General features: G+C 67.1%; 55 protein-coding genes (1 of these 55 only partly in view). 29 read left to right on the plus strand and 26 right to left on the minus strand.

The window, feature by feature from the left end:
• The first annotated feature begins 17 nt into the window (after nt 1–17).
• Entirely contained in the window at nt 18–635 is a 618-nt protein-coding gene (locus QRO95_RS09800) for an HD-GYP domain-containing protein (RefSeq protein WP_032127517.1), read from the plus strand.
• Between the two features lie 92 nt (nt 636–727).
• Here QRO95_RS09800 and QRO95_RS09805 read toward each other — a convergent pair whose 3' ends face one another.
• Together QRO95_RS09805 and gpmA are read right to left on the minus strand one after the other, a co-directional pair.
• Nucleotides 728–2,821 (minus strand): M13 family metallopeptidase, encoded by a 2,094-nt coding sequence (locus QRO95_RS09805; RefSeq protein WP_285302433.1) that lies wholly within the window; start codon nt 2,819–2,821, stop codon nt 728–730.
• Nucleotides 2,822–3,029: 208 nt separating this feature from the next.
• Nucleotides 3,030–3,779 carry a 2,3-diphosphoglycerate-dependent phosphoglycerate mutase gene (gene gpmA, locus QRO95_RS09810; protein WP_004150217.1) on the minus strand — a complete coding sequence of 250 codons (750 nt, stop codon included), beginning with the start codon at nt 3,777–3,779 and terminating at the stop codon, nt 3,030–3,032.
• 94 nt (nt 3,780–3,873) lie between these two features.
• Between gpmA and nfi the strand changes: the two genes are divergently transcribed.
• On the plus strand, nt 3,874–4,548 hold the full coding sequence (nfi, locus tag QRO95_RS09815) for a deoxyribonuclease V (RefSeq protein ID WP_153856864.1): 675 nt from the start codon (nt 3,874–3,876) through the stop codon (nt 4,546–4,548).
• Between the two features lie 38 nt (nt 4,549–4,586).
• Here nfi and QRO95_RS09820 read toward each other — a convergent pair whose 3' ends face one another.
• On the minus strand, nt 4,587–5,567 hold the full coding sequence (locus tag QRO95_RS09820) for a cation diffusion facilitator family transporter (protein ID WP_032127521.1): 981 nt from the start codon (nt 5,565–5,567) through the stop codon (nt 4,587–4,589).
• 180 nt (nt 5,568–5,747) lie between these two features.
• Nucleotides 5,748–7,997 carry a TonB-dependent siderophore receptor gene (locus tag QRO95_RS09825; RefSeq protein ID WP_049462383.1) on the minus strand — a complete coding sequence of 750 codons (2,250 nt, stop codon included), beginning with the start codon at nt 7,995–7,997 and terminating at the stop codon, nt 5,748–5,750.
• A 289-nt stretch (nt 7,998–8,286) separates the two neighbouring features.
• Here QRO95_RS09825 and QRO95_RS09830 point away from each other — a divergent pair, with 289 nt between their 5' ends.
• Complete coding sequence (locus QRO95_RS09830; protein ID WP_285302434.1) at nt 8,287–9,702, plus strand: diguanylate cyclase; 1,416 nt, start codon at nt 8,287–8,289, stop codon at nt 9,700–9,702.
• 95 nt (nt 9,703–9,797) lie between these two features.
• On the opposite strand, the gene QRO95_RS09835 is transcribed toward QRO95_RS09830, so the two are convergent.
• On the minus strand, nt 9,798–11,015 hold the full coding sequence (locus QRO95_RS09835) for an MFS transporter (RefSeq protein ID WP_285302435.1): 1,218 nt from the start codon (nt 11,013–11,015) through the stop codon (nt 9,798–9,800).
• A 77-nt stretch (nt 11,016–11,092) separates the two neighbouring features.
• Here QRO95_RS09835 and QRO95_RS09840 point away from each other — a divergent pair, with 77 nt between their 5' ends.
• From QRO95_RS09840 to map, 15 genes are all read left to right on the plus strand, one after another.
• Nucleotides 11,093–11,542 (plus strand): helix-turn-helix domain-containing protein, encoded by a 450-nt coding sequence (locus QRO95_RS09840; RefSeq protein WP_285302436.1) that lies wholly within the window; start codon nt 11,093–11,095, stop codon nt 11,540–11,542.
• Between the two features lie 73 nt (nt 11,543–11,615).
• Entirely contained in the window at nt 11,616–12,743 is a 1,128-nt protein-coding gene (locus tag QRO95_RS09845) for a metallophosphoesterase (protein WP_285302437.1), read from the plus strand.
• Between the two features lie 134 nt (nt 12,744–12,877).
• Nucleotides 12,878–13,561, plus strand: a complete 684-nt coding sequence (locus QRO95_RS09850; protein WP_049424529.1) for a response regulator — start codon at nt 12,878–12,880, stop codon at nt 13,559–13,561.
• The gene (locus QRO95_RS09855; protein ID WP_005412674.1) at nt 13,558–14,937 is read left to right on the plus strand and encodes a sensor histidine kinase; all 1,380 of its coding nucleotides are present in this window, start codon (nt 13,558–13,560) and stop codon (nt 14,935–14,937) included. The genes QRO95_RS09850 and QRO95_RS09855 overlap by 4 nt, the downstream gene beginning before the upstream one ends.
• 79 nt (nt 14,938–15,016) lie before the next feature.
• Nucleotides 15,017–15,853 (plus strand): carboxylesterase, encoded by an 837-nt coding sequence (locus QRO95_RS09860; protein WP_010483180.1) that lies wholly within the window; start codon nt 15,017–15,019, stop codon nt 15,851–15,853.
• Between the two features lies 1 nt (nt 15,854).
• Nucleotides 15,855–16,214 carry an EamA family transporter gene (locus QRO95_RS09865; protein WP_012479558.1) on the plus strand — a complete coding sequence of 120 codons (360 nt, stop codon included), beginning with the start codon at nt 15,855–15,857 and terminating at the stop codon, nt 16,212–16,214.
• A complete protein-coding gene (locus QRO95_RS09870; RefSeq protein ID WP_032127526.1) occupies nt 16,211–16,609 on the plus strand; it encodes a multidrug efflux SMR transporter in 399 nt (132 codons plus the stop codon). Before QRO95_RS09865 ends, QRO95_RS09870 begins: the two co-directional genes overlap by 4 nt.
• Nucleotides 16,610–16,619: 10 nt before the next feature.
• Complete coding sequence (locus QRO95_RS09875; RefSeq protein ID WP_032127527.1) at nt 16,620–17,822, plus strand: DegT/DnrJ/EryC1/StrS family aminotransferase; 1,203 nt, start codon at nt 16,620–16,622, stop codon at nt 17,820–17,822.
• Nucleotides 17,823–17,996: 174 nt separating this feature from the next.
• Nucleotides 17,997–18,713, plus strand: coding sequence for an MtnX-like HAD-IB family phosphatase (locus QRO95_RS09880; protein ID WP_285302438.1), 717 nt, complete (start codon nt 17,997–17,999; stop codon nt 18,711–18,713).
• A gap of 62 nt (nt 18,714–18,775) precedes the next feature.
• A complete protein-coding gene (locus QRO95_RS09885) occupies nt 18,776–20,176 on the plus strand; it encodes an aspartate aminotransferase family protein (RefSeq protein ID WP_285302439.1) in 1,401 nt (466 codons plus the stop codon).
• A 29-nt stretch (nt 20,177–20,205) separates the two neighbouring features.
• Nucleotides 20,206–21,270, plus strand: a complete 1,065-nt coding sequence (locus tag QRO95_RS09890; protein ID WP_049399616.1) for a GNAT family N-acetyltransferase — start codon at nt 20,206–20,208, stop codon at nt 21,268–21,270.
• Nucleotides 21,271–21,273: 3 nt separating this feature from the next.
• On the plus strand, nt 21,274–22,158 hold the full coding sequence (locus QRO95_RS09895) for an arginase family protein (protein WP_285302440.1): 885 nt from the start codon (nt 21,274–21,276) through the stop codon (nt 22,156–22,158).
• 206 nt (nt 22,159–22,364) lie between these two features.
• Nucleotides 22,365–22,724, plus strand: coding sequence for a VOC family protein (locus QRO95_RS09900; RefSeq protein WP_049424512.1), 360 nt, complete (start codon nt 22,365–22,367; stop codon nt 22,722–22,724).
• 68 nt (nt 22,725–22,792) lie between these two features.
• Entirely contained in the window at nt 22,793–23,005 is a 213-nt protein-coding gene (locus QRO95_RS09905) for a ParD-like family protein (RefSeq protein WP_005408659.1), read from the plus strand.
• Nucleotides 23,006–23,015: 10 nt separating this feature from the next.
• A complete protein-coding gene (gene map / locus QRO95_RS09910) occupies nt 23,016–23,798 on the plus strand; it encodes a type I methionyl aminopeptidase (RefSeq protein WP_197614988.1) in 783 nt (260 codons plus the stop codon).
• Here map and QRO95_RS09915 read toward each other — a convergent pair.
• Entirely contained in the window at nt 23,795–24,463 is a 669-nt protein-coding gene (locus QRO95_RS09915; protein ID WP_032127534.1) for a hypothetical protein, read from the minus strand. The two genes, map and QRO95_RS09915, sit on opposite strands and share 4 nt — an antisense overlap.
• A 175-nt stretch (nt 24,464–24,638) precedes the next feature.
• On the minus strand, nt 24,639–25,259 hold the full coding sequence (locus QRO95_RS09920) for a LysE/ArgO family amino acid transporter (protein ID WP_049399621.1): 621 nt from the start codon (nt 25,257–25,259) through the stop codon (nt 24,639–24,641).
• Nucleotides 25,260–25,365: 106 nt separating this feature from the next.
• Between QRO95_RS09920 and QRO95_RS09925 the strand changes: the two genes are divergently transcribed.
• From QRO95_RS09925 to QRO95_RS09945, 5 genes are all read left to right on the plus strand, one after another.
• Nucleotides 25,366–26,259 (plus strand): LysR family transcriptional regulator ArgP, encoded by an 894-nt coding sequence (locus QRO95_RS09925; protein ID WP_121503886.1) that lies wholly within the window; start codon nt 25,366–25,368, stop codon nt 26,257–26,259.
• Nucleotides 26,260–26,337: 78 nt separating this feature from the next.
• Nucleotides 26,338–27,738: a TolC family protein gene (locus QRO95_RS09930; RefSeq protein ID WP_285302441.1), complete on the plus strand. Its 1,401-nt coding sequence runs from the start codon at nt 26,338–26,340 to the stop codon at nt 27,736–27,738.
• Complete coding sequence (locus QRO95_RS09935) at nt 27,731–28,744, plus strand: HlyD family secretion protein (RefSeq protein WP_285302442.1); 1,014 nt, start codon at nt 27,731–27,733, stop codon at nt 28,742–28,744. The genes QRO95_RS09930 and QRO95_RS09935 overlap by 8 nt, the downstream gene beginning before the upstream one ends.
• Nucleotides 28,729–29,916, plus strand: a complete 1,188-nt coding sequence (locus QRO95_RS09940; protein WP_285302443.1) for an ABC transporter permease — start codon at nt 28,729–28,731, stop codon at nt 29,914–29,916. Before QRO95_RS09935 ends, QRO95_RS09940 begins: the two co-directional genes overlap by 16 nt.
• Nucleotides 29,913–31,040 (plus strand): ABC transporter permease, encoded by a 1,128-nt coding sequence (locus QRO95_RS09945; protein ID WP_285302444.1) that lies wholly within the window; start codon nt 29,913–29,915, stop codon nt 31,038–31,040. Before QRO95_RS09940 ends, QRO95_RS09945 begins: the two co-directional genes overlap by 4 nt.
• A gap of 102 nt (nt 31,041–31,142) precedes the next feature.
• On the opposite strand, the gene QRO95_RS09950 is transcribed toward QRO95_RS09945, so the two are convergent.
• On the minus strand, nt 31,143–31,511 hold the full coding sequence (locus QRO95_RS09950; protein ID WP_032127541.1) for a glycine zipper 2TM domain-containing protein: 369 nt from the start codon (nt 31,509–31,511) through the stop codon (nt 31,143–31,145).
• Nucleotides 31,512–31,677: 166 nt separating this feature from the next.
• Nucleotides 31,678–33,900, minus strand: a complete 2,223-nt coding sequence (locus tag QRO95_RS09955; protein WP_285302445.1) for a methyl-accepting chemotaxis protein — start codon at nt 33,898–33,900, stop codon at nt 31,678–31,680.
• 280 nt (nt 33,901–34,180) lie between these two features.
• Here QRO95_RS09955 and QRO95_RS09960 point away from each other — a divergent pair, with 280 nt between their 5' ends.
• Nucleotides 34,181–34,573, plus strand: a complete 393-nt coding sequence (locus tag QRO95_RS09960; protein WP_049462356.1) for a barstar family protein — start codon at nt 34,181–34,183, stop codon at nt 34,571–34,573.
• 28 nt (nt 34,574–34,601) lie between these two features.
• On the opposite strand, the gene QRO95_RS09965 is transcribed toward QRO95_RS09960, so the two are convergent.
• Nucleotides 34,602–35,594 (minus strand): glycosyltransferase, encoded by a 993-nt coding sequence (locus QRO95_RS09965; protein ID WP_121503891.1) that lies wholly within the window; start codon nt 35,592–35,594, stop codon nt 34,602–34,604.
• Nucleotides 35,594–36,871, minus strand: a complete 1,278-nt coding sequence (locus QRO95_RS09970) for an O-antigen ligase (protein WP_032127545.1) — start codon at nt 36,869–36,871, stop codon at nt 35,594–35,596. The genes QRO95_RS09965 and QRO95_RS09970 overlap by 1 nt, the downstream gene beginning before the upstream one ends.
• A gap of 340 nt (nt 36,872–37,211) precedes the next feature.
• On the opposite strand from QRO95_RS09970, the gene mutS reads away from it, so the two are divergent.
• From mutS to QRO95_RS09985, 3 genes are all read left to right on the plus strand, one after another.
• A complete protein-coding gene (gene mutS, locus QRO95_RS09975) occupies nt 37,212–39,767 on the plus strand; it encodes a DNA mismatch repair protein MutS (protein WP_285302456.1) in 2,556 nt (851 codons plus the stop codon).
• Between the two features lie 279 nt (nt 39,768–40,046).
• Nucleotides 40,047–41,606: a catalase gene (locus QRO95_RS09980; protein WP_404830346.1), complete on the plus strand. Its 1,560-nt coding sequence runs from the start codon at nt 40,047–40,049 to the stop codon at nt 41,604–41,606.
• A gap of 108 nt (nt 41,607–41,714) precedes the next feature.
• Nucleotides 41,715–42,317 carry a DUF937 domain-containing protein gene (locus tag QRO95_RS09985; RefSeq protein WP_049424483.1) on the plus strand — a complete coding sequence of 201 codons (603 nt, stop codon included), beginning with the start codon at nt 41,715–41,717 and terminating at the stop codon, nt 42,315–42,317.
• A gap of 72 nt (nt 42,318–42,389) precedes the next feature.
• Here QRO95_RS09985 and QRO95_RS09990 read toward each other — a convergent pair whose 3' ends face one another.
• From QRO95_RS09990 to QRO95_RS10000, 3 genes are all read right to left on the minus strand, one after another.
• On the minus strand, nt 42,390–43,577 hold the full coding sequence (locus QRO95_RS09990) for a glycoside hydrolase family 5 protein (protein ID WP_285302446.1): 1,188 nt from the start codon (nt 43,575–43,577) through the stop codon (nt 42,390–42,392).
• Nucleotides 43,578–43,690: 113 nt separating this feature from the next.
• The gene (locus QRO95_RS09995) at nt 43,691–44,098 is read right to left on the minus strand and encodes an RNA-binding S4 domain-containing protein (protein ID WP_004149153.1); all 408 of its coding nucleotides are present in this window, start codon (nt 44,096–44,098) and stop codon (nt 43,691–43,693) included.
• Between the two features lie 9 nt (nt 44,099–44,107).
• Nucleotides 44,108–44,347, minus strand: a complete 240-nt coding sequence (locus tag QRO95_RS10000) for a hypothetical protein (RefSeq protein ID WP_285302447.1) — start codon at nt 44,345–44,347, stop codon at nt 44,108–44,110.
• A 62-nt stretch (nt 44,348–44,409) separates the two neighbouring features.
• On the opposite strand from QRO95_RS10000, the gene QRO95_RS10005 reads away from it, so the two are divergent.
• Nucleotides 44,410–45,870 carry an MATE family efflux transporter gene (locus tag QRO95_RS10005; protein ID WP_285302448.1) on the plus strand — a complete coding sequence of 487 codons (1,461 nt, stop codon included), beginning with the start codon at nt 44,410–44,412 and terminating at the stop codon, nt 45,868–45,870.
• 69 nt (nt 45,871–45,939) lie between these two features.
• Here the strand turns inward: QRO95_RS10005 and QRO95_RS10010 are convergent, their stop codons facing one another.
• The 10 genes from QRO95_RS10010 to ffh form a co-directional block, all read right to left on the minus strand.
• A complete protein-coding gene (locus tag QRO95_RS10010) occupies nt 45,940–46,347 on the minus strand; it encodes a DUF1801 domain-containing protein (protein WP_285302449.1) in 408 nt (135 codons plus the stop codon).
• A 38-nt stretch (nt 46,348–46,385) separates the two neighbouring features.
• Complete coding sequence (locus tag QRO95_RS10015) at nt 46,386–46,820, minus strand: DUF1801 domain-containing protein (protein WP_285302450.1); 435 nt, start codon at nt 46,818–46,820, stop codon at nt 46,386–46,388.
• 79 nt (nt 46,821–46,899) lie between these two features.
• The gene (locus tag QRO95_RS10020) at nt 46,900–47,280 is read right to left on the minus strand and encodes a DUF6404 family protein (protein ID WP_049462347.1); all 381 of its coding nucleotides are present in this window, start codon (nt 47,278–47,280) and stop codon (nt 46,900–46,902) included.
• Nucleotides 47,281–47,362: 82 nt separating this feature from the next.
• Nucleotides 47,363–47,764 carry a 50S ribosomal protein L19 gene (gene rplS / locus QRO95_RS10025; protein ID WP_005408597.1) on the minus strand — a complete coding sequence of 134 codons (402 nt, stop codon included), beginning with the start codon at nt 47,762–47,764 and terminating at the stop codon, nt 47,363–47,365.
• A gap of 154 nt (nt 47,765–47,918) precedes the next feature.
• Entirely contained in the window at nt 47,919–48,677 is a 759-nt protein-coding gene (gene trmD / locus QRO95_RS10030) for a tRNA (guanosine(37)-N1)-methyltransferase TrmD (RefSeq protein WP_285302451.1), read from the minus strand.
• Between the two features lie 8 nt (nt 48,678–48,685).
• Entirely contained in the window at nt 48,686–49,198 is a 513-nt protein-coding gene (gene rimM, locus QRO95_RS10035; protein WP_010483256.1) for a ribosome maturation factor RimM, read from the minus strand.
• A 44-nt stretch (nt 49,199–49,242) separates the two neighbouring features.
• Entirely contained in the window at nt 49,243–49,503 is a 261-nt protein-coding gene (rpsP, locus tag QRO95_RS10040; RefSeq protein ID WP_005415733.1) for a 30S ribosomal protein S16, read from the minus strand.
• Between the two features lie 131 nt (nt 49,504–49,634).
• Nucleotides 49,635–50,417 carry an aminotransferase class IV family protein gene (locus QRO95_RS10045; protein WP_285302452.1) on the minus strand — a complete coding sequence of 261 codons (783 nt, stop codon included), beginning with the start codon at nt 50,415–50,417 and terminating at the stop codon, nt 49,635–49,637.
• Nucleotides 50,414–51,490: a nitronate monooxygenase family protein gene (locus tag QRO95_RS10050; RefSeq protein ID WP_285302453.1), complete on the minus strand. Its 1,077-nt coding sequence runs from the start codon at nt 51,488–51,490 to the stop codon at nt 50,414–50,416. The genes QRO95_RS10045 and QRO95_RS10050 overlap by 4 nt, the downstream gene beginning before the upstream one ends.
• 92 nt (nt 51,491–51,582) lie before the next feature.
• A complete protein-coding gene (ffh, locus tag QRO95_RS10055) occupies nt 51,583–52,959 on the minus strand; it encodes a signal recognition particle protein (protein ID WP_005408591.1) in 1,377 nt (458 codons plus the stop codon).
• 122 nt (nt 52,960–53,081) lie between these two features.
• Between ffh and QRO95_RS10060 the strand changes: the two genes are divergently transcribed.
• A complete protein-coding gene (locus tag QRO95_RS10060) occupies nt 53,082–53,876 on the plus strand; it encodes an inner membrane protein YpjD (RefSeq protein ID WP_032127560.1) in 795 nt (264 codons plus the stop codon).
• A 90-nt stretch (nt 53,877–53,966) separates the two neighbouring features.
• Here the strand turns inward: QRO95_RS10060 and QRO95_RS10065 are convergent, their stop codons facing one another.
• Nucleotides 53,967–54,431, minus strand: coding sequence for a hypothetical protein (locus tag QRO95_RS10065; RefSeq protein WP_121503901.1), 465 nt, complete (start codon nt 54,429–54,431; stop codon nt 53,967–53,969).
• A gap of 92 nt (nt 54,432–54,523) precedes the next feature.
• On the minus strand, nt 54,524–56,115 hold the 3' portion of the coding sequence (locus tag QRO95_RS10070) for a tetratricopeptide repeat protein (protein WP_285302454.1). 715 nt of this gene lie beyond the right edge of the window; 1,592 of the gene's 2,307 nt are visible here — the last part of the coding sequence; its start codon lies beyond the right edge, outside the window — the gene reads right to left on this strand; the stop codon is at nt 54,524–54,526.

Genomic DNA, 56,115 nt, shown 5'->3' on the forward strand with positions numbered 1-56,115 from the left:
CCACCCGGTGCGGGCGGATGACCATGTTTCCTGACGCCGTACCCGCCCCCGACCTGCTGCACGCGCAGGCCTGCCTGATCGATGCCCTCTCGATGTCGCTGCAGATGCGCGACGCCTACACCCGCCACCACTGCGATCGCGTCGGACTGCTCGCGCAGCGCCTGGCCACGCACTGCGATCTCGATGACGATGCCTGCTCGCAGATCGGCCTGGCCGCGCGCTTCCATGACATCGGCAAGATCGGCATCCCCGACGATGTACTGCTGACACCGCGCCGGCATACCGACGAGGAACGCGCGATCATGCGCGAGCATCCGGTGCGTGGCGAGCACATCTTCCTGGCCACCGGCCGCAGCGATGCGGCACCGGTCGCGCGGCTGATCCGCGCCCATCACGAAGCCTTCGATGGCAGCGGCTATCCCGACGGCCTGCGTGGCGAGAGCATTCCGCTGGGCTCACGCATCGTCACCGTTGCGGATGCCTACGATGCCATGACCAGCGTGCGCCCCTACCGCGCAGCGATGGAACGCGAGACTGCGTTGCGCATCATCGACGAGCAGTCCGGCGGCCTGATCGATCCCTATGTGCTGCAGCGCTTCCATCGCATGCTGGCGCAGGAACCAGCGCTGGCCTGAGATCCGCCGGGCATGGCCCGGCGCTACCGATCAGACAAACAAAAGGCCCGGCATTCGCCGGGCCTTCTGCATCACGCATCACGTGCGATCGATTACCAGATCACCACGCGCTTGTCGTCGGCACGCACCATCGCATCGCCGGCCTTGCACTGGAATGCAGCGGCATAGGACGGCATGTTCGACGGCGCACCGTTGGCACGGAAGTTCGCCGGGGCGTGCGGGTCGGTGTTCAAGCGGACACGCAACTCACCATCGGTGAAGTTGCGGCGCCACACGGTGGCCCAGTTCATGAAGAAGCGCTGGTCCTGGCTGTGGCCGTCCACTTCGACATTCGCCTTCGGGTCCTCCTTCAGCGCCATCTGCAACGCGTCGTAGGCCACGGTCAGGCCACCCAGGTCGCCGATGTTCTCGCCCAGGGTCAGCTTGCCCTTCACGAACACGCCCGGCACCGATTCATAGCCGTCGAACTGCGCGACCAGCTGGTCGGTACGCTCGGTGAAGGCCTTGCGGTCGGCATCGGTCCACCAGTTGTCGAAGTTGCCGTTGGCGGCGAACTGGCTGCCCGAGTCGTCGTAGCCGTGCATCATTTCGTGGCCGATGACCGCACCGATGCCGCCGTAGTTCAGCGCTGGATCGGCCTTGGCGTCGAAGAACGGTGCCTGCAGGATCGCCGCCGGGAACACGATCTCGTTCTTGGTGGCGTTGTAGTACGCGTTGACGGTCTGCGGGGTCATGCCCCACTCGGTCTTGTCCACCGGCTTGCCGATCTTGTCCAGCATGTAGCGGTAGTTGAACGCACGTGCCGCCTGCATGTTGCCCAGGTAGCTGTCGCCGTTGGTCTGCAGGCCCGCCCAGTCACGCCACTTGTCCGGGTAACCGATCTTCGGGGTGAAGCTGGCCCACTTTTCCAGTGCCTTCTTCTTGGTTTCTTCGCCCATCCACGGCAGCTGCTCCAGGCGCGCCTTCAGCGCCTGCGACAGGTTTTCCACCAGGTGCTGCATGGCCACCTTGGATTCGGCCGGGAACACGGCATCGACGTACAGCTGGCCCAGGGCTTCGCCCATGCCACCGTTGACCGACTCCAGCACACGCTTCCAGCGCGGCTGCATTTCCTTCTGGCCACGCAGGGTGGTGCCATAGAATTCGAAGTTGGCCTTCTCGAACTGGCTGCTCAGGTACGGCGAGGCGTCGTCGATGGTGTGGAAGCGCAGGTAGGCCTGCCAGGTGCTGGCCGGCACGTCGGCCAGCATCTTGTCCATTTCACCGAAGAAGCCCGGCTGGGCCAGCGAGAACTTCTGCGCGGCCGGCACCTTCAGGGTGTCGAACAGCGCGGTCCAGCTGAAGTTCGGGGTCAGCTTGTCGGCGTCAGCCGCGCTGAGCGGGTTGTAGCGCTTGGCCGGGTCACGCATTTCGATGCGCGACATCGAGGCCTTGGCCAGACGGGTTTCGAAGGCCATCACGGCCTTGGCCTGCTCGGCAGCCTGCGCCGCGTCCACGCCGGACAGCGTCAGCACCTGCGCGATGTAGGCCACGTAGGCGTCGCGGATCTTGGCCTGCGCGTCATCGAAGTAGTAGCCCTTCTCCGGCAGGCCCAGGCCGCCCTGGCCGACATAGGCGATGACGTTGGCCGAATCCTTGTAGTCGGCATTGGCGAACAGCGAGAACAGCACGCCCTTGCCCTCGGCCTGGCTGTCGCGCAGGTACTGGGTGATGGCGGCGGTGTCGTTCAGCGCGGTGATCTTGTCCAGCTGCGGCTGCAGCGGAGCGAGGCCGGCGGCTTCGATCTTGGCTTCATCGTTGCCGGTCTTCCAGATGTCACCGATCTTGGCTTCCACCGAGCCGGCCTTGGCCTGGCTGGCCGCGGCCTGCTGCACCAGTGCGTGCTGCACTTCCAGCGAGCGCTCGCGCAGGATCTCGAAGCTGCCCCAGGTGGTCTGGTCGCCCGGCACCGGGTTGGCCTTCAGCCACTTGCTGTTGACGAAGCCATTGAGGTCGGTACAGGCCGAAATGGCCGGATCCAGGTCGGCGCTGTTGAGCGAGATCAGCGGCGTCTTGATCTGCGACAGGTCGAAGGCCGGCTTGGCGTCGGCGCTGGCCGCCGGCGCGGTTTCATTCTTGCCACAGGCCGCCAGCGAGGCAGCGATGGCGATGGTCAGGCCCAGCGGGACCAGGTTGCGGACGTTCATGAGGCTCTCCTGCGGGTAATTTCACAGGGTAGCCGGGGAGGCCTGCGGTGGGACCGGCCAAAGGTCACAGGACGCGCTTATGTAGAGTCGAACCATGCTCGACTGCTCTCCGTTCCGGGTTTATTGTCCTTGCGGCAAGAGGCCAACAGCAGTCGAGCATGGCTCGACTCTACAAAAAGCGAAGGCCGGCTTGCGCCGGCCTTCTGTTTTATTTCGCCTTGCCCTGGTTGGCCACGGCTTCAGCGGCCTTGCGCGCCGCTTCCGGGTCGCCCAGGTAGCGGAACGACTTCACCGTCAGGTCGTCGTTCAACTCGAACAGCAGCGGGATGCCGGTCGGGATGTTCAGCTCGAGGATTTCCTCGCGCGAGACGTTGTTGAGGTACTTGTACAGCGCGCGCAGCGAATTGCCGTGGGCGGTGACCAGCACGGTCTTGCCGTCCTTCAGCTGCGGCGCGATGGCGTCGTGCCAGTACGGCAGCACGCGGTCCAGCGTGGTGGCCAGCGATTCGGTGCCCGGCAGCGCGTTGCGGTCCAGGCCAGCGTAGCGGCGGTCATGGATCGGGTGACCCGGATCCTCCAGGTCCATGGCCGGCGGCGGGATATCGTACGAACGACGCCACACCTTGACCTGGTCCTCGCCGTGCTTGGCGGCGGTCTCGGCCTTGTCCAGGCCCTGCAGGCCGCCGTAATGGCGTTCGTTGAGGCGCCAGGACTTGTTCACCGGCAGCCAGTCCTGTTCCAGCTCGGCCAGTGCACCCTGCAGGGTGTGGATGGCACGCTTGAGCACGGAGGTGTGGGCAACGTCGAACTGCAGGCCTTCCTCGCGCATCAGGCGACCCGCGGCGGCCGCTTCCCGGCGCCCCTGCTCGGTCAGGTCGACATCGACCCAGCCGGTGAAGCGGTTGTCCAGGTTCCACTGGCTCTGGCCATGGCGCAACAGTACGAGTTTACGGGTCACTGCAGGGTCTCCAACGCGAGGAAAGGCAGGCCGCCATTGTAGCCCCGGGCGCCGCTCACCGGGCCGTGGCACCGCGCATGCAATGCTGTGACCAATGAATACGGTGATCGACCCCGGGCGCTGGGAAGGCAGCGTCGCCGCTGCACGCGCGCAGCAGCTCCAGCTGGCCGGCCGCGTGGAGCGCCAGGACCGCCTGCCACGCAACGTGCGCTGGCTGGCCGGGCTGGATGTCGGCTTCGAGGACGATGGCGCCATCACCCGCGCCGCGGCGGTACTGCTGGACGCAGAGACGCTGCAGCCCGTGGCGCAGGAGATCGCGCGCATCCCCACTGTGATGCCCTATATCCCCGGCCTGCTCAGCTTCCGCGAGCTGCCGGCACTGCTGGCCGCGCTGGCGCTGCTGCCGCGCACGCCGGACCTGGTGTTCGTCGATGGCCATGGCATCAGCCACCCGCGCCGGCTGGGGGTGGCCGCTCACCTCGGTGTGGTCACCGACCTGCCAAGCATCGGCGTCGCCAAGTCGAAACTGGTGGGCCGGTTCGTCGAACCGGGTGCCGAGGCCGGTGCGCATACGCCGCTGCTGGACGGCGATGAGCAACTGGGTTGGGTGCTGCGCAGCAAGATTCGCTGCAAGCCGCTGTTCGTGGCCGGTGGCCATCGGGTCAGTGCGGATACCGCGCTGGACTGGGTGCAGCGCACGCTGCGCGGTTACCGGCTGCCGGAGCCGACGCGGCTGGCAGACCGGCTGGCCTCGCGACGGGACGAATGACCGCACCGGGCATCACCCGGAGCGGTCGCCATCCTCGTTCAGCGATGCACGTGGCCGCGATGGCCCTGCGCGTCTTCGCCGTGGTCATGGCCTTCATGGCCCTCGTGCTCGCCGCCCTTGGCCGGCGCCGGCTCACCACAGGCTTCGCCGCAATGGTCCGCTTCGATCTGCAGCGTCACGTGCTCGATGCCGAAGTCATCGTGCAGGCGCCCGCCCAGATCACGACGCAGCGCATCGGCATCGGTGCCGTCGCGCATCACGATGTGCGCGGTCAGCGCCGGGGTGCTGGAGGCCAGCGCCCACACATGCAGGTCATGCACGTCCAGTACCGCAGCGTGGCCGGACAGGCTGTCGCGCACCTTGGCCACGTCCATGCCCTTGGGCACGCCTTCCAGCAGCACGTTGATCGCCTCGCGCATCAGCACATAGGTGCGCGGCAACACCCACAGGCCGATCAGTACCGCCAGGATCGGATCGATCGGCTTCCAGCCGGTCCACTTGATCAACAGCGCGCCAGCAATCACGGCCACCGAGCCGAGCATGTCCGCCCACACTTCCAGGTAGGCCCCCTTCACGTTGAGGCTCTCACCGCTGCCGGCCTGCAGCAGGCGCATCGAGATCAGGTTGATGACCAGGCCCGCTGCGGCAATCACCAGCATGCCTGACGAGGCAATCTCCTGCGGCTCGCGGAAACGTCCAATGGCCTCCCACAGGATATAGCCGGCGACCACGAACAGCATCGCGCCATTGATCATCGCGCCCAGCGCTTCCAGGCGTGCATAGCCGTAGGTGCGGCGCGCGTCCGGCGGGCGCCGGCTCAGCCGTACCGCGACCAGCGCGATCATCAATGCCAGAGCATCGGTGGCCATGTGCGCCGCGTCGGACAGCAGCGCCAGGCTGTTGGTCCAGAACGCGCCTACCACCTCGACGACGAGGAAGGTGGAGGTCAGGCCGAGCGCCCACCACAAGGGTTTCTCGTGGCGGATCTCGGATGGCAGGTGATCGTGGTCGTGGCCCATGGCAACAGCTCCTTTGCGATGGGAGGCAGGCTACGCCGGAGGGCGTTGGGAAACTATCACGGTGTTTATAACATTGCAGGCCACGCGGTCCCTCACCGGGCATGGCCCGGCGCTACCGGAGCGCGGCCGGCAACGCCAGGCCACGCCTGGCGGACGCAGCGGACCGACGTCCGCCTGCGGTCAGAACCCGAAGCGCAGGCTGGCCCAGTACGCGCGGCCCGGCTCGTTGTAGGTCGCCGCGCCGGCATCGCTGCTGTTGGCCTCGCGGAACAGGCGCTTGTCGGCCAGGTTGTTGACGCCGAAACCGAAGCTGACCGTCTCGGTCACCTTGTAGCGCGCGCTCACGCCCCAGATGTTGTACGCACCACGGTCCTGCAGCGCGATCGACGGATCGCAGGTGCCGGTGCAGCGCGGATCATTGTTGATGTTGGTGGTGGCCGGCTTCTGCTTGCCGTAGAAGGTGCCGGTCAGCAGCACCGACAGCTTGTCGGTGGCCTGCCAGTCCAGCATCGTGTTGACGGTGTACTTCGGAATCACCGACAGCGGCTGGCCGGTGCTCTTGTTCTCGTTCTCCACCATGTAGGTGAAGTTGTTGCTCCACTTCAGGCGGTTGCCCTGCTCGCCCAGCAGCGGGACCACCAGGTTGCCTTCCAGACCCTGCACGATCGCCTTGGGTGCGTTCTCCCAGCGGAAGATGCGGCCCTTGGTGTCGGCGGTCAGCCCGATCTGGTTGTACCCGGCCTGGATCTTGTCCTTGTAGTCGTTGTGGAAGTAGGTCAACGACGCTTGCCAGCCGCTCTGCGGTGCCCACTCGATACCCAGTTCCTTGTTCAGGCTGGTTTCCGCCTTCAGGTCCGAGTTGCCGCGCATGTAGCAGCCGGCGCCCAGGCTCGGCAGTGCATTCGGGCAGCCATTGCCCCGGGTGTAATACAGATAGTCCGGATTCGACTGGTACAGGTTCGGCGCCTTGAATGCACGGGCGATACCGCCCTTCACCACCCAGTCGCTGTTGATGCGGAACTGCGCGTTGAGGCTGGGGCTGGTGTTGTTGCCGAACTGGCTGTGGTGGTCGAAGCGCAGGCCCGGGGTGACGATCCAGCGCTCGCCCAGGTAGATGTTGTCTTCCACGAACACGGCGGTGGTCTGCGCGTCGGACTTGCCGCGTGCGCGATCGGCCGACAGCCCCGGGATGCCGCCGCCGCTGCTGCTGGACTGGCTCATCGAGTACGGGTCGGTCAGGCGGCTGTCCAGGTATTCAAAGCCCAGCGTCCAGATGTTCTCGGCACCACCCAGCGTGGTCGGGAAACTGACTTCGCCGTCCAGCTGGTAGTTGCGCAGGCGCGAGGTCGACCAGTCGGTGCCGTTGAAGCTGCCCTCCGGGCCACCGGCCAGGCCTTCGTTGATGCGCGAGTTGTTCACCGCCTCCACTGCAGCCGTTACCCGCGAGGTCACATCACCCCAGCGGCCGCGATGTGTGATCGCGCCGGTGTTGCGGTACATGCGGTTGGTCTCGGCCTGCTGCTCGGCCAACGCCCCCAGATCGATCGGTGTCGAGGTACCGGTGGTGCTGACCGCGCGGTCGCCAGCATAGATGTTGCCCTGGCGACTGGTGCCGGCTTCGAATTCGACCACCTGGTTGGCGGTCACGTCCCAGCGCAGCAGCGCGTTGACATCGCGGTTCTTGACGCCCTCGCGACCGGCCGGCGGCACCGCGTTCGGATTCGTCGCGAAGTCACGGTTGAGTTCCAGCGAATCGGCGTCGGTCTTGTTGAGATTGCCGTACAGGCGGAACGACAGGGTGTCGGTCATCGGCCCGCTCAGCTGCAGGCCGACGCGCTCGCTGCCGCCTTCGGCGCTGTGCTCGGGCACCAGGCCATACAGGTCGACCGCGCCGGTCAGGTCGCCGGTCGGGCGCTTGGTGATGATGTTGACCACGCCGCCCGACGCACCGGAGCCATAGCGCGCCGCCGCCGGGCCGCGCAGCACCTCGATGCGCTCGATCATTTCCGCCGGCACCCAGTTGGTATCGCCGCGCGTATTGCGCTCACCGCTGCGGCCCATGCGCACGGCGTCACGCGCACCGATGCGCTTGCCATCGACCAGGATCAGGGTGTTTTCCGGGCCCATGCCACGCAGATCGATCTGGCGGTTGTTGCCGTACTGGCCCGAGGCACTGTTGCCGGTCAGGTTGACGCCGGGCATGGTCCGCAGCAGCTCGGCGATGTCGTTGGCCGGCGGGCGCCTGGCGATGTCCTCTGCGGTGATGGTGGAGGTACCCAGGGCCTGGCGCGCGATCTGCGAGGCGGTGACGTGCACCGTGTCGATATCGGTGGCGTCGGTTTCGGCGTGGGCGGTCAGAGCGCTGCCGGCCAGCAGGGCGGCAACGGCAAGCGCCAGCGGGCGCGGCGAAAGGACAACGGCAGGGGACATGATCAGGACCTTCTGGCAGGGCTACGGGGCCTCTGGCAAAGGGCTTGAGGCAACGACGAGGGGGAGGCGGAGCAGTCCTGCAGCAGGCACCTGCAGCCCGTTCCGTGCGCGCATTCTCCCATCAATGCGATTGATTCTCAAATGCGTTCACTCATTGCCGCAGCGGCGCCGATGTGGTTTGCGCACCGTGCAACCCTGCACCGCGCGTAAACTGGCCGGCTAACCCGCCATCAACCGTATGCCGCCGCGGCCGATACCCGTGGTTTGCCGTACGCAGTCAGAGATCGACGTGGAACCACCCCAATTGGACGATGCCAGCCAGCCGCTGGCCGAGGCCTGGCAGCAGTGTCTGCTGCAGGCCGGCCCTGCCGCCACCGCGCTGCTCAAGGCCGCTGCTACCGATGCCCCACCCGCGCTGGCCCAGCGCTTTTACGAAGTGCTGCTGCAGGACACCCGTGCGCGCCGTTTCCTGTCCCACGACCAGGTCAAGCAGCGCCTGCAGCCGGCCATGCAGCGCTGGCTGGCGCAGCTGCTGACCACTGATGCCAGCGGCATCGCCAACACCGTGGCCTCGCAGCGGATCATCGGCGACGTGCACGCCCGCGTCGGCATTCCGGTCGACCTGGTTACCCGCGGTGCGCGTGTGCTCAAGCACGAACTGTTCGTGCGCCTGCGTGACGATGCACCGGACAGCGGCACCGCATTCGCCGCCATCGACTGCCTCAGCGCGATCATGGACATCGCCATGGAAGGCATGACCCTGGCCTACACCCACGCGCGCGAGCGCTCCACCCGTGCCGACGCCGCCTACCGACTGTTCTCGCTGGTACAGAACGTCGGTACCGAACGCGAGCGCCAGCGCGCACTGCTGCTGGACTGGGAAAACGCCCTGCTCTACGCGTTGGCCGGCCACGTGCAGGCCAGCGACAACGCCAGCCTGGCCACCTCGGAGTTCGGCCTGTGGTTCACCCACAAGGGCATCCCCAGCTTCGGCGAAAGCAGCGAAACGCAGCAGGTGGGCCAGTTGATGGCCCGCATTGATGGCCACCTGCAGCGCGCGAGCGGCGATGCTCCGGCGCAGCGACTGGCGGTGCTGCCGGCCATCCGCGAGGACCTGGCCGCCATCCGCACCCTGATGACACTGCTGTTCGAGCGCATCGGCGAACTGGATGCCGGCAGCGACGCGCTGACCAACCTGCTCAACCGTCGCTTCCTGCCCACCGTGCTGCGCCGGGAAATCGAGCTGGCCACACGCAACCGCACACCATTCTCGCTGCTGCTGCTCGACCTGGATCACTTCAAGGCAATCAACGACGGCCACGGCCACGATGCCGGCGACCGCGCGTTGCAGCACGTCGCCGGCCTGCTCGGCCAGCTCACGCGCGGCAGCGACTACCTGTTCCGCTATGGCGGCGAAGAATTCGTGGTGGTACTGGTGGCTGCCAGCGAATCGCAGGCGACCGTGATCGCCGAGAGCCTGCGGCGGCAGATCGCGCAGTCGCCGGTGGTACTGGCCAACGGCCAGGTGCTGGCACTGACCGCCAGCATCGGCGTGGCCGGCCACGATGGCCATCCGGACTACGAGCGGCTGATGGCCCGTGCCGACGCGGCAATGTACGAGGCCAAGCGCAGCGGCCGCAACCGCGTGGTGGTGGCCAGTGCGGACCTGCAGGAAGCCCCGGGACGGCGCGCACTGCAGCGATGACGGCAGGACAGGTAGAGTCGACCGCGGGTCGACTATCGCGCGCACCGCGGGGTTTTTCGCACGCAGGGCGAAGAGCAGTCGACTGACAGTCGACTCTACTGACAGCCGGCACTACCGATGCGGCCGCCGGCCGCTGCTTTCACCGCCACCACCCGCCACGCTGCCCACCAGAGCAGCGCCAGCAACGCGATGCCCGCCCCCAACAGGCATACCGCCGGCCAGCCATGGCGCGCCTGCATCCACGGCCCGGCCGCTGCACCGGCGCCACTGCCCACCGCATAGAACAGCATGTACAAAGCCACCAGGCGTCCATGCTGTTCAGCCGGCGCGCGCAGCAGCAATGCCTGGTTTGATACGTGCAGTGCCTGCCCACCCAGGTCGAGCACAATCACGCCCAACAGCAGCAACGACAGCGACTGCGGCAGGCCCAGCAAGGGCCACCACGCAACCAGCATCAACAACAGCGCACCGACGCTAACCGGATGCGCGAAACCACGGTCCATCCAGTGCCCTACCCGCGCCGCCAGCAGCGCACCGATCACCCCGGCCAGGCCCAGTGCACCGATGGCGGCGGTCGACCAATGCAGCGGTGGCGCCGAGAGCGGCAAGGGTGCCGCCGCCCAGAACACATTGAGGCCGGCAAACAGCAGCAGTGCCAGCGGCCCACGCTCGCGCAGCGTTCGATCGCGGCGCAGCATGCCCAGCATCGAGCCCAGCAGCTCGCGCCAGCGTGGGGGAACCGACGGCACCGGTACTGCGGGCAGGCGCCGCCACAGCAGCGCCGCCAACCCCGCCATCACCATCGCTGACAACAGGTAGACCATCTGCCAGCCAAAGGCCGCCGCCACCGTACCGGACACCACGCGCGCCAGCAGCAGGCCGATGAACACGCCGCCCTGCACCACACCGACCACGCGACCGCGCTGCTCGGGCGGTGCCAGCATGGCGGTATAGGCGATCAGGCCCTGGGTCAGCGCCGTGCCCAGCAAGCCGGCCAGCAGCATGCCCGACAACAGCCAGCCCGCCGTGCGTGACGCTGCCAGCCACAGCAGCGCCAGCACCAATGCGATCAACTGCAGCCGCAGCAGGCGTCGCCGGTCACCACGGTCCGCCAGCGGCAGCAGGCCAAGCAACGCCAGCACGCTACCGGCCTGGGTAGCAGCCAGCACCGCGCCGGCCACGGCCCGGTCCAGCGCAAAGGCGCGTGCAAGCTGATCCAGCAGCGGCTGCGCGTAGTAGACGTTGGCGACGCTGGCGCCGGCGGCAACCGCAAGCAGGACCAGCAGCGGGCGGGGAAGCGATGTGACACTCATGACGTGGTTGCAATTTGAAACCTGATGCAGGCTACTGCCATTGGTTTTAAACTGCAACCACATCAGAGAGGTCCACCATGCACGCCGACAGCCCCTGCCCCGTCGCCCGCAGCGCCGATCTGCTCGGTGACCGTTGGGCGCTGCTGGTCATCCGTGATGCCTTCGATGGCGTCACCCGTTTCGGTGATTTCCAGCGCAGCCTCGGCGCGGCCCGCAACATCCTCAGCGACCGCCTGCGCCGGCTGGTAGAGGCCGGCATCCTGCAGCTGCAACCGGCCTCCGATGGATCGGCCTACCAGGAATACGTGCTCACCGCCGCTGGCCAGGAACTGTTCCCGCTGCTGGTCGCGCTGCGCCAATGGGCGGAACGCCATCGCTTCGAGGCCGGTGAAGCCCATTCACAGCTGATCGAATCGGCGACGCGGCGGCCGCTGCCCTACATGCAGCCGCGCGGGCGCGACGGCCAGCCACTTCAGCCCACCGCCACCCGCGTGCGCAAGCTCAGGGACGGCGGGCGCGACACCTGATCCGCCCATTCGCGCACACCGACGAACACCCGCGCCGGTTAGCATCGGGTCTTTCCGCCACTGGATGCCGCCGATGTCGCGCGATCGCCCTTCCCTGCTGACCGCCCTGCTGTTGCCGCTGCTGGCCTGCGCCACAGCAACCACGCAGGCCCGCGAGGTTGCCGCGCCCGCCGACCACGTGCAGGCCGATGGCCCCTATGTGTTCCGCCAGGGCGACCAGCTGCAGGCCAAATGGATCTGCGACGACAAGGTCGAGTCGCACACGCTTGCCACGCAGGCCGCAGGTACCGACATCGCCCCGCGCTGCGGCTACGAGCACACGGTGCACGTGGCTGCCCCGAATGCGCCTTCGGCTTCCGTGCTGCCGGCCGTGCCGCGCATCGTTGCGCTGTCCGACATCCATGGCCAGTACGGGCTGCTGGTGCGCCTGCTGCGCGCCCACCAGGTCATCGATGCCCAGGATCGCTGGGCGCTGGGCAAGGACACGCTTGTCATCGCCGGCGATGTGTTCGACCGCGGCCCGCAGGTGACCGAGGCCTTCTGGCTGCTGTATGGCCTGCAGCAGCAGGCGGCCGCCGCCGGCGGCGCGGTGCACTTCGTGCTCGGCAACCACGAAACCATGGTGCTGTACGACGACCTGCGCTACGTCAACCCGAAGTACCTGCGCAGCGCGCAGCTGCTCGGCCGCAGCTACCCGCAGCTGTACGGTGCCGATTCGGTGATCGGGCAGTGGCTGCGCACCCGCCCGGTGCTGCTGAAGATCGGCGACACCCTGTTCCTGCACGGCGGCATTTCGCCCGAGGCAGTGCAGCTGGCGCTGGACCCGGCGCGCACCAATGCGGCCTACCAGGCGTCACTGGGCCTGCCAAAGGCCGAAGTAAAGGCCGACCCGGCCACCGCACCGCTGTATGACGGCAAGACCAGCCCGATCTGGTACCGCGGCTACTTCGATGGCCGCCTCGACACCGCGGGGGTGCAGACCGTACTCGACCGCCTGCAGCTCAAACGCATCGTGGTCGGCCACACCTCGATGCCACACGTCAGCAGCTTCCATGGCGACCGCGTGATCGCCATCGACAGCAGCATCAAGAACGGCGAGAACGGCGAACTGCTGTTCATCGAGGATGGCAGGCTCAGCCGTGGCCTGCTGGACGGCTCGCGGGTGCCGTTGGCGCCGGGTGAGCCGGGCCTGCAGGACTGAATGAAGGGACAGCGCGACGGCACCGGGCGGCGGCGGCGCGCTCCACCTTCACCCGGTTTGCGGCTACCCTCGGCAGCCGAGAGAGGCCCACCCCGTCCATCCGGTGGGCCTGACCGTTACAGGAGCCCCCGCGCATGCGCGTTCTGATTGCTGAAGACGACCCGGATATCGCCTCCGGCCTGTGCGCCTCGCTGCGCCGGCAGGGGCACGTGGTTGACCACGTCGACAACGGCGCGCACGCCGACGCGGCACTGGGCTCGACCCAGTACGCATTGCTGGTGCTGGACCTGGGCCTGCCTCAGCTGGATGGCCGCGATGTGCTGCAGCGCCTGCGTCAGCGCGGCGATGGCCTGGCGGTGCTGGTGGTGACCGCCCGCGACGGCCTGGCCGAGCGCGTGCGCGTGCTCGACCTGGGCGCCGATGACTACCTGGTCAAGCCGTTCGCGCTGGACGAGTTCGAAGCACGCGTGCGTGCGCAGCTGCGGCGGGTCACCAGCAATGGCAACCCGGACCTGCGCATCGGCCGCCTGCGCCTGGACCTGGCCGGGCACCGCGTGTGGATCGACGACCAGTCGCTGGAACTGACCGCGCGCGAGTTCGGCCTGCTGTCGGCACTGGCGGTACGCGCCGAGCGCATCGTGTCGCGCGCGCAACTGGTGGAGGCGCTGTGCGACTGGGGCCAGGACCTCACCGACAACGGCCTGGACATCGCCCTGCACCGCCTGCGCCGCAAGCTGCAGCCCGGCGGCATGGGCATCCGCACCGTGCGCGGGCTGGGCTACATGCTGGAAGACGCGCAGGACGAAAGCACGCCGTGATCAGTGGCCCGCCCAGCCTGCGCCGGCGCCTGCTCGCCTTTCTGGCGTTGCCGATGCTGGGCCTGCTCACCTTCAACACGATCCTGGCCTACTACGTTGCGCTGGACTATTCCAACCGCATCCACGACCGCAACCTGATCGACGACACGCATTCGTTCGCGCAGATGCTGAGCACCATGCCGGTGACCAGCGACCTGTCTCCGCAGGCGCGCTTCCTGATCGAGTACGACCCCGACGGCCATCGCTACTTCAACGTCGACAGCAGCCGCATGGGTACGCTCAGCGGCAATGCAGACTTCAGCCCGTACGCCCCTTCGCAGGACTGCACCGGTGTGCATCCGGCGCTGTACGACGGCAACCTCAATGGCCAGCAGGTGCGCATGGCCACCGTCTGCACGCAGGCGATGAACGATCCGCAGGACCAGCTGGCGGTGACCGTGGCCGAGAGCATGGCCGACCGCCGGCAGCGTGCGCGCGAGATCCTGATGATCATCATCCCGCTGATGACCATGCTGGCGCTGGGTACCGCAGCGCTGGTCTGGTTCGGCGTGACCTATGGCCTGCGCATCCTGACCCCGCTGAGGACCCGCCTGGCCCAGCGCCGTGGCGAACTGGCGCCGATCTCCGATGCCGACGTGCCCGAGGAGATCCAGCCACTGATCAGCACCATCGATGACCTGTTTGCCCGCCAGGCGGAAATGATCACCCTGCAGAACCGTTTCATCGCCGATGCCGCGCACCAGCTGCGTTCGCCGCTGGCGGGCATGGCCCTGCACGTGGACCAGGCGCTGGCACATGGCGACCCCGATACAGTGCGCGAGGCGCTGCAGCACATCCGCCGGCTCAACCAGCGCACCGCGCGGGTCAGCACCCAGCTGCTGGCACTGAGCCGGGCGCAGACCGTGCCCGATACCGTGGAGGCACTGGACCTGTGCGAGCTGGTACCGCAGTGGGTCGGCATGCGCGTACCGGAGGCGATCCGCGATGGCATCGATCTGGGCTACCGCGGCAGTCCCCATCCGCTGCGTGTACTCGGCAACGGCGCCATGCTGCAGGAAGCGCTGGACAACCTGATCGACAACGCCCTGCGTTATGCCGGCCGCAATGCAACCGTCACGGTGGGCGTGCACGCGCTGGACGACAATGATGTCGAACTGTATGTGGAAGACAACGGCCCTGGCGTGCCCGACGACGTGATGCCACGGCTGGGCGAGCGCTTCTTCCGGGCGCCGGGCACCGCTGCCAGCGGCACCGGCCTCGGCCTGGCCATCGCGCACGAGGCGGTGGAGCACTTCGGCGGCCGCCTGAGCTTCCTGAACCGCCCAGGTGGCGGACTGAAAGTCGCCATCACGCTGCCGCTGCTGAAGGCGCCCTGACCCGGCCCGGGGCGCTGAAAGGCTGGCGAAAATCGCGCTTGCGATCCTGCCATCCCCACTGCCGTCCCGGAGCCGCCAGGTGACCGAATCGCACGACTTCTTCCTCCCCGGTGGCCCACAGGGCGTGCTGCTGGTCCATGGCCTGACCGGCACCCCGGCGGAAATGCGCATGCTGGGCAAAGGGCTGAACAACGCCGGTTTCACCGTGCACGGCGTGCAGCTGCCCGGCCATTGCGGCAGCGTGGATGACCTGCTGGCAACCACCTGGGAACAGTGGTACCAGGGCGTGGAAGATGCGGCGGCAACCCTGCGCGGCAAGGTCGACCAGCTGTTCGTCGGCGGCCTGTCGATGGGCGCGGTGCTGTCGCTGGCACTGGCTGCACGTCGCCCCGAGTGGGTGTCCGGGGTCGGCGTGTACGGCGCCACCTTCCGCTATGACGGCTGGAACATCCCCGCCGTGGCCCGCTTCTCGTTCCTGCTGCCGTGGTTCAAGCGCTTCAACATCGGCCGCGACCGCATGTTCATGGAAGAACCGCCGTACGGCCTGCGTGACGAGCGCCTGCGTGCACAAGTCAGTGCCGCCATGCTGTCCGGCGACAGCGCCGCCGCCGGCCTGCCGGGCAACCCCTGGCACGCCCTGGCCGAAATGCGCGCGCTGAGCAACTGGACCCGCCGCCACCTGCACCAGGTCACCGCGCCGTGCCTGGTGATGCACGCCCGCGAGGACGACGTGGCCAGCATGGGCAACGCCGAGCTGGTGATGTCGCGGGTCAGCGGCCCGAAGGAACTGGTGGTGCTGGAAGACAGTTACCACATGATCACCATCGACCGCGAACGCCGCGATGTGATCCGCCGCAGCGCGCGCTTCTTCACCGAAATCGGTGAACGCACGGGCGTGCTCAAGGCGGTGGCCTGACATGGGGGCACTTGCCACGCTGCTGTGGCTGGCCAATGTGGTACTCGATACCGGTGGCCAGCTCGCCTTCAAGGCCGCCGCCAGCGATCCGCAGGAGGGCGAAGGACTGCAGCGCTGGAAACACATGCTCAGCCGTCCCTGGCTGTGGATCGGCATCGCCTGCTACGTGCTTGAGTTCGTCGCCTGGATCGCGTTCCTGTCGCTGGTGCCGCTGTCCAAGGGCGTACTGCTGGGCTCGATCAACATCGTCGCGCTGATGATCGCCGGCCGTTTCCTGTTCCGCGAGAAACTCACGCCGCTGCGGGTGACCGGCATGCTGCTGGTCACCGCCGGCGTAGCCGTGGTGGGGGCCGGCTCATGAGGCGCCTGTATGTGATCGGCTTCCCGCTGCTGATGGCTTTCGACACGCTGGCCCAGCTGTGCTTCAAGTACGCCGGTGACGCCGCGTTGCCGGTCGAGGCCAACACCGCCTGGCTGCTGCGCGTGCTGTCGCAGCCGTGGGTTTACGGCGCCATCCTCGGCTACGTGGGTGCATTCTTCACCTGGATGAGCCTGCTGCGCCATGCGCCGATCGGTCCCGCCTTTGCTGCCTCGCACCTGGAAGTGATCAGCGTGCTGCTGCTGTCGGCGTGGCTGTTGAACGAGCCGCTGACCCTGCACCATCTGCTCGGTGCGGTACTGATCGTGGCCGGCATCGTCTGCCTCGGCCGCGCCGAGGCGGACGACCCGCACAGCCCTGCCGAAAGCACCCCGTGAGCGCGCTGCGATGAGCCTGTTCGCGCGCGAACTGCCACCAACCGCCGGCCTGCCGATGCAGGCCAGCGATTTCCTTCCCGGTGGCGGCGACCTGCGTGACATCCTTGCCAGCCAGCTCGGCACACCGCCGCTGCAGCTGACCTGTTCCGGCACGCACGCGCTGCTGATCGCCCTGCGCACGCTGCGCAAGCGTGCGCCAAAGCGCGACACCGTGATCATGCCGGCCTATACCTGCCCGCTGGTGCCGATCGCGGTGCACAGCCTGGGCCTGCGCGTGCAGTTGTGCGATACCCGGCGCGGTCATTTCGACTTCGACCCCGGCCAGCTCAAGCGGCTGGCCGATGCGCGCACGCTGGCGATCCTGCCCACCCACCTGGGCGGGCGCATTGCCGATGTCGAGCTGGCCTGCGAAGTCGCCCGCAACGCCGGCACCTGGGTGATCGAAGATGCCGCGCAGGCACTCGGCGCACGGGTCGGCAACAGCAGTGTCGGCATGCGCGGCGATATCGGATTCTTCAGCCTGGCCGCCGGCAAGGGCCTGAGCCTGCATGAAGGCGGCCTGCTGGTCAGCCGCGATGACGAACTGCGTGCTGCGCTGGCCGAACATGCCGTCCAGCACGTTCGCTCCAGCCTGCGCTGGGAGCTGCTGCGGAGCGTGCAGTTGCTGGGCCTTGCTGCCTGCTATCGCCCTTCGCTGCTGTCACTGGTGTATGGCAATCCACTGCGCAATGCGCTTCAGCGTGGCGATCTGGAAGATGCGGTCGGTGACATTTTCCCGCTGGATATCCCGCAGCACCGGGTCAGCCAGTGGCGGCAGAACATCGGCGCGCATGCCGCGCGGCGCTTGCCGGCATTCCTTCAGGCCGGTCGGCTGCGTGCGTTGCAGCTGCGCGTGCAGCTGGCACAGCTGCCTGCCGTTGAGGTGGTCGATGGGCTGGCCGGTAGCGGTGGCACCTGGCCACTGTTGATGCTGCTGCTGCCCAGCCAACGCGCCCGCGATGCAGTACTGAAGGACTTGTGGCCACGCGGGCTTGGCGCCAGCCGCATGTTCATCCATGCCCTGCCCGGCTATGCCTACCTGCGCGGCATCGTGCCGCAGGACGACATGCCCAACGCACGCGACTTCGCCGCACGCATGCTGACCCTCGGCAACAGCGCCTGGCAGACCCGTGAAGAGACCGCCGAAATACTGCGGGCACTGGCCCGCGCGTGACGCCAGGACGCAGGGATGGAGTGCGCCTCACGCATTCATCCATGCACCTTCCTGAACGCTTTCCGCGCCCTGCAATGCAGGCTTTCAACAGGAAAGGAACGAGAAAGGCTGCCTGCCTACATTGAGCCTGCCCCGGCATCGCGCCGGACGTTCCTTTCATCGACGGACCTGCCCATGCACTGGAGCATCCTGTGTGACTTCGACGGCACCATCAGCCTCGAAGATGTCATCGACTCGCTGCTGGAGAAATACGGCCAGCCGGGCTGGCAGAAACTGGAAGACCAGTGGAAAGCGGGAAAGATCGGCTCGCGCGAATGCATGCAGGGCCAGGTCAGGCTGCTGAAGCTGGACCCGGCCACGCTCGACGCCCACCTGGACCAGGTGCAGATCGATCCGGGCTTTGCCGCCTTTGTCAGCCGTGCCGAACAGCTGGGCGTGCCGCTGCGCATCGTCAGTGACGGCCTGGACCATGCGATCCACCGCATCCTCGCCAACCACGGCCTGTCGCGACTGCCGGTGGTGGCCAACCACCTGCGCTGGTGCGATGACCACTGGGAACTGGAATCGCCCTACCAGGCCGAAGGCTGCCGCAGCGGCACCTGCAAGTGCACCTGCGCTGCGCAGGCGCGCGCCAACGAAGCGCCGCGTGTGCTGATGATCGGCGATGGCAGTTCGGATTTCTGCGTCTCCGAAGATGCCGACTTCGTGTTCGCCAAGCGTCGCCTGATCACCCATTGCACCCATGCCGGCATCGAGCATGCCGCCATCGATACCTTCCACGATGCAATCGCACTGCTGCCGCGCTTGCTCGATGGCAGCCTGCTGCAGCCACGTCGTATCGACGCCAGCCCGCAGCCCGCCGTACTGCCCCTGCTGCTGGCCACCGCCTGAGCACTCCCTTCCAAGCACGCCCCCGCTACCTCTTTCGAACGTCCTTCACGGAACCGAACTGCATGAACATTTTTGACAAGAACGCCGACGCCGCCGCCTCCGACGCGCAGCTGCTGGCCGACGAAGCCCGTTACAGCTCCTTCGGCGATACCGTCCACTACGTCGACCCGCCGAAGATCTTCCAGCGCGGCGAAGGCAGCTACATGTTCGACGGTGCGGGCGTGCCCTACCTCGACCTGCAGATGTGGTACTCGGCCTGCAACTTCGGCTACAGCAACAAGCGTCTGAACGATGCGCTGAAGGACCAGATCGACACCCTGCCGCAGGTCGCCAGCCAGTACCTGCACCCGACCCGCGTGCAGCTGGCCAAGACCATTGCCGTGGACATGCACGAGAAGTTCGGCCTCGACGGCCGCGTGCATTTCAACGTCGGCGGCGCGCAGGCCATTGAAGACTCGCTGAAGATCGTGCGCAACGCGCGTGGCGGCAAGAGCCTGATGTTCGCCTTCGAGGGTGGTTACCACGGCCGTACCCTGGGTGCGTCGTCGATCACCTCCAGCTACCGCTACCGCCGCCGCTACGGCCACTTCGGCGAGCGCGCGATGTTCATTCCGTTCCCGTACCCCTTCCGTCGCCCGAAGGGCATGACCCCGGAAGAGTATTCCGACCATTGCGTGTGGCAGTTCGAGCGCCTGTTCGAAAGCGAATACAACGGCGTGTGGGATCCCAAGGTCGGCCAGGCGGAGTACGCCGCGTTCTATGTCGAGCCGATCCAGGGCACCGGCGGCTACGTCATCCCGCCGCGCAACTTCTTCACCGGCCTCAAGCGCGTGCTGGACAAGTACGGCATCCTGATGGTCGTCGATGAAATCCAGATGGGCTTCTGGCGCACCGGCAAGCTGTGGGCCATCGAGCACTTCGGCGTGACCCCGGACGTGCTGGTGTTCGGCAAGGCGCTCACCAACGGCCTGAACCCGCTGTCGGGCCTGTGGGCGCGCGAAGAGCTGATCAACCCGACCGTGTTCCCGCCGGGCTCCACCCACTCCACCTTCAACTCCAACCCGCTGGGCACCCGCCTGGGCCTGGAAGTGCTGAAGCTGGGCAAGGAAATGGATTACGAGCGCACCGTGCCGGAAAAGGGCGCGTACTTCCTCGACGGCCTGCGTGGCCTGCAGAAGCGCCACCCGGAAATCGGCGACGTCGACGGCCTGGGCCTGGCCCTGCGTGCGGAAATCTGCCAGACCGACGGCTACACCCCGAACAGGGAACTGCTGGACCGCATGGTCGACATCGGCCTGGCCGGTGACCTGCTGCACGACGGCAAGCGCATGGGCCTCGTGCTCGACGTGGGTGGCTGGTACAAGAACGTGATCACCTTCGCGCCGTCGCTGGACATCAGCTACGAAGAGATCGACCTGGCGATCACCCTGCTTGACCAGGCGCTGACCAAGGCCAAGGGCTGAGGTCCGATGCGCTGCCGGTTCCCGTGCCGATGGAAATGACGTCACGCGCGTCCAGCACCGCGCTGGAACCGGCCGCGCTGCTGGAGGGCTTCCTGGCCCACCCGCCGCTCGGGTTCGAGGCAGGCCGCCTTCCGAGCGGCCTGCCGACCTTCCGTGCGCCGCTGGATCTGACCACCACCATGGACGACGACCTGCGCGGCAAGCTGCTTGGCCTGCCGCTGTCGCGCCTGTGGCGGCCCTGGATCACCTGGAAAACCCGCTTCGTCGGTGCCACCAGCACCGAGTACACCCCGCTGCCCGCGCACGTCGCACCAGAAGCATTGGCCGAGGACGTGACGCGTCACGCGATCGGCGATACCCGCCTGCTGGTGGTCAAGGACCTGGCGATCGATTCGCCGCTGCTGGACGACGCGGCCAACGCACACAGCGGTGCCTTCCTGCAGGCATTGCTGGCACGCGGCTTCGTCGAACTGGAAGGCATGCCACTGGCCTGGGTGGCGATCGATTTCGATTCGATCGATGGCTATCTCGGCCGCCTGTCGTCTTCGCGCCGCAAGAACATCCGGCGCAAGCTGCGCTCGCGCGACGACCTGCAGATCGACTGCATCGCCACCGGCGATCCGGCCCTGGCCGACCCGCAGCTCCAGGCCGAACTGTATGCCTTGTACCTGGGCGTGTACGCGCAGAGCGCGGTGCATTTCGACCAGCTCGACCTGCCCTACTTCCAGCATCTTCTGGCCGACAGCCAGGGCCAGGGACGGATGTTCCTGTACCGCCACCAGGGCCAGCTGATCGGCTGGAACCTGTGTTACGTGCATGCGGGCAAGCTGGTGGACAAGTACATCGGCCTGGCCTATCCGCAGTCCCGCGAGCACAACCTGTACGCGGTGAGCTGGATGCACAACCTCGAATACGCGCTGCAGCACAGCCTGAGCCACTACGTGGCCGGCTGGACCGATTCGCGGATCAAGGCCGAACTGGGTGCCAGCTTCACCTCCACCCGGCATGCGATCCACGCCCGTTCCCCGCTGCTGCGTGCAGCCCTGCGCAGGCTGGCCCCGTACCTGCAGGGCGAACCGGACGGAGGTGGCTGAGCGATGCCGTTGCGTTCCCCGCTGATCCTGGACCTGGACGGTGGCGTGCTGCCGCTGCCAGAGGCGCAGACCCTGGCCCTGCCGCAATGGCACGATCCACTGCGCTTCGCCTGCCGCAATGCCACCCTGGAGCGTTTCGCCACTGAAGTGCTGGCGCCGTTGCCGGCCCAGCTCGGCACGGTAATGCTCGGCAGTGGCGACTTCCACCACCTCAGCCTGCCGCTGCTGCAGCGCATGCGCACGCAGGCGCCGTTCCAGCTGGTGGTGCTGGACAACCATCCGGACAACATGCGCTTCCCGTTCGGCATGCACTGCGGGTCGTGGGTGAACGGCGCCAGCAAGCTGCCGCAGATCTCGCACATCCACGTGCTCGGCATCACCTCCAGCGACATCGGCCTCGGCCATGCCTGGGAGAACCACTGGCGCCCGCTGATGAGCGGCCGGCTGACGTACTGGTGCATGGACGTGGACGTGGGCTGGGGGCATCGTCTCGGCATGGGCCACGCCTTCCGCCGCTTCGAGCACCCCGAAGCGCTGGTGGCTGCGTTTGCTGCCGAACAGGCCAAGTCGCCGCAGCCGACCTACCTGTCGATCGACAAGGATGTGTTTGCCGAGGACGTCGCCCGCAGCAACTGGGATCAGGGCCGCTTCCAGCTGGAACACGCGCTGGTGGTGATTGAAGCGCTGCGTGCCGGCGGCCTGGTCGGCAGTGACATCACCGGCGAAGTGTCGCTGGCCAACTACCAGAGCCGCTTCAAGCGCTGGTTGTCGTCGCTGGATGGCCAGCCTGACGTCAGCGCCGAGGATCTACCGCTGTGGCAGGCGCGGCACCAGCAGGTGAACCGCGAACTGCTGGCGGCGATGGCCGCGGTGCCGACCGCCTGCTGACCGCGTCGGTCATGCCGGCCGCTGGCCGGCATGGCTTCGGTAGTGCCGGCCGCAGGCCGGCAATGCCAACCAAGGTTGGCAACTACCAGACCCAGGCAGAGTCGGTAGTGCCGGCCGCTGGCCGGCAACCTCATTGTTCCCGGGCGCACGGGGATGCCGGCCAGCGGCCGGCACTACACTGGACGCCTGCCCCAGGAGCCCTCGCCATGCCCCAGACCGTCATCCCGCAGCTGCGCATGCGCCACGCCGACACCACCCTGCCGTTCTACGTGCAGGGACTGGGCTTCGTGGTTGACTGGGAACACCGCTTCGAACCCGGCTTCCCGCTGTTCGCCCAGCTCACCCGCGATGGCCAGACGATCTTCCTCACCGAACACAGCGGCGACTGCGAGGTCGGCGGCGCGGTGTACTTCATCGTAGAGGACGTCGACGCCCTGCACCGCGCCTTCAGCGCCGCAGGCGTCCCCATCGAACAGCCGCCGCATGACACCGAATGGGGCAGCCGCGAGATGCTGCTGGTCGACCCCGACGGCAACCGTCTGCGCTTCGCCACCGACGCGAGCTGAACCGGGCGGCCTTGAGCCGGATATACGAAACATATACGCTTCGTATACCCCCTCCTTCAGGACCGCCCATGGGCATCGTCAACATCGATGACACCCTGCACGACCAGCTGCGTCGTGCCTGTACCGTCTCCAGCCGCTCGATCAACGCCCAGGCCAACTTCTGGATCCGGGTCGGCATGCTGTGCGAGATGAATCCGACGCTGAGCTTCCAGGACATCGTCGCCAGCGAGCTGCGCGCGGCCGGCGTGCAGCCCCCGTTGCTGCCGCCGGGCCAGGTCTGAGCCGATGGGCATCATCAAGCGCCCCGACGAGATCGCGCTGATGGCCGAATCCGGCCGCCTGCTGGCGGAGGTGTTCGCCGCACTCGACCAGCTGCCGCTGCAGGGCCGAAGCACCATGGAGATCAACGATTTCGTCGAACGCATGATCGTTGATGAGCTGCAGGCGAGGCCGGCCAGCAAGGGCCAGTACGGCTTCCCGTACGTGCTCAACACCTCGATCGACAACGTTGTCTGCCACGGCGTACCCAGCACCACCGACGTGCTGCGCAACGGCCAGATCGTCAACCTCGACATCACCCTGGAAAAGAACGGCTACATCGCCGACTCCAGCACCACCTACCGGGTCGGTGAGGTCGACTACGCCGCGCGCAGGCTGGTGCAGACCACCTACCAGGCGATGTGGAAAGGCATTGCCGCCGTGCGTCCTGGTGCGCGCCTGGGCGACATCGGCCACGCCATCGCCCGCCACGCGCGCAGCCACGGCTACAGCGTGGTGAAGGAATACTGCGGCCACGGCATCGGCCAGGAGATGCACGAGGAACCGCAGATCCTGCACTACGGCCATCCCAATACCGGCATGGTGCTGGAAGAAGGCATGGTGTTCACCATCGAGCCGATGCTCAACCAGGGCAAGCCGGCCATCCGCCAGCAGCCGGACGAATGGCCGGTGTACACCCGCGACGGCAAGCTGTCGGCGCAGTTCGAGCACACTGTGGCGGTCACTCGCAATGGCGTGCGCGTGCTGACCCTGCGCCCCGGCGAGACGCCGTTATGCGCGGTGGATGCCGCCTAGAGTGGCCGTTGCTGCATCCCGGCACCCTCGTGCACGGCGCGCTTCCGCGCCGTCAGCGGTTCGCGTACCCGCTGTGCCACATAGCCGACGCTGGCTGCGAGAATGAAGGTGTAACCAAGGAGTTCGGTGGTCTCCTCGATGGTGTTCTTGAACACGCGGATGTACTGGTCACCCAGCAGTCCGGTCCACAACGACGTCATGCCGATCAGACGCGAATAGAACAGCAGCAGAACCAGGCCGATCGTCATCACGGTACCCGGCCGGGATACGAGAAAACGCACCAGCGCCGGCATGGCCCGGCGCCAGTCGCGGCTGGCCCAGGCCAGTGAACCGATGATCAGCACGGCCACCGGGTACTTCCAGAAGCCGTGTGCGATCAGGTCCAGCGCCTCATCCATTTCACGCAGGAGCATGCAGGCGAACAGCGCGGCCGCCAGAACGGCAAAGGCCCGATCATCGGCACGTCGCAATGCAAGCCGGACGAAGGCAGCCACGCTGGCGACCAGGAAGCCTTCCTGGGTCAGTTCGACCAGCGACCACTCGCCGACTGCATTGCCCAGCCAATGGATGTCGAGCCAGGCCAACGCAGGCGGAAGCGCCATCATCAGGCCGAACAGGAAGGTGCGCCCCAGGTGGGACAGGAGCAGCTGTAGATTGTCTTTCATGCAACACCGATGCCGCGCCGTGGCGGTCGTACAACGAGAACACAGGCGACCGGGGGGCTGCCGAACGACGGCATGCGCGGCGGGGTCGCGACCAGGCGCGCATTATCCGCGCTGTATCCGGCCACGTGAACCGTACCGGTGGAACACATACGCAACACCGGCGTACGTCACGCACTCATGGCGATAAAGGACGCAGCAGCAACAACGTCGCCAGGCAGAACATGAAGATCGCCACGCCTGCATCCAGCACACGCCAGGCGCCCGGCCTGCGGAACACCGGCTGCAACAGGCGCGCGCCATAGCCCAGCGTGCAGAACCAGGCCACGCTGGCGGCGCAGGCACCGGCGGCGAAGGCCCAGCGCAGATCGCCCGGGTAGCGCGTGGACAGGCTGCCCAGCAGCACCACGGTATCCAGATAGACGTGCGGGTTGAGCAGGGTGAAGGCCAGGCAGGTCAGCAGTACCTGCCGTCCGCTGCCGCCCTGCGCCTCGGCGGCGGCCAGCGCACTGCCACCGCGCCATGCGCGCAGCCCCGCCTGCAGGCCATACCAGAGCAGGAAACCCGCACCACCGAAGCGCAGCACCTGCAGCAGCAGCGGCCACTGCAGCACCAGCGCGCCCATGCCACCGACGCCGGCCAGGATCAGCACGATGTCCGCGCCGGCACAGGCCAGCACCACCCTGCCCACATGGCGCTGCTGCAGGCCCTGGCGCAGCACGAAGGCGTTCTGCGCACCGATGGCGATGATCAGGCCGGCACCTGCGAACAGGCCGGCGGCGGTAGCGGCGATCCACATCAGGACAGGCCAGGCAGCGAGAGGACGCGCAGGGTGCGGCCGCTGACCCTGTTTAGACAATCTGATTTTTCTTTATCCTGTGCAGGAAAACTGAAGAGGCACCGGCATGGATCTGGTACATCCGCAACTGGCCGCGTTTGCTGCGGTGCTGGAAGAAGGCAGCTTCGAGGCTGCGGCGCGCCGCCTGTCGATCAGTCCGTCGGCCCTGTCGCAGCGGATCAAGGCACTGGAGGATCGGCTCGGCCAGGTGCTGGTTGTGCGCCAGGCACCGAGCCGGCCCACCGCCGCAGGCGAAGCGCTGCTGCGCCGGGTCCGGCCGATGCAGGCGCTGGAGGCCGAGGCATTGGCCGAACTGCTGCCCGAACGCGGCAGCGATGCCGCGCGCACGCCGATCCCGTTGGCGGTCAACGATGACTCGCTCGATACCTGGTTCGTGCCAGCCATCGCCGAACTGCACCAGCGCCATGGCTACCTGTTCGACCTGCGCATGGATGACCAGGACCATACCCTGCAGCTGCTGCGCGATGGCAGCGTGCTCGGCGCGGTCACTGCCGAAAGCCAGCCGGTGAAGGGCTGCAACGTGCATCCGCTCGGCGCCATGCGTTACCACGCCATCGCCTCGCCCGGCTTCGCCCGCCAGTACTTCCGCGACGGCATGCAGGCCACGGCCCTGGCGCGCGCACCGATGCTGGTGTTCAACCGCAAGGATGAACTGCAGTGGCGCTTCGTGCGGCGGCTGACCCGCGCGCGACTGCAGCCGCCGCTACACTACCTGCCCTCCTCCACCGGTTTCGTCGAAGCCGCCGCGTGCGGACTCGGCTGGGGCATGGCCCCGGAAACCCTGGTCGCGCCCGCCGTGCGCGCCGGCCGCGTGGTGGTACTGGAACCCCGCCGCTGGCTCGATGTGCCGCTGTACTGGCAGCATGCTGCCGTGCGTTCAAGCACGCTGCAGCACATCACCCAGGCGCTGCGCACTGCAGCCAGCGGCACCCTTCGTTGAGGACAATCCAATGACCGCAGACCCGGGCTTCACGCCGCGCGCACTACCGTTTGCGCACTTCTTCACCATTGGGACGGCATGGGCGTGATCGGCCGACGTACAAGGATGCACGGCGCGAAGGCCGCGCTGGCGCTGGCAGCCTGCCTGCCCCTGGCTGTGCCGGCGCAGAGCCTCACCGATGCACCCGCATTGGACTGGGAACAGGCACGCCAGCGCCTGGAGCAGGTCTCCGATGCACTGGCCGCCGCTGATGCAGCGGTGCGCAACAAGCAGGACCTTCAGGACGCCACCCGCCTGCTGCGCCTGCCGGAGATCACCGGCGAAGTGCGCCGGCTGCAGTTCCAGAAGACCCTCACCCTGCCACTGGGTTCGCTGGCACCTGTCGCCGAGGCCTATGGCATCGACTCACCGCTGTCATTCACCGAACGCGACTGGCGTACCCGGCCCGTGGTTACCGCGGTGCTGCCGTTGTACACCGGCGGCGTGATTCCGGCCGCGCAACGTGCCGCCAGCGCTGCCCACGAGCAGGCCAGCGCCGAGCGCGAGGCTCAGCGTCAATCGCTGACCGTGCAGCTGGCCCAGGCCTATTTCGGCCAGCGCCTGGCCGAGCAGGCAGTGGATGTGCGGCGCGACGTACGCGATGGCCTGAACCGCCACCTGTCCGACGCAGAGAAGCTGGAACGCGAGGGCTTCGCCACCCGCGCCCAGCGCCTGCAGGCCACCGTGGCCCGCGACAAGGCCGAGCGCGAATACCAGAAAACGGTGAACGACCTGGCCACGCTGAAGGCGGCGCTGGCCACGCTGCTGCGCAGTGGTGGCGAGGTGCAGCCGGTGTCGCCGCTGTTCGTGCAGCGCGTGCCGCTGGAACCGGTGGCCAGCTTCGAGCGCACGGCGCAGGCGCGCCAGCCGCAGATCGCACGCCTGCGGGCGATGGTGGCGCAGGCCGAACAGGGCGTGCGCGTGCAGCAGGCCAAGCTGAAGCCGCAGATCTTCGCCTTCGGCCAGTACGACTTCCGCCGCCGCGACGAGATGCTGACCGATCCGGACTGGGCGTTCGGCATCGGCCTGAAGTACACCTTCCTGTCGCCGAATTCGCGGCCGGCGCAGATCAGCGCCGCGCGTGCGCAGCAGGACCAGGCCGAAGCGGGCCTGCGCGAGGCCGAGAACCAGGTCGCACTGGGCGTGCGCAAGGCCTGGAACGAACTGGAAACCGCGCGCCAGCAGTACGTGCTGCTCGACAGCAGCATCGCCCAGGCACAGGAAAACCTGCGCCTGCAGGAGCTGGCGTTCCGCGAAGGCCAGGCCACCTCGCTGGATGTGATCGACGCGCGGCTCGGCCTCGGCGGCGCCCGCGTCGAGCGCGCGCAGGCCGCCTACCAATACGATATTGCGCTGGCACAGTTGCTGGAGATCAGTGGACAGATGGACCGTTTCGAAGAATTCCGGCGGCGTGCGGACGAGGTGATCGACCATGAGTGATGTGCTGCACGACGATGCAACGACCCCTCCGGCCAAGCGCCGTCTGGGCCCGATCCTGATAGTGGTGCTGCTGGTCGTGGTGGTGCTCGGCCTGTGGCTGGCCTGGCGCAGCCCGGCCGACCAGATCCAGGGCATGGCCGACGCCGACACCATCAACGTGGCCGCCAAGATCACCGCGCGCGTGGCCGAACTGAAGGTGCGCGAGGGCGACCGCGTGCACCCCGGGCAGGTGCTGTTCCTGCTCGACAGCCCCGAAGTGGCCGCCAAGGAGCAACAGGCGCACGGCGCATTGGCCGCCGCACAGGCGGTGGCCGACAAGGCCGACGAAGGTGCGCGCAGCGAAGACATCCGCGCCGCCGAAGCGAACTGGAAGCGGGCTGAAGCCGGTGCGACGCTGGCTGAAGCCACCTACCAGCGCGTGCAGAACCTGTTCAACGAAGGGGTGATGACCCGGCAGAAGCGCGATGAAGCGCATGCCCAGGCCACCAGCTCGCGCGAACTGGCCCGTGCCGCCCGCGCGCAGTACGACATGGCCTTGGCCGGCGCACGCGAGCAGGACAAGCGTGCCGCGCAGGGCCAGGTGCAGCAGGCACAGGGCGCGGTGGCCGAGGTCAACGCAGCGCGCGTCGAAGTGGAAGGGCGCGCGCCGGTGGCCGGCGAGATCAACAAGCGCATGGCCGACCCCGGCGAACTGGTGCCAGCGGGCTATCCGGTGTTCACCCTGGTCGACATCGACCGCATGTGGGTGGCGATGAACCTGCGCGAATCGCAGATGCAGGGCCTGAAGGTCGGCAGCAAGCTGCAGGGCAGCGTGCCGGCGCTTGGCCAGGACGGCGAATTCGAGGTCTACTTCATCAACCCGGCCGGTGACTATGCGACCTGGCGGACCACCCGCCAATCGTCCGGCTACGACGTCCGCAGCTTCGAGGTGCGGGTGCGCCCGGTACGCCGCATCGAGGGCTTCCGCCCCGGCATGAGCGTGCTGTTCGCATGGCCCCAGCGCTGAGCCCCGACGGCAGCAGCTTCGCCGCCAGCTGGCGGCGCGAGCTGCGGTCGCTACGCGGCAACCGCGCCGACCTGCTGCTGGTCACCCTGCTGCCGCTGCTGATGCTGGCCGTGATGGCGTGGATGTTCACGCCCTCGGTGATGCGCGACATCCCGATCGCCGTGGTCGACCTCGACCACAGCAGTGACAGCCGCCTGCTGCTGCGCATGCTCGATGCCAGCCCCGGCGTGCGCATCGCCAGCCAGCCTGCGGACATGCAGGACGCACGTTCGCAGCTGCGTCGGCTGGATGTGTTCGCCATCGTGCTGGTGCCGCGCGATGTCACCCGGCAGGCGTTGCGTGGGCGCCAGGGCACGGTGTTCGCCTATTACAACGCCACCTACATGACCACCGGCCAGTCCGCGGCGCGCGATATCGGCGACGTGGTCTCGGCCTGGAACGCACGCCTGCTGCGCGAGCGCATCGGCCTGCAGGTCGGCCCGGGCAAGCTGCGTGCGGCACCGATCGCGGTCCAGTCGGACATCCTGTACAACCCGGCGCGCAGCTACGAGCTGTTCCTGCTGCCATTGATCTTCCCGGCGGTGTTGTCGCTGGTGCTGGCACTTGCGGTGGCCGGCAGTCTCGGCCGCGAGATCCGCGACGGCACCCTGCCCGCCTGGCTGGGCCGCACGCCGTGGCTGGCGATTGCCGGCAAGGTCGCGCCGTACATCCTGCTGTTCTCGCTGTATGGCGCGCTCGGCATCGGCTACCTGGCCTGGCTGCGCGGTGATGGTGTGGCCGGCAGCGTGCTCCTGCTGCTGCTCGCTCAACCCCTGTTCTATCTGGCTACTGCGGCCTACGCGTTGTTCTTCGTCGGCGTCACCCGCGACATGGGTACCGCGCTGTCCGCGGTCGGCCTCAGCATCGGTACTGCACTGGCATTTTCCAGCGCCACCTTCCCTGTGCTGGACGGGCCGTTATTCACCCGCGTCTGGCATCAGCTGCTGCCGCTCAGCGCCTATATCAAGCTGCAGACCCAGCAACAGTTCATCGGTTCGCCGCTGCAGGTTTCGGTATGGCCGATGGCCACGTTGCTGCTGATGTCAGTGGTGGCTGGCGGCATCGGTGGGCTGCGCCTGATCGCCTTCGCGCGTACGCCCGAAGCCGCGCAACCGGCGGGGGCCGACGCGTGAGCGCACTCTGGCGCAGCCTGCGGCAGACGCTGATGGCGGTGCTGTGCGACCGCTATGCGATCGTAGTGATGGTCGGCGCGGTAATCCTGTACTCGTTCTTCTACCCGGCCGCGTATCGCCACCAGGTGGCCGGCAACCTGCCGGTACTGGTGGTGGATGAAGACCACAGTGCCACCAGCCGCGAGCTGCTGCGAAAGCTCGACGCGTTGCGGGTCGCACGCGTGGTCGGGCAGCCTGCGGACATCGACAGCGCGCGCCAGCAGCTGGAAGCCGGTCATGCCGAAGGCATCGTGCTGATCCCGGCCAACCTGGAGCGCGACATCCTGCGCGGCCACCCGGCCAAGCTGGTGCTGCTCGGCAACGGCGCCTACCTGGGCCGCGCCAGCTGGGTGCTGGGCAGCGTGGCCGATGCACTGGGCGCGTTCGGACGGGAGGCGGTGGTCGGCCAGGCCGCCTTCATGGGCGCGCCACAGGCACCACCGGTCACCCTGGTGCAGCGCCCGCTGTACAACACCCAGGAAGGCTATGGCAGCGCCATCGTGCCCGGCGTGGCCGAGCTGATCGTGCACCAGACCCTGCTGATGGGCATCGGCGTCCTGCTCGGCGGCCGTCGTCTCGCACTCGGCCGGCGCCTGCGCTTCGACCTGCCGACGCTGGGCGGCATGGCACTGGGCTTCGGCCTGATCGGCCTGTTCGGCCTGTTCTATTACGCCGGCTTCACCGCCTGGGTGCAGGACTATCCGCGCGGCGGCAACCCATTGGGCCAGCTGCTCGGCGGCACCTTGTTCATCGCCGCCACCGTGGCCTTCGGCCTGTTCGTCGGCAGTTTCTTCCGAACCCGCGAACGCGCCTTCCAGTACATCATCGCCACCTCGATCCCGCTGTTCTTCCTGGCCAACCTGTCGTGGCCGGCAGTGATGACGCCACCACCGCTGGTCTGGCTGGCGCAGCTTCTGCCGACCACCTCGGGCATCAACCTGATGGTGCGCCTGAACCAGATGGACGCCCGCCTGGCCGAAGTCAGCCACGAACTGGTCACCCTCACCGCCCTGCTGCTGGTCTACGGCAGCCTCGCCAGCTGGCGCCTCCTCGCAAAAAAGGGGACGGAGGGGATTAAGTCGTAAACGGCAGATTGGGGGATTGCGACTTAATCCCCTCCGTCCCCTTTTTCCGTAACGTTCGAGTACTGCGGTGTGGAAGGGGAAGCGGGGTCTGGCTGCGGTCAATCAGCGGTAGACGCGTTCGCAGCGACGTTCCACCACGCGGTCGCCGTTCTTCTGCTGGCTGTTGCCCTGGATCTGGCGACCGGCCGCACCACCTGCAACGGCGCCTGCCACGGTGGCCAGCTTCTTGCCGTTGCCGCCACCTACCTGGTTGCCGAGCAGGCCACCGATCACGGCGCCGGTAGCGGTACCCGTGATGCGGTTCGGATCGCGCGAGTTGCGCTGCACTTCCACGTTCTTGCAGACCACGCGGCTGCCGTCGTTGAACTTGCGTCCCTCATCGCGCGGGCCATAGGTCTGCGCGCCGGCCACCGACGAAGCTGCCAGCAGGGTGCCCAGCACAAGCAATCGGGTCGAGGTCTTCATGGCCATCTCCTGAGTTCCGGTATGGCGCCAGTGTCCTCCCGCGGTTGGCAACCGGAAGTGAAATGCGCGTGTCCGCCACTTCATCGGCCATGGCACGTTCAGGAAGAAAATCCGCGCCCATCGCGACCAGCCGTCGCGATGGGCGCCGTCTCCCTGCCGGCCTTGCCCTCTTCTAGAACTCTTCCCAGCCACCCGCATTGGCGGCCAGCGTCGGCTCGATTCGCGGCGACAGCACCGCGGGCCGGCGCACCGGCGCAACCGATGCCGCCACGGCTGCCAGCGCCGGGCGCACCGCGGCGGCAGCGGTCACCGCCCCCGTGCGGAACACCGAAACCGCCTCGGCCAGCAGGTTGGCCTGCTCCTCCATCGAGCGTGCCGCCGCACTGGCCTCTTCTACAAGCGCCGCATTCTGCTGCGTGGTCTCATCCATCTGCACCACCGCCTGGTTGACCTGTTCGATGCCCGAGCTCTGCTCCTGGGAGGCAGCAGAGATATCGGCCATGATGTCGGTCACGCGCTGCACCGAGGCCACGATCTCGCCCATCGTGGTGCCCGCCTGGCGGACCAGTGCCGAGCCGTCGGCGACCTTGCCGACCGAATCCTCGATCAGGCCCTTGATCTCCTTGGCCGCACCCGCCGAGCGCTGCGCCAGCGTACGCACTTCGCTGGCCACCACTGCAAAGCCCCTGCCCTGCTCGCCGGCACGCGCAGCTTCGACCGCCGCGTTCAGCGCGAGGATATTGGTCTGGAAGGCGATGCCGTCGATGACGCTGATGATCTCGGCGATCTTCTTCGACGATGCCTCGATGGCCGACATCGTGGTGACCACCTGGCCCACCACTTCACCGCCCTGGGAAGCAACACCATGCGCGCCGATGGCCAATTGGTTGGCCTGCCGTGCATGCTCGGCATTCTGCTTCACGGTGGAGGTCAGTTCCTCCATCGATGCTGCCGTTTCTTCCAGGTTTGCCGCCTGCTGTTCGGTACGCCGCGACAGGTCGGTGTTGCCCGAAGCGATTTCACCTGCGGCCAGATTGATGCTGGAGGCGCTGGACTGGATGCGGCCGACGATCTGCTTGAGCTGGTCGACCGTGGCGTTGCAGTCATCACGCATGCGCGCGAACACGCCATGGAAATCACCCTGCATGCGCACGGTCAGGTCGCCGCGCGAGATGGCCTGCAGCAGGGTCGACACCTGCACCAGGTTCTCGTCGGTGGTCTGCATCAGGCGGTTGAGCCCGGCCACCATGTCGCGGAAATCATAGGCGAAGCGATCTTCGTCGCCGCGCAGGCTGAAGTCGCCTGCCGCAGCCGCTGTCGCCAACCGGCGGATCTCGCTGTTGATCGCCGACAGGCTGGACTTTGTTTCGTCCATCGCCTGGGTGATCGCCGCCTTCTCACCGGGCAGCGGGTCCATGTCCACCGACAGATCGCCGCGTGCGTAGTGTTTCATCACCTCGATCAGCCGGTTCTGTACCTGCACGTGCGATCCAACCAGCGCATTGGTCTCATGCACCATGCGCCCGTAGTCACCGGGGAACGCGCTCTCGTCCATGCGGTAGCTGAGGCTGCCGGCATCGTGCTGGCGGGCCAGCTCCCCCTGTGCCGCCATCACCGACTGCAGCTGTGCCTGCATGCGCTGCATCGACTTCAGCAGCTGGGTCACCTCGTCGTTGCCGGTGGCGTCGATGCTGCTGTCCAGGCGGCCACTGGCGATGCCGTCGGCCAGCTTCACCGCTCCTTCCAGCGGGCGGGTCAGGCTGCGGGTGATCGCCCAGGCCGCCAATGTCCCCAGCAACAGGCTCAGTGCCCCGAACGCGATCGACAGCGTGCCGGTCCACGATTCGGTTGCGCGGTACTCTTCGCGGCTGCGTTCGGTCAGTGTTTCCTGGTGGCGCAGCAGGGCCGAAATGGATTCATTCCAGGCCGTTGCCAATCCGTGCTCGGCCAGCAGCTCCTTCGCTGCACCATCGAAATCCCCCGCCTTCATGCGCTCATGCAATTGCTGGGTTGATGCATCGGTGGCCTTGCGGGCCGCCTCGATGCGCGCGACCAGGGTATCGCCGGTAGCGTCACGCGGAATCTTGATGTACTTGGCCCAGATACCGTCATAGGTCCGCGCCAACTCCTGGGCACGCTGGTAATCCTTGTCGAACTCGTCACCCCGCTTGATCACCATCAGGCGACGATGCATCAGCACCGCGTTGTTGGTATCAAGCATGTCATTCAACAGGCGCATCTTCACCATGTTGACGTCCACCACTTTCTCGAACTGGGCGGATTTCAGCTGATTCCCATACAGCACCAGGCCGACGATGGCCATGATGAACAGCAGCAGCAGACCGAAGCCGGCGCCAAGCCGGGATCCCACACGGAGATTACGTAAGGCAAGCATCTCAATTCCCTTGATCGTGGCCGTACGTTCGATGGCGGCGCAGCGGAGGGAAACTTTACGGGACTTTATATATGGACCGATCCAAATATATGAAACTGTGCAGGCAGTCAGAAAATGCGGCGACCGATAATGGCGCCATATCCTTATCGAATAGCGCTGACACGCCAGCGCCCGATGAAAATCACGCAGGATTAACACCATAATAACGCCACCCCATCCAAGGCGGCCCGGATTATCTGCGCCGGACACAACCGTCGCCCCGGAGGGCTACAGTCTGCAGATGACACGGATCCTGCACATCGAAGGCGCGTCCATCAACGACATCGCCAGCCTCTACGTGGAAATCAATCGTGTGTTCATGGCCGACGAAGACTGGCAGCTGGGCGCAAGCCTGGACGCGCTTGATGACCTGCTGCACGGGGGCTACGGCGCGCTCGCCGGTCATGCCACCGCCACGGTGGTGTGGCGCGACATCGCCCACAGCCGCGAGGCACTGGGCCGCGAGACGACGCGCGCCTGGCTGCAGTCGAAACTCGATCAGGGCGGCAGGTTCAACGGTCCGGCCATCCACGCTCAGTTGACGGCACTGTCGCTTGGCCAGGGACAGACCTACTTCGAGATCGTCATGGAGATCTTCGGCAGCCATCCGCAGATCACCCTGGTGCCAGGTTGAGCACTCTGCAGCAACCAGCCCCATCAGCTCAAAGCTTGGCCAGGGCCTCGCCCAGCCGGCGTGGGAACGCCACTTCGCTGGCCAGGTGCCATGCGCGTGCATTGGCGCCCAGCCGGGTCCACTCGGCCTCATCCATCGCCAGCGCACGCTCGACGGCCTGTTCCAGTGCCTTCTCATCCACATGCCAGGTCCTGGACAGATGGCAGGGCTCGCCCTCGTGCGCGGCAACCAGGATGCCGCGGCTGTCGTCGATCATCTGATTCATCGGCGCGCCGTCGCAGGTGATCACCACCGCCCCGCAGCTCATCGCTTCCACCAGGTAATGGCCCCAGCCTTCGGTCTGCGACAGGCACAGGTGGAACGCATGTTCGTTCTGCAGGCGCTGCACCTCCTGGTCGGGCAGGCGCTCGCGGACGATCCGCAGGTTCGCGGCCCCGCCCTCATCTTCGTCCGAAGGGCCGCCGCGCAGGATGGTCAGCAAGGGCCACTCCGGATGGCGCTTCCAGACCTCGACCAGCGTTGCCGTGCCCTTCATGCGACTGGTACCAGCTGCATGCAGGAAGCTGCGCGGTCTGCGCGGCACCGCCGGGTCGTAGCGGTCACGGCTGCAGAAACCGACTTCCAGCGCGCGCATGCCCAGCGCATTGAAGATGCGCGTAGCGTCTTCGGTCTTGGTCAACAACGCATCGAACCGCGGCAGGATCCGCAGGCTGCGTGCGGACACCCATTCCGGATTCGGAATCAACAGATTGACCTCGGCCAGTCCGAAGCTTGCCGGCCGGACATGCTCCAGCGAGATGTTGATGTCGAACCGGGCCGGCGTGCGCCCCAGGCTCAGCCACGAGGCCAGCAGCCTGCGCAGGCGCATCCCGCGGAGCTTCCAGGCCCCCCCATTGCGCACCGCGTCCAGACGGCTGACCGTCACCGTGTGCCCGAGCTGCTGCAACGAGCGCTCGATCACCTGGATGTCATGGGACAGGCCACGCTGGTTGTCGGCGGCCAGCAGGTGGATATGCGCCATCAGGAGGGACTCCCTGGCCGGCGCAGGTCGCGCGCAGGCAAGGCGGTCGCCAGCATGAAGCCCAGCACAAGGTAGAAATAGAACGAATGGGGCATCGCCCGGTAGAACACGTTGTCCGTGAACGCCGACAGCGCATAGACGATGACCACGGCAAGTCCGGCGGTGGCGATCATCGCGGTGATGTCGTCGGCGTGGCCGAGACGTCGCACGAAATGAATGCCGGGCAGGATGAAGACCAGCAGCATGATCAGCAGCAACGGCACGCCACCGGTCACCGCCGCTTCCAGGTACTCGTTGTGCGGGTGGTTGTAGCGGAAGATCGACTCGGACACCTCGCCGCGGGCGATGCCCTCACGTGCATAGGTACCGAACTGGTTCAGGCCCACCCCTGCCACGGGATGCTCGGCGAAGGCGTCGACCGCCACGCCCCACATGGCGATGCGCTCGCGGACCGAGCCGACCTCGTTTTCCTGGTTGAAACCGGAGATCTCGCCACTGACCTCACCGAAGCGCTGGATCACCTCATGGTTCAGCACCGAGGTGGCACCGACCACGCCAATGACCAGGGCACCGACGAAGGCCAGTGCCCCCCGCCAGCGCCGGGTGCGCCGGACGTGCACCGCAATCACCATCAGCATGGCGGGAATGAACGCCAGGATCGGCCCGCGGCTCTGCGCCAGGATCGAACCGTAGACGCCGACGGCGATGGCCACGCCGTGCAGCCAGCGTTCGGCCGGATGCACATTGGGCTGGATCAACCGGATGACCGAGAACAACGCCATGCACAGCGTCACCATGGTGAACTCGATGGCCGTCCATTCGCCGCCACTGAAACCGTGCGCGCGTTCAAGGCCCATCACGTGGTGCTGCACGATGCACGACCCGCCGAAGACCAGGGTGGACACGGCGAAGATCTTCCAGATCAGGCGCCAGTCCAGCGCAGTGGCGAACACGGCAGCGGTACCCAGGTAGAGCAGTGTCTGCGCCGGCAGATCCAGCTCGTTCCAGCGCAGCCCGTGCCAGAGGATGCTGTAGAAGGCATAGGCCAGGCGCAGGAAGCAGACGATCACGATGAACCGGGCGATGCGGTAGCGCAGGCGGACATCGGGCTGGCGGCGGATCAGAACCACGCCGGTGACCAGCAGGGCCAGCAGCAGCACCGCCTTCAGCAAGGTGTAGGGTGCGGAGCCGGCAAGCGGAACGATGGCGACCAGGATGCTCAGCAGGACGGTACGCCAGGTGTAACGAGGTTCGGCGGCCATGCAGGCTGCAGTCATGCTTGTTCTTTCCATCAACGCCCGCCCGGGGGATAAGTCGCCCCGGTTTCCATGGAGGCCGCTTGGCGGAAATCGCCGGGGCTGACACTACCGTGGGCCCCTGGGGAAATCAACCAAAGTGCCGGCGCAGGGGCGCAGGCGTTGGCACACGGACAGCCCCCGGGCCCAGCACGGGTGCCGCGGATCATCGACCTCCCCAGATCGCTACACTAATGGCCTCTCCGGCCATGCCTGCGCGTGGCCACGCCCCGACGCCCTGCCAAGACGCGAAACGCCCCAAGTGACTGATACAAAAGACAACACCAGCAACGCCAAGGCGTCCAAGGAACACACCCCGCTGATGAAGCAGTTCTTCGCGGCCAAGTCCGATTACCCGGACCTGCTGCTGTTCTTCCGCATGGGTGACTTCTACGAACTGTTCTATGACGACGCCCGCAAGGCGGCGCGCCTGCTCGACATCACCCTGACCCAGCGCGGCAGCTCCGGCGGCGCACCGATCCCGATGGCCGGCGTGCCGGTACATGCCTATGAAGGCTACCTGGCACGGCTGGTGGCGCTGGGCGAGTCGGTGGCGATCTGCGAGCAGATCGGCGACCCGGCGCTGGCCAAGGGCCTGGTCGAGCGCAAGGTGGTGCGCATCGTCACCCCCGGCACGGTCACCGACGAGGCGCTGCTGGATGAACGCCGCGACACCCTGCTGATGGCCCTGTCGCGCAGCAAGCAGGGCTACGGCCTGGCCTGGGCCGACCTGGCCGGCGGCCGCTTCCTGGTCAACGAGGTGGAAACCGACGACGCGCTGGAAGCCGAACTGGCGCGGCTGGAGCCGGCCGAGCTGCTGGTGCCCGATGAAGAGAACTGGCCGGAGTTCCTGCGCCAGCGCACCGGCGTACGTCGCCGCGCGCCGTGGCTGTTCGATGCCGACAGCGGCCGCCGCCAGCTGCTGAATTTCTTCAAGCTGCATGACCTGAGCGGCTTCGGCATCGACGACAAGCCGCGCGCCACCGCTGCGGCCGGTGCCCTGCTTGGCTATGTCGAGGAAACCCAGAAGCAGCGCCTGCCGCACCTGACCTCGATCGCGATGGAAACCGCCGGCGAGGCGATCGCGATGAACGCCGCTACCCGCCGCCATCTGGAACTGGATACGCGTGTTGATGGCGACACCCGCAATACGCTGCTGGGTGTGCTCGACAGCACGGTGACGCCGATGGGCGGGCGCCTGCTGCGGCGCTGGCTGCACCGCCCGCTGCGCCTGCGCGAGGTGCTGGTGCAGCGCCACCATGCGGTGGAAACCCTGATCGACCGTGGCAGCGACGCCGACATCCGCGAGCAGTTCCGTCGCCTCGGCGACCTGGAACGCATCCTCACCCGCGTCGCGCTGCGTTCGGCGCGCCCGCGCGATTTCTCCACCCTGCGCGACGGCCTGGGCCTGCTGCCGGCGGTGCGCGAAGTGCTGGCACCACTGGATTCGCCGCGCCTGCAGACGCTGCATGCGGCACTGGGCGAACACGACGAGTGCGCGCAGCTGCTGGCCAGCGCCATCGCCGAGATGCCACCGCTGAAGCTGAGCGATGGCGGCGTGCTGGCCGATGGCTTCGATGAAGAGCTGGACGAGCTGCGCCGCCTGTCCACCCATGCCGACCAGTTCCTGGTCGACCTGGAGCAGCGCGAGCGCGAGAGCAGCGGCATTCCCACCCTGAAGGTGGGCTACAACCGCGTGCACGGCTACTACATCGAAATCAGCAAGGGCCAGTCCGACCGCGCGCCGGTGCACTACACCCGCCGCCAGACGCTGACCAATGCCGAGCGCTACATCACCGAAGAACTGAAGGCGTTCGAAGACAAGGTGCTGTCCGCGCGCGACCGTTCGCTGTCGCGCGAGAAGTACCTGTACGAGCAGCTGCTGGATACCCTGGGCGGGCAGCTGGAACCGCTGAAGCAGTGTGCCGCTGCACTGAGCGAACTGGATGTGCTGGCAGCGTTCGCCGAACGCGCGCAGGCGCTGGACTGGGCGCGCCCGGAGCTGCAGGCCGAGCCCTGCCTGAAGATCGAGCGTGGCCGCCATCCGGTGGTCGAAGCAGTGCGCGAGCAGCCGTTCGAACCCAATGATCTGGATCTGCATGCGGACCGGCGCATGCTGGTCATCACCGGCCCGAACATGGGCGGTAAATCGACCTATATGCGGCAGAACGCGCTGATCGTGCTGCTGGCCCACATCGGCAGCTTCGTGCCGGCCAGCCGCGCGCTGATCGGCCCGATCGACCGCATCCTGACCCGCATCGGCGCCGGCGACGACCTTGCCCGCGGGCAGTCGACCTTCATGGTCGAGATGGCCGAGACCAGCTACATTCTGCATCACGCCACCGCGCATTCGCTGGTGCTGATGGATGAGATCGGCCGCGGCACGTCCACCTACGATGGCCTGGCGCTGGCCGATGCAGTGGCCCGCCACCTGGCCTACCAGAACCGCTGCTACACGCTGTTCGCCACCCACTACTTCGAGCTGACCGCGCTGGCCGACGAGCAGCACGAGGGCGGCCGCAGCGGCATCGCCAACGTGCACCTGGACGCGGTCGAGCACGGTGAAGCGCTGGTGTTCATGCACGCGGTGAAGGACGGCCCGGCCAACCGCAGCTTCGGCCTGCAGGTAGCGGCACTGGCCGGCCTGCCGCGCGCCACCGTAGCGCAGGCACGCCGTCGTCTGGCCGAGCTGGAACAGCGCGGTGGTGAGAGCCATGCCGCCGAGCTGGCGCCGCAGGCGTTGGATGCACCGCAGCAGTTCGGCCTGTTCGCGGCACCGTCGAGCAAGGCACAGGACGCGCTGGCGGCGATCGACCCGGACGAACTGACGCCGAAGCAGGCGCTGGAAGCCTTGTACCGGTTAAAAGCGCTGCTGTAACCGCAGCGCACGCCCATGGCCTCCCGCCCACCTTGCGGGAGGCCTGCTGAAAGACTCCGCAAATCCGATTCTGCGTTTCAATTGACAGAATCTATCAATCTGAATGGATCATTCGATTATTCATTTCATCTGGCCATAGCTAAAGTCGAGTGAAGATGTTTCTCCCACGTCTTCACCGCCACCAGGAGCCAGCCGATGAGCCAGTCCGACAACAACAACGCCAAGTGCCCGTATCACACCGCCCCGTCGCCGGAGCAGGGCGCCGAGCAGCAGCGCGAGCTGAGCACCACGCCCAAGCAGAAGCACGGCGATGATCCGGTCACGCCGATGACCACGGCCTTCGGCGCACCGGTGGTGGACAACCAGAACAGCAAGACCGCCGGCCCGCGTGGCCCGCTGCTGATGGAAGACGTCTGGCTGCTGGAAAAGCTGGCCAACCTCAACCGCGAGATCATTCCCGAGCGCCGCATGCATGCCAAGGGCTCGGGCGCGTTCGGCACCTTCACCGTCACCCACGACATCAGCAAGTACACCCGCGCCAAGCTGTTCGAGAAGGTCGGCAAGCAGACCGAGATGTTCGCCCGCTTCACCACGGTGGCCGGCGAGCGTGGCGCCGCCGACGCCGAGCGCGACATCCGCGGCTTCGCGCTGAAGTTCTACACCGAAGAGGGCAACTGGGACCTGGTCGGCAACAACACGCCGGTGTTCTTCCTGCGCGACCCACGCAAGTTCGCCGACCTCAACAAGGCGGTCAAGCGCGACCCGCATACCAACCTGCGCAGCGCGCGCAACAACTGGGACTTCTGGACCCTGCTGCCCGAAGCCCTGCTGCAGGTGACCGTGGTGATGAGCGACCGCGGCATTCCGCGCAGCTTCCGCCACATGCACGGTTTCGGCTCGCACACCTACAGCTTCACCAACGCCGACAGCGAGCGCTTCTGGGTGAAGTTCCACTTCGTCAGCCAGCAGGGCATCGAGTCGCTGACCGACGCACAGGCACAGATCCTGGTCGGCCATGACCGCGAAAGCCACGGCCGCGACCTGTTCGCCGCGATCGACAAGGGCGACTTCCCGAAGTGGAAGCTGTTCATCCAGGTCATGCCGGAGCTGGAGGCGGAAACCTACCGCGTGCATCCGTTCGACCTGACCAAGGTGTGGCCGAAGAGCGACTACCCGCTGATCGAAGTGGGCCAGTTCGAACTGAACCGCAACCCGGTCAACTGGTACCAGGACGTGGAGCAGTCGGCGTTCGCGCCGAGCAACCTGGTGCCGGGCATCGGCCCGTCGCCGGACAAGATGCTGCAGGCTCGCCTGTTCGCCTACTCCGATGCGCAGCGCTACCGCCTGGGCGTGAACCATCACCAGATTCCGGTGAACGCAGCGCGCTGCCCGGTGCACAGCAACCACCGCGATGGTGCGATGCGCGTGGACGGCAACTACGGCGGCCTGCCGCACTACGAGCCGAACAGCTACGGCCAGTGGCAGGAGCAGCCGCAGTACCGCGAGCCGCCGATGAAGATCCGGGGCGACGCCGACTTCTGGAATTTCCGCGAGGACGACGCCGACTATTTCAGCCAGCCCGGTGCGCTGTTCCGCAGCTACAACCAGGCACAGAAGGACCGCCTGTTCGCCAACACCGCCCGTGCCCTGGGCGATGCGCCGGACTTCATCAAGCAGCGCCACATCGACAACTGCAGCAAGGCCGACCCGGCCTACGGTGCCGGTGTTGCCGCGGCGCTGAAGGCGCTGGCCAGCCAGCCGTCGGATCCGTTCAAGCCGGCGCAGCCGGAAGCGGACTTCCCCACCGCCACCCCGGGCGCCGAAGACATCGAGCTCTGATCGCCCTCCCCCGTGAACGGCACGCCGCCTCCCCGTGAGGCGGCGTCGCCGTTTTAACGGTCCGCGTCGTACCTTCTGCACGCCCAACCCCAATCAAGGATTCCGCAGATGAGCCTGACCGATGAACTTCTCGCCAAATTGCAGGGCGCCCCGCTGCAGCAGGTGTCGCAGCAGCTCGGCATCAGCGATACCCAGGCTTCCGGCGCGATCAGTGCCGCGCTGCCGGTGCTGATGGGCGCGCTGGGCAACAACGCCTCGCAGCCGCAGGGCGCGCAGGCACTGCTCGGCGCCTTGCAGAACAACCACAGCGGCCTGGACCTGGGCAGCGTGCTCGGCTCGGTGCTGGGCGGCGGTGGCGGTGGTGCCGCCAGCGACGGCGCCGGCATCCTCGGCCACATCTTCGGCGGCAGCCAGCAGAAGGTGGAAACCGGCCTGGCCCAGGCCACCCAGCTCGACAGTGGCCGCACCAGCCAGCTGCTGCAGATCCTCGCACCGATCGTGATGGCCTTCCTCGCCCAGCGCCTCGGTGGCGGCCAGGCCGATGCCGGCTCGCTCAGTCAGGCGCTCGGCCAGGAAAAGCAGCAGGTGCAGCAGCAGGGCGGTCTTGCCGGTGGCCTGCTCGGCAGCCTGCTGGACCAGGATGGTGATGGTCAGCTGGGCGTGGGCGATCTGCTCAAGCTGGGCGGCAATCTGCTCGGCGGCAAGCGCTGAGGGAAAGCCTGGCCGGACATGGGCCGGCGCTACCGGCATCGCCATGGGTAGCGCCGGGCCAGGCCCGGCGGCTTACCGGTTGCCCGCCTTCAAACGCTGCAGGATCGGTGCGAACAAGGGCGCCTGCATCGAGCGCGGCGGCTCGACATGGCCGCCCTTTTCCTGCGCCTGCCAGTACGACCACGGCAGCGGCTTGTCGCCCAGTTCGTAGTCCATGCCGTCCCAGCCATCCTCGCGGAAGGCGTAGAAGGCCCAGTGCACCTTGTCCTGCTCCAGCACCTGCAGCACATCCTGCAGGTAGCGGCTGCAGTCCGGCCACCGCCGCATGCAGCCGAATTCGGCCACCACCATGCGGTTGGCACCGACGCCATGCGAGGCGGCCCACGTCATCGGCTGCTGCAGGTAACGGCGTACACGCGCCGCATCCCAATGCTCGCTGCCTGCACCGAACGGCACCTGCGCCGGATAGCGCCAGGGTTTGGCACGCGTCTGGTTCGGTGCACTGGTTGCTGCATACGGCTCGTACATGTGCACGCTGTACAGCAGCTTCGAATCCGCCAGCGGTGCCGGCCAGTAGTTGAAACCGTCGGCGGCGGCATACCAGCCCGCATCCAGCATCAGCGGCATCGCGGTGTCGACCTCGCGGATGCTGGCGATCAGCTCCGAGTAGAAGCGGCGCAGATCGCGTGGGCCGTCCTGCACACCGGCATACCACCGCTGCATCGCCTCAGTGGACGCATGCTCGGCCAGGCCTGCACCGTACTCGGGCACCGGCTCATTGATGAGGTTGTAGGCGGCCAAGGCAGGATGACCCTTCAGCGCCGTGGCCAGGTCATGCCAGAAGCGACGGGCCGGCACATGGTTGTCGAAGGACTGCCACAGGCGCTGGTCGACCACATCGCCGTTGTGCTGCTTCCAGCGCAGCAACGGCAGCGACAGCGGCGTCAGCACCACTTTCAGCCCGGCCGCTTCGGCGTCATCCAGCACCCGCCGCAGCGTGGCCAGGTCGGCCGGAACCAGTCCGCGATAGTCATCGGCGTTGCCGATCAGGAAGTCACGACCGCCCTGCCCCTTCCACTTGTCCGGCACCAGCCGCACCCAGGTCGCACCGGTCGCACGCAGCGCCTCGAAGTATTTCCGGTCCGGAGGCGACATGTTCATGCTGTTGCCACCGCGTTGCGGAACGTCCCAGAAGGTGATGTCGGCAGCGTGCAGTGGCGCAGCAGCAAGCAGGGACAGGCATAACAGCAGACGACGCATGGGCAGGCCTTCGATAGGTGAAAAACCAGCCTGCCCAGCGCAATCCGAACGTACCGTGACCGGCGCTTTGTTTCGCACCGCGATAGGAACAATCCGTTGGAATCAGGATTTCGCTAGAGCGCGTCGATGTCACCCAACGCCCGGATCAAACGCCGCGCGCGCTTGTCCGGCTTGTGTTCCGGCGGCTGGAAACCATCGCGTGCCGCGATGCGCAGTGCACGCTGTTCGGCACGGCGCGCCTTCGAAGCCTCGCTCTCGGCGTACAGCTGCTGTGCCGTTGGCGCCGGCCCGCGCTGGTCGCTCAGGCCCAGCACCTGGATCTCGAAATGCTCCTCACCGCGGTCGACCTGCAGCTGCTCGCCAACACGCACCGCGCGCGAGGATTTCGGGCGCTGCCCGGCCACGCTGACCTTGCCGGTCTCGATGGCCTGCTTGGCCAGGCTGCGGGTCTTGAAGAAACGGGCCGCCCACAACCAGATGTCCAGGCGGACACTGGGCGACAACGGGGAAAGCTCAGGCATCGGTGCGGACTACTCCGGTGGCTTGTTCAGGGGGCGCGGGTTATCGGGGTCGGTGCGGCAGCCGCTGCCCCCGATCAAGGTGGGTACACCAGCGGACAGGTCCTGGCGCTGGCTGCCGACCAGGCACTCGGGGCGGTCGGTTGGCCGCACCTGGGTATCGCCCAGCCGGTCACCTGTCGAACATGCGGCCAGTGCGACGCCGATCAAGGCCAACGCCATGCTCCATTTCACCTGCAGTCGTTGATGCATTGCCACATCCTGCAAACCGGCTTGGTGCTAGTGTGCGCCTCCCGGGATTCGATCACCACTCCATGGCCAAAGCGCCGCTTGACCTGACCTCCGGCCCGATCGGCCGCAATCTTCTGCTGTTTTCACTACCGATCCTGGCAGGCAACATCGCGCAGTCGCTGAACGGTTCGGTGAATGCGGTCTGGGTGGGGCGCTTCCTCGGCGAGGCGGCACTGACCGCCACCGCGAACGCCAACAACATCATGTTCTTCCTGATCGGCTCGGTGTTCGGCTTCGGCATGGCCTCGACCATCCTGATCGGCCAGGCAATCGGCGCGCGCGACATCGCGCAGGCGCGGCGCGTGGTTGGCACCAGCGCTACCTTCTTCATTGGCCTGTCGGTGATCATCGCCATCGCCGGCTGGTTCATGGCCCATCCGCTGCTGGCGGCGATGGGTACACCGGCCGCCTCGCTGCCGCTGGCCGAGGCCTACCTGCAGATCATCTTCCTGGCGATGCCGACGCTGTACGCGTTCGCCTTCCTCACCGCCGCACTGCGCGGTGCCGGTGACTCGCGCACGCCGTTCCGCTTCCTGATGGTGTCGGTGGCGCTGGACATCGTGCTGAACCCGGTGCTGATCTTCGGCATGGGGCCGTTCCCCGCGCTGGGTATCGCCGGCTCGGCCTGGGCCACGCTGGTCGCGCAGACGCTGTCGCTGGCCGGCCTGCTGCTGTACATGCGGCACAAGCGCCACACCCTGTGGCTGGGCCGCGCCGACCTGCGCCTGTTCAAGCTCGACCTGACCATCCTCAAGGCGCTGGTGATCAAGGGTGTGCCGATGGGCCTGCAGATGGTGCTGATCTCGCTGTCGGTGATCCTGCTGATGACCATGGTCAACCAATACGGCACCGACACCGGCGCCGGTTACGGCGCTGCCCTGCAGCTGTGGAACTACCTGCAGATGCCGGCGATGGCGATCGGTGCGGCGTGCTCGTCGATGGCCGCGCAGAACGTCGGTGCGCAGCGCTGGGATCGCGTGCGCGGCACTGCGCGCCAGGGCGTGCTGTTCAACTTCCTGTTGACCGGCGCGCTGATCCTGCCGCTGGTGCTGTTCGACCGCCAGCTGCTGGCGCTGTTCCTGCCGCCGGCCAGCCAGGCGCTGGACATCGCCCGCCACCTCAACCACGTGGTGATCGGCTCGTTCCTGTTCTTCGGCGTCAGCTTCGTGATCTCCGGCGTGGTGCGCTCGACCGGCGCGGTGATTCCGCCATTGCTGATCCTGGCCGGCTCACTGTGGGGCGTGCGCGTGCCGTTCGCCGAACTGCTGCAGCCGTACTGGGGCGCCGACGCGATCTGGTGGAGCTTCCCGGTCAGCTCGCTGGTGTCGATGCTGCTGTCACTGGCCTATTACCGCTGGGGCGGCTGGCGCAAGGCGAAGATGATGGGCAAGCCCTCGCACGCCGAAGAACTGGCCACGCCGTCGGAGATTCCGGCCTGCCCGCCGTCGCCGGTGGCCGACCCGGATGCCGCGCCACTGCGGTAGTGCCGGCCGCTGGCCGGCACCTTCAAACCTCCCCGGAAGCATCGCGCAACAGCCGGCCAGCGGCCGGCTCTACCGCTTCTTCTTCGCCGCGTTGAACGTGGCCGCCGCGCGCATCAGCGCCTTGAACGCGGCGACATCCGGCATCGCGCCTTCATGGATGTCGATCGCACGTCGCGTGTTGCCGTCCAGGCTGGCGTTGAACAGGCCCTTCGGATCGGCCAACGCCGCACCGTTGGCAAAGGTCAGCTTCACCGCCTGTTTGTAGGTTTCGCCGGTGCACAGGATGCCGTTGTGCTCCCACACCGGTGTACCGCGCCACTTCCAGGTTTCCTGCACGTCCGGCAGCGCCTCATGGATCAAGGCACGCACGCGTGCCAGCGCCTCGCCACGCCAGTCGCCCAGCTCGGCGATGCGTGCATCGATCAGTTCAGCGGCCGGGGTTCCGGCATCGGCAGGGTTCGGTGCATGCGTGGCCATCAGCGGTTCTCGTCGGCAGGGAGATCGGAACGATGCACTTACATGCGCTCGCCGGGCAATGCCGCGGCCTGGCGCACCCAGTCGAGGAACTGCGCCTCATCCAACGCACCCTCCTGCTGGATGTGCAGGTAGCGCGTATCGGCACTCCTGGACGGCTCGGGCGGCACCGGCTTCAGCGCAGCGCCGCGGAAGAACGCCACCTTGATGTAGCGGGTGAAGCAGTGGAAGCTGAGAAACCAGCCTTCGCCCGGCGCAACCGCATACATCGGCGAATTCCACTTCACTGCCTTGTACACACCGGGTACAGCCTGTTCGATCAGCGCGTCCAGCTGTGCTCCGATCGGCCGCTTCCAGTCCGGCATCGCCGCGATATAGGCCTGCACCGGCGCATCGCCTTCGCCCTTGGCGATCTGCGGGTTGCCGCCTGACAACAGCGCGGGCGCGGTGGAAGGTGCGGTTCGCTTGGCAGGCATCGCACAGCACGTCCATCGGGATGAAACCGCAGCCTAGCGCGGCCTGTCCCCAACGGTCACGGCGCAGTGCGCCATCGGCTCAGTCCGCTTGCCGCGCCCGGAACTGCTGCCAGTCCGGCAGCTTGCGGTGGCGGCGCAGCGAACGCATCAGCGCCGCCATCACAATGCCGAACAGCGCACCGGCCACCAGGCCGGCCGCCAGCAGCAGGGCCAGCGGGCGCTCACTGCCCTGCCACAGCATCAGCCACATCAGCGCGGTCCAGAACAGCCCGAACAGCAGGCCCTGCACCAGCGCATTGGTGCCGAAGCCGGCCAGGATCGGCGGTGGCAGTGCGATGCCCATGCGCCACAGAAGGCGATGCAGCAGCGGTGCCGACTGCACGCGCGCCAGCCCCTTGCCGTCGAGGAAGCGCAGCGCCGACTGGATCACGGCGGGATAGCGCGGATTGATGTCGTTCATCCCCTGATCGTGGCCGATGCGATGCCGGAAACGCAAACGGCCACCCGAAGGTGGCCGTCGCGGCAACAACCGAAGTTGTTTATCAGGCCTTTTCGGCCAGACGGGCAGCCTTGGCGGCAGCAGCGGCAGCCAGGTCTTCCTTGATGCGGGCAGCCTTGCCTTCCAGGCCACGCAGGTAGTACAGCTTGCCGGCGCGGACCTTACCACGACGCTTCACTTCGACCGAGTCGATGATGGCGCTGTGGGTCTGGAAAACGCGCTCGACGCCGTAGCCGTGCGAGATCTTGCGGACGGTGAACGAGGAGTTCAGGCCGGCGTTCTTGGTGGCGATGACAACGCCTTCGTAGGCCTGCACGCGCTCGCGGCTGCCTTCCTTCACCTTCACGTTGACGACAACGGTGTCGCCCTGGCTGAACTTCGGCAGTTCACGGGTGATCTGGGCGGATTCGAATTCCGCGACGATGGACTTGTTCAGCTTGCTCATGGGTTACACCGATTCTTGTTCGGGTGGGCGTGTCGTATCGACAACGTAGGCTCATGCAGTCACCGGACTGTGCTGCACGTTTGTTTTGGGTACTGCGCGCGCCGGCCGGGGCCGACGGGAATTGGCCATGATAGCCGATAACGCCAGCCCTGCGCTAGGGGCTGGCCTTGTGTTTCTGGGCCTGACGGGCCTGCTCCAGCAGCTTGCGGTCGGCCTTGCCCAGCGCCTGTTCATCCAGCAGGTCCGGGCGCCGCTCGGCGGTACGGACCAGCGACTGCTGCCGGCGCCAGGCCGCGATGGCCGCGTGGTTGCCCGAGCGCAGCACGTCCGGCACGTCACCCAGCGGGTGCTGGGCCGGCTGGCTGTAATGCGGGCAGTCGAGCAGGCCGAGGTCACCCTCGAAGCTGTCCTGCGCCGCCGATTCCGCGTCGTTCAGGGCACCGTCCTGCAGGCGGGCCACGGCGTCGATGATCACCGCCGCGCCCAGCTCGCCACCGGACAGCACGTAGTCGCCGAGGGAAATCTCCTCGTCGACATTGGCCTCCAGGAAACGCTCGTCGATGCCTTCGTAGCGACCACAGAGCAGGACCATGCGCGGCAGCGCCGCCAGTTCCCGCACTTTGGCCTGGGTCAACGGCGCCCCCTGCGGGCTGAGATGGATCACCCGCGCCGGGGTCGGATCAGCATCACGGATCGCCTGCAGGCAGGCCTGCAGCGGCTCGATCAGCATCACCATGCCCGGGCCACCACCGAACGGACGGTCGTCCACCCGGCGGTAGTTGCCTTCGGCGTAATCACGGGGATTCCAGCCATGCAGGCTGAACAGGCCCTTCTCCTGCGCGCGCCCGACCACGCCCAGTCCAGCGGACTGGGCGAGGAACTCGGGGAACAGGGTGATGACGTCGAAACGCATGCTCACACTCAGAACTCGGGATCCCAGTCGACCACGACCAGGTTGGCCTCGAAGTCGACCGACTTGACGAAGTCCGGCTGCACGAACGGAATCATCCGTTCGCGGTCACCACGGACCACCACCACGTCGTTGGCGCCGGTGCTGAACAGGTGCGAGACCTGGCCCAGGGCAACGCCCTCGGTGGTCTTCACGTCCAGGCCTTCCAGGTCCACCCAGTAATACTCATCGGGCTTCGGCGGCGGCAACGCACTGCGGGCCACGTAGATCTCGGTGCCGTGCATCGCTTCAACGGTATCGCGGTCCTCGACGCCGGGGAAACGGGCGACCAGGTGCTTGCCGCTGTCGCGGCCGCGTACACCTTCAATCGTGGTTTCCACGCCGGACGGGCTGCGCACGATCCACGGCTGGTAACGGAAAATGGCGGAACGTGGCTCGGTCCAGGACTCGAGCTTGATCTCGCCGCGCACACCAAAAGCGCCGACAACCCTGCCCAGCAGGATGCGGCGCTCGATATCTTTCATCTGCTTCAACCAAGAGGGCCACGCCGAAGCGTGGCCCGTCAGGATCAGGCCGCAGCGGCCTGGGACTTGGTCGCTTCCTTGATCAGGTTGCGGACCTTGTCGGTCGGCTGGGCGCCGTTCTTGACCCAATGGTCAACGCGGGCCAGGTCCAGCTCGATGCGCTTCTCGGCGCCCTGGGCGACCGGGTTGTAGAAGCCAACGCGCTCGATGTTGCGGCCGTCGCGCGCGCTGCGCACGTCGGTGACGATGATGTGGTAGAACGGACGCTTCTTGGCGCCGCCGCGGGTCAGTCGAATCTTGACCATGGTGTTTTTCCTATTGCCCAGTCGCCAGGATGGCGAGGTAAGCGGGCGATTATAGCGGCAGAGCCCGGCCGAGCCAACCCCGGGGTGAATCCGCCTTCACGGCAGCGCCGGGCCATGCCCTGCGGGGGTTTTCACCCCAATCTGTCCCAAGCCACCGCCGCCAGCACTGCCCTGCCCTGTTCAGCCAGTGCCTGCGAACCCGGCAGGACATGCCCGTCGATGGCGTCCAGCGCCCATAGGCCGCTGGCGTTGCAGGCAAAAGCGGCCTTCACGCTATCCAGTTCAGCCAATGCCAACGGCCGCGTCAGCTGTGCCCCCGGCCAATGCTGCTTCAACAACGTCTCGGCAGTACCGCGCAGGGCCGGCGCCTGTGGCCAGAGCAGGCGCTCACCATCGTGCACGGCCAGGTTCCAGGTGCTGCCTTCACTCATCTCGCCATCGGCGGTCACGAACAGCACATCGTCGAACCCTTCCGCCATCGCCGCACGGCGCTCGGCAAACAGGCCGAAGGTGCCGACGTGCTTGATCTGCGGCAGCTCGCGCTGCCACATCACGCTGCGCACCCGCTTCGGTGCGGTCAGCGCCACCGGCGCGGACACCGCCACCAGCACGTCCACCGGTACGGCCGCCAGCGGATTGCGGAAATCGAAGCGGCGCGAGTACACCGTCACCCGCAGCGACGCATCGGCCAGGCCGGCCTGCTGCAGGGCGTGCGCCATCCACGCCTGCACCTGCGCGGCATCCAGCTCGCTGCCGAACAGTTCGCGCGTGGCCTGCGACAGCCGCGCCAGATGCAGGTCCAGTCCCTGCACGGCGTGACCGCGCACCTGCAGCGAGGTGAAGTGGCCATAGTTGACCAGCGCAGGCAGCAGATCCTCCACCTGCACCGGTTGGCCGTTGCAGGTCACGGTCATCGCAGCAGCGCCTGCGCCTGTTCCCACATGCCGCGCAATACGTCGGCGGCCGGCTGTGCCGGGGCCATCCACGCCGACTGCCCGGCCCAGGCCTGCATCGCCGCCAGACGATTTTCCTGCACGGCCTGCCTGCGCATCGGCGCGGTCAGGCCGCGCTGCACCGGGTACGGGCGTGGCGCCGGTGCGCCTTCCGCAGCGGCGGCGCGCACATAGGGTGTCGCCAGGCCACGCCCCAGGCGGCCACTGAAGGCGCGGGTCGGCCAGGTATCTTCGGGTTCGCTGGCCGCCAATCCATCGGCCCACGCCGAAGCAATCGCCGCTTCGGGCGTGCGCAGGAAGGCAGTGCCGATCTGCACGGCGCTGGCCCCCAGGGTGAGCGCGGCGGCAATGCCGCGACCGTCGGCGATGCCACCGGCAGCAATCACCGGAATCTGCAGGTGGTCGGCCAGGCGTGGCAACAACGCAAACAGGCCAACCAGCTGGCGCTCGGCCATCGCCGGATCGAACGCGCCGCGATGGCCACCGGCTTCCACGCCCTGTGCCACCACCGCGTCGGCACCGGCGTCCTGTGCCGCACGCGCTTCGGACAAGGTGGTCGCACAGGCGATCCAGGCAATGCCGGCATCCTTCAACTGCTGTACGTGGCGCGGCAGCAGCACGCCCATGATGGTCGAGGCCACCGCCGGGCGCGCCGCCAGCAGCGCGGCGAACTGTTCTTCGAAGTCGGCGGGCGTGGCATCGGCGGCGCTGGCCGGCACGTCCGGACCCCACTGCGCGAGGAAGGCGCGGCTGGCGGCTTCAGCGGCGACATCACGGGTCGGTGCCGGGTCCGGCACCCACAGGTTCACCTGTGCGGGGCCCGTCGAGGCAGCGCGGAAGTCATCCATCCAGTGGCCGATATCGGCCGATGACGACAGCACCGCGCCCATTGCACCCATGCTGCCGGCATTGGCCAACGCAGCCGACAGCGGCACCGGACAGGCACCGGCCATCGGTGCCAGCAGGATCGGAAGCTGCAATGAAAAACGCCGACAGAAGGTGTCGGCGCGTTCAAGAATCGGCGATGCGTTCACGCGACATACCTGTTGGAGAAGTCGCCGCCCAGCATACGCCAGTCATTGTGACCCGGGGCCGGATCGCGATGCGCGCCGGCCCCGTCGCTGCATCAACGGAACGGCATGCCGCGGCCGCCCATGGCGCCCATCATGCCCTTCATGCTGCGCAACATGCCCTTCATGCCGCCGCCGGCCATCTTGCTCATCATCTTTTCCATCTGCATGTACTGCTTCATCAGCTTGTTGACGTCGGCCGGGGTCACGCCCGAGCCCTTGGCGATGCGCGCGCGGCGCGAGCCGTTGAGCAGGTTCGGGTTGCGCCGTTCCTTCTTGGTCATCGAGCTGATGATGGCGATCATGCGCGGCACTTCCTTGCCCTGGCTGACCTGCTGCTTCAGATGGTCGGGGATGTTGCCCAGGCCCGGCAGCTTGTCCATCAGGCCGCCGATGCCGCCCATGTTCTGCATCTGCTCCAGCTGGTCACGCATGTCGTTCAGGTCGAACTTCTTGCCCTTGGCGACCTTCTCGGCCAGCTTGGCGGCCTTGTCCTTGTCGACCTGCTGCTCGACCTGCTCGACCAGCGACAGCACGTCGCCCATGTCGAGGATGCGGCTGGCGATACGGTCCGGGTGGAATACGTCCAGGCCCTCCGGCTTCTCGCTGACACCGACGAACTTGATCGGCTTGCCGGTGATGTAGCGCACGCTCAGCGCGGCACCGCCACGGGCGTCACCGTCGGTCTTGGTCAGCACCACGCCGGTCAGCGGCAGGGCGTCGCCGAAGGCCTTGGCGGTGTTGGCCGCGTCCTGGCCGGTCATGGCGTCGACCACGAACAGGGTTTCGGCCGGATTCACCGCCGCGTGCAGGGCCTTGATCTCGGCCATCATTGCTTCGTCGATGGCCAGGCGGCCGGCGGTATCGACCAGCAGCACGTCGACGAACGACTTGCGCGCATCGTCGATGGCGGCGCGGACGATGGCTTCCGGCTTCTGGTCGGCGCTGGACGGGAAGAACAGCACGCCGACCTGCTCGGCCAGGGTCTTCAGCTGCTCGATCGCGGCCGGACGGTAGACGTCGGCCGAGACCACCATCACCTTCTTCTTGCGCTTTTCCTTCAGGTGCTTGGCCAGCTTGCCCACCGTGGTGGTCTTGCCGGCGCCCTGCAGGCCCGCCATCAGGATGATGGCCGGAGCGGGCACATTGAGGTTCAGGTCGCTGGCTTCGGCGCCCATCACCGCGGTCAGCTCGTCGCGCACGACCTTGATCAGGGCCTGGCCCGGGGTCAGCGACTTCAGCACTTCCTGGCCGACCGCCCGCACCTTGATGCGTTCGATCAGGGCCTGCACCACCGGCAGCGCAACGTCGGCTTCGAGCAGCGCGATGCGGACCTCACGGGTGGCCTCGCGGATGTTCTCCTCGGTCAGGCGGCCGCGGCCACGCAGGCGCTCGATGGTGCCGGAAAGGCGCTGGGTCAGTGACTCGAACATGCGGCGCAACCTGTCTGAAAGCGGGGGACAATAAGGCAGACAGTATAACGGGTCCGCTCCCCTCCCCGGACTGCGACCACAGGGCCGTCGCCACCACCGCAGGGGTATGCGAAACTGCAACGATGTTAATCGTTCTCATCGCCGCCCTGCTCTACCTGGCCGCCAGCGCCCTGCTGGTGCGTGCGCTTGGCCGCGATGAAAGCACCGGCTCCCCCGCCTGGCTGTGGCCCGCCCTGCCGGCGATGCTGCTGCACGGCGGCTACCACGTGATGGTGGCCATGCGCACCAACGGCGGGCCGGACATGCACTTCTTCGCCGCGCTGTCGCTGGTCGGCCTGGGCATGGCCTGGCTGACCTCGCTGGTCGGCGCGCGCGGGCGCATGTCGGCGCTGGGCGTGGTGGTGTTCCCGCTGGCCGCGGTACTGCTGCTGGCCTACCACGGCTACGGCCACGAACCGAGCAAGGTGCTGGGCTGGCGCCTGGCCAGCCACGCCTGGCTGGCGCTGCTGGCCTACGCCACGCTGAGCATCGCCGCGCTGCTGGCGATCATGCTGTGGCTGCAGGAACGCGCCCTGCGCCGCCGCGAGTTCCGGCCGTGGCTGCGCGCCCTGCCGCCGCTGGCCGATCTGGAATCGCTGCTGTTCCGGGTGATCACCGTCGGCTTCGCGCTGCTGACCTTGACCCTGGTCACCGGCGTGCTGTTCGTCGACGACCTGCTGGCGCAGAAGCTGGTGCACAAGACCGTGCTGAGCGTGCTGTCGTGGATCGTGTTCGGCGTGCTGCTGATCGGCCGTCGCCGCTACGGCTGGCGCGGCATGAAGGCGGTGCACTGGACGCTGGCGGCAATGCTGTTGCTGCTGCTGGCCTTCTTCGGCAGCCAGTTCGTGATCGAACTGGTGTTCGGGCATTCGCGATAGCGGTGTGCCGGCCAACGGTCGGCACCCACCCGGGTAGTGCCGGCCGCTGGCCGGCAACAGGACCGCACCCTGCGTGGATGCCGCAGACGGTCAAGGCAGCGGCTGGGCCAGGATCTTCCGTACCGAGCGACCGCTGTTGGTGAGGATGTCATCCACCTGCCAGCAGCCCTGCCCCTGGCGCACCATCGGCAACCGGGTCACGTAGGCCTTCTTCCATACCGAATAGCGCATCTCGACCTGGCCGGACGTCGCCGAGACCTCTTTCCAGATGTAGCGCACCGGACTCTCGATGTCGCCATCCTGCGCATCCAGCCACGGGTCCGAATCGATGGTGCAGATGCCTTCCTCGCGCGTCTGGCAGGCGCGCTCGCCACGCAGGGCCTTGCCGAAGGCCGGGCTGACCAGCGCCGGCGGCGATTCCAGCAGATCGCCATTGCCGGTGGTTGCCTCGTAGAAGGCACGGGCGACAGCCACTGGTTCCTGGCAGGCCGGTGCGGCCTGCACGGCGGGGGCCAGCAGCAGCCCGGCGATCATGAACATCCCTGTCTTCCGCATGTATTTCTCCTTGAGGTAGTGCCGGCCGCTGGCCGGCAACACAGAATATCCCGGCGCTGCCGGCCAGCGGCCGGCACTACCCGATACCCGGCTTACAAGCCGTAACGCTCGATCACGTCCAGGTGCGGCTGGCGATCCTGGTCGCAGGCTTCGGCCAGCCGCAGCCAGCAATGCGGATGCTGCCACTTCGCGGTTTCCTGCTGCAGGAAGCGGTGCAGCGCCAGCGGTGCATGGTCCTGCGGCTGGGCGACGGTGAACAGCAGGCCCGGCAGCGTGCCCTCCTCCTCGTCCGGATCGGTCACGGTGTAGTCCGGGCGGCTGTGCGACCACACCTGCCAGCCCTGCGCCTCGGCCGCTGCGACAAAGGCATCCCACGCATCTTCGCCCGGGTGCGCGCCGTCGATCAGCCAGCTGCGGGCGAAGCCGCCGCGCTCCAGCACATGCACCTGCGCATAGGTCGGGATGAAATGCTCGCGCGCTTCCTCCTCCTCCGGCGCCGGGTGCACCAGCGCAGCATCGAACACCACCCAGTCGCCTACCTGCTGGGCACGGTTGGCCGGTGCGTTCTCGACGATACGTGCGGTGACCGGGCCACTGCGGCGCGCGTAGTACTCCATCGGCTCGCCGTTCTCTTCGCTGCGGATGATCACCCAGCCCCACGGCTCCTCGACCACGCCGTCCTGGCTGGACAGCTCCATGCCGATCGCCGCCGCCGAGCGGCGCACCGCATCCCAGTCGCGTGCCGCGCTGGCCGCGCTCATGTGGTCCCAGTGTGCGGCGTTGGGTTCTTCCAGCAGCTCCACCAGCTGCGCATAGCAGGCCTGCGCCTCGCTGAAGCGACCGGTTTCCATGTACATCCGCGCCAGCGTACCGCGTGCGCCATGCGAGCCCGGCGAGGCCGCCAGCAGCGCCTGCGCGGCCTGCTCCAGTGCCGGCCAGTCGGACACGCGACGGGCGCGCTGCACCTCGCACCAGTGCGCGAACACCGGCACGCTGCCGCGATAGGCATCAGCCAGCTGGCGCAGGCCTTCGTCGTCGCCCTGCTCGGTCAGCCAGCGCATCAGCGTGTAGGCGGCCGGGCCATCATCCTGCGTGTGTGCGCGCACGAAGCGCCACAGCAATGCGCGCGCTTCCGTCTGCGCCCCACAGGCGCTCAGCGCGGAGGCAGCCATCTCGGCCAGCGCCTCGTCATCTGGCAGCTGCGCCTGTGCCTGCAGCAGCCACTGCGCCTCACGTTCGGGATCGCGCGACTGATTCTGCTCTCCCTGTTCGTTCAGCCAAACCAGTAGTTCAGCGGCTGGCACCGGCAGCGGCGCCACATCCGGCAATGCATCGATGCGTGCCGCCAGGCCGGCCACCAGCGCAGCCGCACCCCGGTCCTGGCGCAGCTGTGCCAGATGGGTACGCGCCAGTTCCAGCTGGCGCAGCGCCACCCAGCGTGCGCCACGCTGCAGGGCCAGCTCCAGGCTCAGCGCAGCGACTTCGATCAGCAGGCGGTGCGAGCCAACCTCGGCAAAGTGTTCGATGATGGTGTTGAAACGCGTACCCAGGTCCCAGGTATTGCGTGCGGGATCACGCCGGCACAGCGCTGCGGCGGTGTTCGCCCACAGCCGCCAGTAGGTAGGCGTCAGCTCGCTCCACGGCACCAGCTGCTGCAGGGCCTCTTCGTCGCGGTCCAGCTGGG

Origin of the sequence: Stenotrophomonas maltophilia group sp. Smal13 (genome assembly GCF_030236855.1) — a bacterium.
Classification (GTDB): Bacteria; Pseudomonadota; Gammaproteobacteria; order Xanthomonadales; family Xanthomonadaceae; genus Stenotrophomonas; species Stenotrophomonas maltophilia_A.

Coding starts and splice junctions, on each gene's coding strand:
- rplS (WP_005408597.1), bottom strand. CDS start 47,764: ATGAGCAAGCTGAACAAGTCCATCGTCGCGGAATTCGAATCCGCCCAG.
- QRO95_RS09800 (WP_032127517.1), top strand. CDS start 18: ATGACCATGTTTCCTGACGCCGTACCCGCCCCCGACCTGCTGCACGCG.
- mutS (WP_285302456.1), top strand. CDS start 37,212: ATGAAGCAGTTCTTCGCGGCCAAGTCCGATTACCCGGACCTGCTGCTG.
- QRO95_RS10015 (WP_285302450.1), bottom strand. CDS start 46,820: ATGCCTGCCAAGCGAACCGCACCTTCCACCGCGCCCGCGCTGTTGTCA.
- rimM (WP_010483256.1), bottom strand. CDS start 49,198: ATGAAAGATATCGAGCGCCGCATCCTGCTGGGCAGGGTTGTCGGCGCT.
- QRO95_RS09805 (WP_285302433.1), bottom strand. CDS start 2,821: ATGAACGTCCGCAACCTGGTCCCGCTGGGCCTGACCATCGCCATCGCT.
- QRO95_RS09850 (WP_049424529.1), top strand. CDS start 12,878: ATGCGCGTTCTGATTGCTGAAGACGACCCGGATATCGCCTCCGGCCTG.
- QRO95_RS10020 (WP_049462347.1), bottom strand. CDS start 47,280: ATGAACGACATCAATCCGCGCTATCCCGCCGTGATCCAGTCGGCGCTG.
- QRO95_RS09960 (WP_049462356.1), top strand. CDS start 34,181: ATGACACGGATCCTGCACATCGAAGGCGCGTCCATCAACGACATCGCC.
- QRO95_RS09995 (WP_004149153.1), bottom strand. CDS start 44,098: ATGCCTGAGCTTTCCCCGTTGTCGCCCAGTGTCCGCCTGGACATCTGG.
- QRO95_RS10005 (WP_285302448.1), top strand. CDS start 44,410: ATGGCCAAAGCGCCGCTTGACCTGACCTCCGGCCCGATCGGCCGCAAT.
- QRO95_RS09845 (WP_285302437.1), top strand. CDS start 11,616: ATGTCGCGCGATCGCCCTTCCCTGCTGACCGCCCTGCTGTTGCCGCTG.
- QRO95_RS10010 (WP_285302449.1), bottom strand. CDS start 46,347: ATGGCCACGCATGCACCGAACCCTGCCGATGCCGGAACCCCGGCCGCT.
- QRO95_RS09885 (WP_285302439.1), top strand. CDS start 18,776: ATGAACATTTTTGACAAGAACGCCGACGCCGCCGCCTCCGACGCGCAG.
- QRO95_RS09920 (WP_049399621.1), bottom strand. CDS start 25,259: ATGTGGATCGCCGCTACCGCCGCCGGCCTGTTCGCAGGTGCCGGCCTG.
- QRO95_RS09900 (WP_049424512.1), top strand. CDS start 22,365: ATGCCCCAGACCGTCATCCCGCAGCTGCGCATGCGCCACGCCGACACC.
- QRO95_RS09950 (WP_032127541.1), bottom strand. CDS start 31,511: ATGGCCATGAAGACCTCGACCCGATTGCTTGTGCTGGGCACCCTGCTG.
- rpsP (WP_005415733.1), bottom strand. CDS start 49,503: ATGGTCAAGATTCGACTGACCCGCGGCGGCGCCAAGAAGCGTCCGTTC.
- ffh (WP_005408591.1), bottom strand. CDS start 52,959: ATGTTCGAGTCACTGACCCAGCGCCTTTCCGGCACCATCGAGCGCCTG.
- QRO95_RS09905 (WP_005408659.1), top strand. CDS start 22,793: ATGGGCATCGTCAACATCGATGACACCCTGCACGACCAGCTGCGTCGT.
- nfi (WP_153856864.1), top strand. CDS start 3,874: ATGAATACGGTGATCGACCCCGGGCGCTGGGAAGGCAGCGTCGCCGCT.
- QRO95_RS09865 (WP_012479558.1), top strand. CDS start 15,855: ATGGGGGCACTTGCCACGCTGCTGTGGCTGGCCAATGTGGTACTCGAT.
- QRO95_RS10000 (WP_285302447.1), bottom strand. CDS start 44,347: ATGCATCAACGACTGCAGGTGAAATGGAGCATGGCGTTGGCCTTGATC.
- QRO95_RS09825 (WP_049462383.1), bottom strand. CDS start 7,997: ATGTCCCCTGCCGTTGTCCTTTCGCCGCGCCCGCTGGCGCTTGCCGTT.
- QRO95_RS09820 (WP_032127521.1), bottom strand. CDS start 5,567: ATGGGCCACGACCACGATCACCTGCCATCCGAGATCCGCCACGAGAAA.
- QRO95_RS09875 (WP_032127527.1), top strand. CDS start 16,620: ATGAGCCTGTTCGCGCGCGAACTGCCACCAACCGCCGGCCTGCCGATG.
- QRO95_RS09890 (WP_049399616.1), top strand. CDS start 20,206: ATGGAAATGACGTCACGCGCGTCCAGCACCGCGCTGGAACCGGCCGCG.
- QRO95_RS10065 (WP_121503901.1), bottom strand. CDS start 54,431: ATGCGGAAGACAGGGATGTTCATGATCGCCGGGCTGCTGCTGGCCCCC.
- QRO95_RS09970 (WP_032127545.1), bottom strand. CDS start 36,871: ATGACTGCAGCCTGCATGGCCGCCGAACCTCGTTACACCTGGCGTACC.
- QRO95_RS09880 (WP_285302438.1), top strand. CDS start 17,997: ATGCACTGGAGCATCCTGTGTGACTTCGACGGCACCATCAGCCTCGAA.
- trmD (WP_285302451.1), bottom strand. CDS start 48,677: ATGCGTTTCGACGTCATCACCCTGTTCCCCGAGTTCCTCGCCCAGTCC.
- QRO95_RS10060 (WP_032127560.1), top strand. CDS start 53,082: ATGTTAATCGTTCTCATCGCCGCCCTGCTCTACCTGGCCGCCAGCGCC.
- QRO95_RS09870 (WP_032127526.1), top strand. CDS start 16,211: ATGAGGCGCCTGTATGTGATCGGCTTCCCGCTGCTGATGGCTTTCGAC.
- QRO95_RS09895 (WP_285302440.1), top strand. CDS start 21,274: ATGCCGTTGCGTTCCCCGCTGATCCTGGACCTGGACGGTGGCGTGCTG.
- QRO95_RS09940 (WP_285302443.1), top strand. CDS start 28,729: ATGGCCCCAGCGCTGAGCCCCGACGGCAGCAGCTTCGCCGCCAGCTGG.
- QRO95_RS09930 (WP_285302441.1), top strand. CDS start 26,338: ATGGGCGTGATCGGCCGACGTACAAGGATGCACGGCGCGAAGGCCGCG.
- QRO95_RS09835 (WP_285302435.1), bottom strand. CDS start 11,015: ATGAGTGTCACATCGCTTCCCCGCCCGCTGCTGGTCCTGCTTGCGGTT.
- QRO95_RS09985 (WP_049424483.1), top strand. CDS start 41,715: ATGAGCCTGACCGATGAACTTCTCGCCAAATTGCAGGGCGCCCCGCTG.
- QRO95_RS09915 (WP_032127534.1), bottom strand. CDS start 24,463: ATGAAAGACAATCTACAGCTGCTCCTGTCCCACCTGGGGCGCACCTTC.
- QRO95_RS09840 (WP_285302436.1), top strand. CDS start 11,093: ATGCACGCCGACAGCCCCTGCCCCGTCGCCCGCAGCGCCGATCTGCTC.
- QRO95_RS10045 (WP_285302452.1), bottom strand. CDS start 50,417: ATGACCGTGACCTGCAACGGCCAACCGGTGCAGGTGGAGGATCTGCTG.
- QRO95_RS09955 (WP_285302445.1), bottom strand. CDS start 33,900: ATGCTTGCCTTACGTAATCTCCGTGTGGGATCCCGGCTTGGCGCCGGC.
- QRO95_RS09935 (WP_285302442.1), top strand. CDS start 27,731: ATGAGTGATGTGCTGCACGACGATGCAACGACCCCTCCGGCCAAGCGC.
- QRO95_RS09990 (WP_285302446.1), bottom strand. CDS start 43,577: ATGCGTCGTCTGCTGTTATGCCTGTCCCTGCTTGCTGCTGCGCCACTG.
- QRO95_RS09925 (WP_121503886.1), top strand. CDS start 25,366: ATGGATCTGGTACATCCGCAACTGGCCGCGTTTGCTGCGGTGCTGGAA.
- QRO95_RS09965 (WP_121503891.1), bottom strand. CDS start 35,594: ATGGCGCATATCCACCTGCTGGCCGCCGACAACCAGCGTGGCCTGTCC.